This window comes from Streptomyces sp. NPDC002130, assembly GCF_040296465.1.
Lineage (GTDB): Bacteria > Actinomycetota > Actinomycetes > Streptomycetales > Streptomycetaceae > Streptomyces.
In genome coordinates this window covers 2,321-58,687 of record NZ_JBEOXI010000004.1, presented here as the reverse complement: position 1 = coordinate 58,687, position 56,367 = coordinate 2,321, and the positions used below count along the sequence as shown (strand labels likewise).

Here is a 56,367-nt window from a genome sequence, read left to right as displayed (position 1 = left end):
ACCACCGGCTTCGGCCGTGATCAGCGGGCTGTCAGCTGCTGGATACGCTCGAAGAGGTGGGTGATCACCGGCTCACCGGTGGCCGCGTGCGCCTCGGACGGGTTCAGGATCAGGGCGAGCAGTGCGGTGAAGGCGAGCACGGGCAGGGCGAGAGCCCACCAGGGCAGCCGGCCGGCGGCACCGGCCCGGGTCGCCGGGTGGGGCCGGGTGTGCGTAGGGGCCGACATGGGTGCCTCCGCTCTTCGAGTGGTCGGTGACCGTCTCGCGGTCACACACTCGAAGCTACGGAATCGGCGGCTGCCAACCCATCCGGTGATCCACCCACTTGACCCTGACCCTCACCCCCTAGGGGACAGGGGGGTTACCCCCACCACGGGCCGCGCGGGCGCCGGTCATGGCGAGGCGATGGTCGCAATGACGGCGATGACGATGAAGATCGCGAAGAAGGCGCCGAACACGAGCAGCATCTTCTTCTGACCGTGCTGGGGATTCGGGTCGAGCACTGGCATGGGGAAAGTGTCCCACCCCCCGCGCGTGCCGGATGCCCCGGGGGGACTCTCCACCACCGGGGCGTGGCTCAGCGGGCCGCCTCGTCCTCCACCGTGCGGTCGCGGCCGGCCAGGAAACCGACGGCCATCTGCGGGACCATCAGGGCGCTCATCAGCGCGATCGGCAGGCCCCAGCCGCCGCTGTGCTGGTAGAGGACGCCCACCAGGAGCGGTCCGGGGATGGAGATCAGGTAGCCGGTGCTCTGCGCGAACGCCGACAGCTGGACCACGCCCGGGCCGGTCCTGGCCCGCATGCCGACCATGGTCAGGGCGAGCGGGAAGGCGCAGTTGGCGACGCCGAGCAGGACGGCCCAGGCCCAGGCGCCGCCTGCGGGTGCGAGGTACAGCCCGGCATAGCCGGCGAGGCCGCACAGGCCCAGGGCGAGCACGATCGGGCCCTGGTGGGGCAGCCGGGTGGCCAGGCGGGGTATGACGAAGGCGAGGGGCACGCCCATCACCATGGTGACCGCCAGCAGCAGTCCCGCGGTGCCGGCGGACACACCGGCGTCCCGGAAGATCTGCGCCATCCAGCCCATGGTGATGTAGGCGGCGGTGGCCTGGAGCCCGAAGAAGACGGCCAGGGCCCAGGCGGTCCGGCTCCGTGCCATGCGCAGCCGAGGCGCCTCCACGCGCGCGTGCTCCGTCGGGGCCGGAGCCGGGCCCTGTGCCGGCGTCGCCGTCTCCGCGGCCTTCTCCCCCGTCCCGGGCGGCGTGACGTGTGTCCGGACGAAGGGCAGCCACGGCAGGACGGCCGCCACGGCGAGCCCCGCCCACAGGGCCAGGCCGGTCTGCCAGCTGCCGCCGAGGGCGTCGGTCAGGGGCACCGTGACCGCGGCCGCGAGGGCCGTGCCGAGGGCGAGGGCCATCGAGTACAGGCCGGTCATGGAACCCACGCGGTCGGGGAAGAAGCGCTTGACGATGACCGGCATCAGGACGTTGCTGACCGCGATGCCCATGAGGGCCAGGGCGCTCCCGGCCAGGAAGCCGGGCGTGCCGCCCGCGAACGGGCGTATCAGCAGGCCGGTGGCGATGGCGGCCATGCCGGCGCACACCACCGCGCCGGGCCCGAAGCGACGGGCGAGCCGCGGGGCCATGACGCCGAAGACGGCGAAGCACAGCGGCGGCACCGAGGTGAGCAGCCCGGCCACGCTGCCGCTCATGCCGAGCCCGTCGCGGACCTCCTCCAGGAGGGCGCCGAGGCTGGTGATGGCGGGGCGGAGGTTCAGCGCGGACAGCACGATGCCGAGGACGAGCAGTCGCATCGTCCACGCGCGCGGGGAGGCGCCGCCCGGGGTCCCGGGCTCGTGCGCGGCCGAGCTGCGTACGGTCGGGGGTGTCGTCGTCCGGGTTTCCTCACGAGGCATGAGACCCATCATAGAATCATAGGATGATTGACTGTCCACTCCCCGGCTGCCCCCGGGCGCCCCGGCCGTGCGAAGGTGTGCCATGCCCCTGAGCCATCCCCGTCGCTCGGCTCTGTCCGAGCAGGTCATCGCCGCGCTGCGGGCCCAGATCACCTCGGGCGAGTGGCCGGTCGGCTCCCGGATCCCGACCGAGCCGGAACTGGTCGAGCAGCTCGGTGTCGCCCGCAACACGGTCCGTGAGGCCGTCCGCGCCCTGTCGCACAACGGTCTGCTGGACATCCGCCAGGGTTCCGGCACGTACGTCGTGGCGACGAGCGAGCTGGCGGGCGTGATGCAGCGGCGGTTCGCCGAGGCCGACCCCCGGCACATCGCCGAGCTGCGCTCCACGCTGGAGTCGGCCGCCGCCCGGCTGGCCGCCGAGCGGCGTACGGAGAAGGACCTCAGGCAGCTCGACGCACTGCTGCTGCGGCGCGAGGAGGCATGGGAGTCGGGCGACAAGGAGGCGTTCGTGACCGCGGACGCGACCTTCCACCTGGCCGTCGTGTCGGCCTCCCACAACGACGTCATGACGGCCATGTACGCGGACCTGGGCGAGGTGCTGCGGGACTGGCTGCGCGATGACGTCGGCGAGAAGCTGACGCCGGAGACCTACATGGACCACGGGCGGCTGCTGGAGGCGATCCGCGCGGGCGAGGCGGACACGGCCGCCGCGGAGGCCGCCCGCTACCCGTTCCTGTGCCGCCTGGGCGGGATCAGCTCCCCCGCCGGTGGCTGACCCACGCGTCGCCGACCTCTTTCCAGCACCGTCCCGTCAGCCGCACGGTCTGCGCGGGACCTGCCTCGATCGGTGAGCTGTCGGTGTCGATGTCCCACCAGCGCGCGCACTCCACGTGCAGGCTCACACGGTCGGTCTCCGGGTAGGGGTTGTGGCAGTACGCGATCACCTTGGAGCCGGTCACGCGGATCCGGCACGCGGCGCCGAAGGGGTCCTCGGACTCGCGCTCGCCGGCCGGCACGCGCGCGTGGGGCACCGCCTCGTACGCCAGGGTCAGCACGAGCGCGACGGCGAGGGACACTGAGGCCGTTCGGCGGGACAAGCGCACAAGGAGACCTCCTCGGCCGTGCTGGGGAGGGGCTCGCGTGGTGAACGCGTACTCAAGAGTGCCCGGTCGCGGGCCCGTCCCGCCCGGCCGGCTGAGCCGAACGGGTGACGCCCCGCTCCCCGCGCGCTGCGGGGAACGGGGCGTCGGGACGTGCGGGAGATCAGGCGCCGATGGCGTGCAGACCGCCGTCCACGTGGACGATCTCGCCGGTCGTCTTCGGGAACCAGTCGCTCAGCAGGGCGACGACGCCGCGGCCGGCCGGCTCGGGGTCCTTCAGGTCCCACTCCAGCGGGGAGCGGTCGTCCCACACGGAGGCCAGCTCGCTGAAGCCCGGGATGGACTTGGCGGCCATGGAACCGAGCGGACCCGCCGAGACGAGGTTGCAGCGGATGTTCTGCTTGCCCAGGTCGCGGGCCATGTAGCGGCTGGTGGCCTCCAGGGCCGCCTTGGCCGGGCCCATCCAGTCGTACTGCGGCCAGGCGAACTGCGCGTCGAACGTCAGACCGACGACCGAGCCGCCGTTCTGCATGAGCGGCAGGCAGGCCATGGTGAGCGACTTCAGGGAGTACGCCGAGACGTGCATGGCCGTGGCGACCGACTCGAACGGCGTGTTGAGGAAGTTGCCGCCGAGGGCGTCCTGCGGGGCGAAGCCGATGGAGTGCACGACACCGTCGAGGCCGCCGAGCTCCTCGCCGACGAGGTCGGCGAGCCGCCCGAGGTGCTCGTCGTTCGTGACGTCCAGCTCGATGACCTTGGTGGGCTTGGGGAGCTTCTTGGCGATGCGCTCGGTCAGCGTAGGCCGCGGGAACGCGGTCAGGATGACCTCGGCGCCCTGCTCCTGGGCCAGCTTCGCGGTGTGGAAGGCGATGGACGCCTCCGTCAGCACACCGGTGATCAGGACGCGCTTGCCCTCGAGAATTCCGCTCATGGTGATCAGTGACCCATTCCCAGTCCGCCGTCTACGGGGATGACGGCTCCAGTGATGTACGAGGCGTCGTCCGAGGCGAGGAACCGCACCGTCGCGGCGACCTCCTCGGGCTGGGCGTACCGGCCGAGCGGGACCTGCTTCACGATGTTCTCGCGCTGCTCGTCGGTGAGCGCCTTGGTCATGTCCGTGTCGACGAAGCCGGGTGCGACGACGTTGAAGGTGAGGTTGCGCGAGCCCAGCTCACGGGCGAGGGAGCGCGCGAAGCCGACCAGGGCGGCCTTGGAGGCGGCGTAGTTCGACTGGCCGGGGCCGCCGTACAGGCCGACGACCGACGAGATGAGGACCACGCGGCCCTTCTTGGCGCGCAGCATGCCGCGGTTGGCGCGCTTGACGACGCGGAAGGTGCCGGTGAGGTTGGTGTCGATGACCGAGGTGAAGTCCTCCTCGGACATGCGCATCAGGAGCTGGTCCTTGGTGATGCCGGCGTTGGCGATGAGGACCTCGACGGGGCCGTGGGCCTCCTCGATCTCCTTGTAGGCCTGCTCCACCTGCTCGGCGTCGGTGATGTCGCATTTGACGGCCAGGCAGCCCAATTCGGTCAGGGCCGCCGGCGGCTCACCCGAGCGGTACGTGATGGCGACCTTGTCGCCGGCATCGGCGAAAGCGCGGGCGATGGCGAGGCCGATGCCCCGGTTGCCTCCGGTGACGAGAACCGAGCGGCTCAACGGATCACCCTTTCGATAGCGGTCTGAATACCCCGCCCGGGCGCCTGGACGACAGGCGGTGATGACAGGCGGCTTCCCCGAAAACCTATCGGTCCCGGCAGGCCCGCGGACAATCGGGCACCGACAGTGGCGTAGGGGACTACCTGTCGGGTCCCTACAGAAAGCCGCGAATCCGGCCCGGGAAACTCGTGGCCCGCTCGGGGGATGGGCGACATGATCGGAGCAGTCACGACGCACGGCGACCACGGTCACCTCGACAGAAAGAGACGGCGGTGCCTCATACCATCGACGAGGCCTTCACGGCCCTCCCCCTACGCCCCCTCGCCGACGCGGCCCTCGCACGCGCGCGTGCGCTCGGCGCCGAGCACGCGGACTTCCGGTTCGAGCGGGTGCGGGGCGCCTCCTGGCGGTTCCGGGACGCCAAACCCGCCGGGTCGTCGGACACCACCGACCTCGGGTACGCGGTGCGGGTGGTGCACGGCGGTACGTGGGGCTTCGCGTCCGGCGTCGACCTCACCCTGGACGCCGCGGCCAGAGTCGCCGGGCAGGCGGTGGCGATGGCGAAGCTGTCCGCCCAGGTGATCAAGGCGGCGGGGTCGGACGAGCGGGTCGAGCTGGCCGCCGAGCCGGTGCACTCGGACAAGACGTGGATCTCGTCGTACGAGATCGACCCCTTCTCCGTGCCCGACGAGGAGAAGGCCGGGCTGATCGCGGAGTGGAGCGCGCGGCTGCTGGCGGCCGACGGGGTCGACCATGTGGACTCCTCGCTGCTGACGGTCCACGAGAACAAGTTCTACGCCGACACCGCCGGGACCGTGACCACGCAGCAGCGGGTGCGGCTGCACCCGGTGTTCAACGCGGTGTCGGTGGACGAGTCGAGCGGCGAGTTCGACTCCATGCGCACCCTCGCGCCGCCGGTGGGACGCGGCTGGGAGTACCTGAGGGGCACCGGCTGGGACTGGGAGGGCGAGCTGGAGCGGATCCCGGAGCTGCTCGCCGAGAAGATGCGCGCGCCGAGCGTGCGCCCTGGCCTGTACGACCTGGTCGTCGACCCGTCCAACCTGTGGCTGACCATCCACGAGTCCATCGGGCACGCCACCGAGCTCGACCGGGCGCTCGGCTACGAGGCCGCCTACGCCGGCACCTCCTTCGCCACGTTCGACCAGCTGGGCAAGCTGCGCTACGGCTCCGAGCTGATGAACGTCACCGGCGACCGCACCGCCGAGCACGGCCTGGCCACCATCGGCTACGACGACGAGGGCGTCGCGGGCCAGTCCTGGGACCTGGTCAAGGACGGCACGCTCGTCGGTTACCAGCTGGACCGGCGGATCGCGAAGCTGACCGGCTTCGAACGGTCCAACGGCTGCGCCTACGCCGACTCCCCCGGGCACGTGCCGGTGCAGCGCATGGCCAACGTGTCGCTGCGGCCGGACCCGGCGGGGATGTCGACCGAGGATCTGATCGGGGGCGTGGAGCGCGGCATCTACGTCGTCGGTGACCGGTCCTGGTCGATCGACATGCAGCGCTACAACTTCCAGTTCACCGGGCAGCGCTTCTACCGCATCGAGAACGGGCGGCTCGCCGGGCAGCTGCGCGATGTCGCCTACCAGGCGACGACCACCGACTTCTGGGGGTCGATGTCCGCGGTGGGCGGGCCGCAGACCTATGTGCTCGGCGGTGCCTTCAACTGCGGCAAGGCCCAGCCGGGTCAGGTCGCGGCCGTCTCCCACGGCTGCCCCTCGGCCCTCTTCAAGGGCGTCAACATCCTCAACACGACCCAGGAGGCCGGTCGATGAACATCAGCTGCAGCATCGGCTGGGGGTCCGGGGGTTACCCCCCGGGTAAGCACAGTCTCAACACGACCCAGGAGGCCGGTCGATGAGCGCGCGTTCCAGCAAGCCGCACGAGGTCGTCGAGCGCGCCCTCGAACTGTCCCGGGCGGACGGCTGTGTCGTCATCGCCGACGAGCAGTCCACCGCCAACCTGCGCTGGGCGGGCAACGCGCTCACCACGAACGGCGTCACGCGCGGGCGCACGCTCACCGTCGTCGCCACCGTCGACGGCAAGGAGGGCACCGCTTCCGGGGTCGTGTCACGGTCCGCCGTCACCCCCGACGAGCTGGAGCCCCTGGTGCGGGCCGCCGAGGCCGCCGCGCGCGGAGCCGGGCCCGCCGAGGACGCCCAGCCGCTGGTCGCGGACGTGGCGCAGTCGCCGGAGTTCACGGAGGCGCCCGTCGAGACCTCCTCGGCCGTGTTCGCCGACTTCGCTCCGGCGCTCGGCGAGGCCTTCGCACGCGCGCGTGCGTGCGGCCGCGAGCTGTACGGCTTCGCCAATCACGAGCTGGTGTCCTCGTACGTCGGCACGTCCACGGGGCTGCGGCTGCGGCACGACCAGCCGAACGGGACGCTGGAGCTGAACGCCAAGTCGCCGGACCGGACCCGGTCCGCGTGGGCCGGTCGCTCCACGCGGGACTTCAAGGACGTCGACCCTGCGGCCCTGGACGCGGAGCTGGCGGTGCGCCTCGGGTGGGCCGAGCGGCGCGTGGAGCTGCCCGCCGGGCGCTACGAGACGCTGCTGCCGCCGACGGCCGTGGCGGACCTGCTGATCTACCAGATGTGGTCGGCGTCGGGCCGGGACGCGGTCGAGGGCCGCACGGTGTTCTCCAAGCCGGGCGGGGGCACGCGGGTCGGCGAGAGGCTCACCGACCTGCCGCTGACCCTTCGCAGCGACCCGAACGAGCCCGGCCTGGAGTCGGCGCCCTTCGTGATCGCGCACTCCTCCGGGGGCGATCAGTCGGTGTTCGACAACGGGCTGCCGCTGGCGCCCACCGAATGGATGCGCGAGGGCGAGCTGCGGCACCTGACGACCAGCCGGCACAGCGCAGGCCTGACCGGCCTGCCGGTGGCGCCGGGCATCGACAACATCGTCTTGGACGGGGGCGAGGACCGGTCCCTGGACGAGATGGTCGCGAACACCGGGCGCGGGCTGCTGCTGACCTGCCTGTGGTACATCCGCGAGGTCGACCCGGCGACGCTGCTGCTGACGGGCCTGACCCGGGACGGCGTCTACCTCGTGGAGAACGGCGAGGTGACGGGCGAGGTGAACAACTTCCGGTTCAACGAGTCGCCGGTCGGGGTGCTGGGCCGGGCCACGGAGGCCGGGCGGACCGAGAAGACGCTGCCCAGGGAGTGGAGCGACTGGTTCACCAGGGCGGCCATGCCCGCGCTGCGGGTCCCGGATTTCAATATGAGCTCTGTCAGTCAGGGCGTATAACCTCGTAGTCGGCTGTCACCCGACTGCCCGAAGATCATCGAGGAGACACGAGAACCGTGACGGACATCGTCGACGAGCTGAAGTGGCGCGGGCTGTTCGCCCTGTCCACCGACGAGGACGCTTTGCGCAAGGCGCTCGCGGACGGTCCCGTCACGTTCTATTGCGGCTTCGACCCGACGGCGCCGTCGCTGCACGTGGGGCACCTGGTGCAGGTGCTCACCGTGCGCCGCCTCCAGCAGGCCGGTCACCGGCCGCTGGCGCTGGTCGGCGGTGCCACGGGCCTGATCGGCGACCCGCGCCCGACCGCGGAGCGCACGCTGAACGACCCGGAGACGGTCACCGGCTGGGTCGCCAAGCTGCGCGCCCAGATCGAGCCGTTCCTGGACTTCGAGGGCGAGAACGCGGCCGTCATGGTCAACAACCTCGACTGGACGGAGAACCTCTCCGCGATCGAGTTCCTCCGCGACATCGGCAAGCACTTCCGCGTCAACAAGATGCTGACGAAGGACTCCGTGGCCCGGCGCCTGGAGTCCTCCGAGGGCATCAGCTACACGGAGTTCAGCTACCAGCTCCTGCAGGGCATGGACTTCCTGCAGCTGTACCGCCGCTACGGCTGCACGCTCCAGCAGGGCGGCAGCGACCAGTGGGGCAACCTCACGGCAGGCCTGGACCTGATCCACCGCCTGGAGCCGGGCGCGACCGTGCACGCGCTGGCGACGCCGCTGATGACCAAGGCGGACGGCACCAAGTTCGGCAAGACCGAGGGCGGCGCCGTCTGGCTCGACCCGGAGATGACGACGCCGTACGCGTTCTACCAGTTCTGGCTGAACGTGGACGACCGGGACATCTCCAAGTACATGCGCATCCTGTCCTTCCGCTCCCGTGCGGAGCTGGAGGAGCTGGAGCGGCAGACCGAGGAGCGTCCGCAGGCCCGGGCCGCGCAGCGGGCGCTGGCCGAGGAGCTGACGACACTGGTGCACGGCGCCGGCCAGACGGCCGCCGTGATCGCCGCGTCCAAGGCCCTCTTCGGGCAGGGCGAGCTGGCGGAGCTCGACGAGAGGACGCTGGCGGCGGCCCTGTCGGAGGTGCCGCACATCCAGGTGGCCGAGCTCGGCCCGGCCGTGGACCTGTTCGCCGAGGTCGGTCTGGTGGCCAGCAAGTCGGCCGCGCGCCGCACGGTCAAGGAGGGCGGCGCCTACGTGAACAACGTCAAGGTCGCCGGCGAGGACGCCGTCCCCGCGAAGGAGGACCTGCTGCACGGCCGCTGGCTGGTGCTGCGCCGGGGCAAGAAGAACCTGGCCGCGGTCGAGGTCACGGGCGGCTGAGCGCGCGACGGTGAAGGGGGGCGGTCTCCGTTTTCGGAGGCCGTCCCCTTCGCCGTGCGCCCCCTTATGCCCTGCTTCTGTCTCCTCTGGCCACCGTCCAGGCCCGGTCGCCCAGACCTACGAGGATGATCGCCATGACCAGCTGGAAGACGTGCCGCCACCAGTCGATTCCCGATGTGGCGTCGACGCCGGCCGCCCGGGCGATGGCGTTGCCGGCGATGCCGCCGATCATGCCCAGGATGACGGTCAGCCACAGGGGAAGATGTTGCTTGCCCGGAATGATCGCCTTCGCGATCAGGCCGAGTACCAGTCCTACGATGATCGCCCACAACCAGCCCATCGCTGCCTCCTCGTGCGGCTCGACGTGAGCACTACGGCCAGTGTCGGCCCAGTTGCCGTACGCCGCATGCCGACGCGGACCGTACGCGGGACGGCGCAGGCTCTTCGCCTTGGCGGTGCGCGACCCGGGCTCGTGGCCGGCGCAGCCGCGGCGTAACGTAAGAGCTGTCCTGGTCGGGTTCCCCGGCCGGCCGAGGACGGCTACGGGGCGGGGAGAGTCCGATACGGGCGGATGGTGGAATGCGATGCGGAAGCAGCATGGCGGCGGCAACGTCCAGGTTTTCCGGATCACCGGCGCCCGGACGGGACTTCAGGAGGACGTACGCGGGCGGCAGCGCCGGTACGTGATCTCGATGACGGTCCGCACGATCTCGGTGATCCTCGCGGCCACCCTGTGGAACGTCGAACGGCACGTCGCCATCGTGGCGTTGGTGCTAGGGCTGGTGCTGCCGTACATCGCGGTGGTGATCGCGAACGCCGGGCGTGAGAACGCGCCGTCTCTGCCGTCGACGTTCGTGGTGTCGCAGTCGCGTCCGATGATCGGCCCGTCGGACCCGGGTGACCGGTCGGGAGAACCGGTTGCGGAAGACGCCGTGTCCGGGCCGGGGACGGGTGCGCGGAGCGAACCGCACGAGCCGTAGGGGCACCCGGCGGGAGACGCGGGCGAGCACGGAAGATCGGGAAGGGAAGTCAGCTTCCCGCCAAGCTCAAGAAAAGCTCAGATCAATCATGTTGTTCCAGTGCCGGGGTCGGGGTTACCCGTGACATACTTCGTACGCGCTCCGCATCCCCCGTCGGAGCGACGGACCGACGCCGGGCAGCTCCCCCCGTGGCTGCTCGGCGTCGCCTTTTCTGTGAGACGAAAGCTGTGAGTGACGAGACGCCCATCTGTTCCGCGAAGGGCTGCCGTGTCGACGCCGTGTGGGTGCTGGCGTGGAACAACCCGAAGATCCATACGCCGGAGCGGCGCAAGACGTGGCTGGCCTGTGAGGAGCATCGCGAGCATCTGTCGCAGTTCCTCGGGGTGCGGGGGTTCTTGAAGGAAGTGGTGCTTCTGAAGGACTGGGAAGCGCAGGACGTGTGACGCTCTCGGGTGCGGGTGCGTTGTGGCTGGTCGCGCAGTTCCCCGCGCCCCTGAGGGCGATGCGCTAACCCCCGATCGCCGACATCGGCCGGTCCGGCTGTACGAACGTCGGGTCGTCCAGGCCCGCTCCCGCCTTCTTGCCCCACATCGCCAGGCGCCAGATGCGGGCGATCTCCTCGTCCGGTGCGCCGGAGCGCAGGGCGGCGCGCAGGTCTGTCTCCTCCTGGGCGAACAGGCAGGTGCGGACCTGTCCGTCGGCCGTGAGGCGGGTGCGGTCGCAGGCCGAGCAGAAGGGGCGCGTGACGGAGGCGATGACGCCGACCACATGCGGGCCGCCGTCGACGAGCCAGCGCTCCGCGGGGGCCGAGCCGCGCTTCTCCTCGCCCTCGGCGGTCAGCTCGAAGCGGGTGCGCAGGGAGGTCAGGATGTCGCCGGCGGTGATCATGCCGTCGCGCTTCCAGCCGTGCTGGGCGTCGAGCGGCATCTGCTCGATGAAGCGCAGCTCGTAGTCGTGCTCCACGGCCCAGGCCAGCAGGTCGGGGGCCTCGTCGTCGTTGAGCCCCGGCATCAGGACGGAGTTGACCTTGACCGGGGTCAGGCCCGCGTCGCGGGCGGCGTCCAGGCCCTCGATGACGTCCTTGTGGCGGTCGCGGCGGGTGAGGGTCTTGAAGACGTCCGGCCGGAGGGTGTCGAGGGAGACGTTGACCCGGTCCAGGCCCGCGTCCTTCAGGGCGGTGGCCGTGCGCTTGAGGCCGATGCCGTTGGTGGTCAGCGACATCTGCGGGCGGGGTTCCAGGGCGGCGACGCGCTCGACGATGCCGACCAGACCCGGGCGCAGCAGGGGCTCGCCGCCGGTGAAGCGGACCTCCTCGATCCCGAGGGACGTGACCGCGATGTCGATCAGGCGGACGATCTCGTCGTCGGTGAGCAGGTCCGGCTTGGCCAGCCACTGCAGGCCCTCCTCGGGCATGCAGTACGTACAGCGCAGGTTGCACCGGTCGGTCAGCGAGACCCTCAGGTCGGTGGCCACCCGGCCGTAGGTGTCGATGAGCACGTGGGCCCCCTCCCTCGTCGCGGATCGTGCCCGGAGCACTGGTTCTCCGACACCTGTGAGCCTACGTGACCCCACCGACATCGCCACAGACCCGATCCCACGACGCGGGACGCGGCCGCGCCGCAGGGACCTGGAGGTTCCTACGAGACGGCCGCGCGGGAGGGGTCGTGCTCAGTGGGCTCCGGTGCCGGTCAGGGACCGGACCTCCAGCTCCGCGTACTTCTTGGCGTCGGGCTCCTCCTTGGACAGGACCGTGCCGAGCCAGCCCATGAGGAAGCCGAACGGGATGGAGATGATGCCCGGGTTCTTCAGCGGGAACCAGGCGAAGTCGACCTCGGGGAACATCGCCTTGGGGTCGCCGGAGACGACGGGCGAGAACAGCACCAGGCCGACGGCGACGATCAGACCGCCGTAGATCGACCACAGGGCGCCCTGGGTGGTGAACCGCTTCCAGAACAGGCTGTAGAGGATCGTCGGCAGGTTGGCGGAGGCGGCGACCGCGAAGGCGAGGGCGACCAGGCCGGCCACGTTCAGGTCGCGGGCCAGGGCGCCCAGGCCGATGGAGACGACGCCGATGAGGACCGTCGCCCAGCGGGCCGCGCGGACCTCCTCGGCGCCGGAGGCCTTCCCCTTGCGGATGACGTTGGCGTAGATGTCGTGCGCGAAGGACGACGACGAGGCCAGGGTGAGGCCGGCCACGACGGCGAGGATGGTCGCGAAGGCGACCGCCGAGATCGTGGCGAGCAGGATCGCACCCCAGGTCGAGTCGACACCGCCGAGGTGCAGGGCGAGCAGGGGTGCCGCCGTGTTGCCGGACGGGTTGGAGGCGATGATCTCCTCCTGCGAGATGAGCGCGGCGGCGCCGAAGCCCAGCGCGATCGTCATCAGGTAGAAGCCGCCGATGATGCCGATCGCCCAGTTCACGGACTTACGGGCGGCCTTGGCGTCGGGCACCGTGTAGAAGCGGATCAGGATGTGCGGCAGGCCGGCGGTGCCGAGCACCAGGGCGATGCCCAGGGAGATGAAGTCCAGCTTGGAGGTGCCGGTCGCGCCGTACTGCAGGCCGGGCTCCAGGAAGGCGGCGCCCTTGCCGCTGTTCTCGGCGGCGGTCCCGAGCAGGTCGGAGATGTTGAAGTTGAACTTCAGCAGCACCAGGAAGGTGATCAGGATGGTGCCGCCGATGAGCAGCACGGCCTTGATCATCTGGACCCAGGTGGTGCCCTTCATGCCGCCGATGGAGACGTAGACGATCATCAGGATGCCGACGAGGGCGACGATGAGGATCTTGCCCGCGTCGGTGGTGATGCCGAGCAGCAGCGAGACGAGGACGCCCGCTCCGGCCATCTGGGCCAGCAGGTAGAAGATCGACACCACGATCGTGGAGGTGCCGGCGGCGGTGCGGACCGGGCGCTGGCGCATGCGGTACGCGAGGACGTCGCCCATGGTGTAGCGGCCGGAGTTGCGCAGCGGCTCGGCCACCAGGAGCAGGGCCACGAGCCAGGCGACCAGGAAGCCGATGGAGTAGAGGAAGCCGTCGTAGCCGAAGAGGGCGATGGCGCCCGCGATGCCGAGGAAGGACGCGGCGGACATGTAGTCGCCGGAGACGGCGAGGCCGTTCTGGAAGGCGCTGAACTGGCGGCCGCCGGCGTAGAAGTCGGCGGCGTCCTTGGTCTGGCGGCCCGCCCAGATGGTGATGCCGAGGGTCGCGACGACGAACAGCGCGAACAGGGTGATGATCAGCGGGCGGTGCTCGCTGGCCTCGTTCGCGGCGATGAAGTTCTGCTGGGCGAGGAAGGTCTGCTGTACGGGGCTCATGCGCCGCTCTCCATCCGGGTCTTGATGGCCTCGGCCTTGGGGTCGAGCTTCGCGGCGGCGTGCCGCGAGTACCACCAGGCGATGAGGAACGTGGTGACGAACTGGGCGACGCCGAGGACGAAGGCGACGTTGATGTTGCCGAACAGCTTGGTGCCCATGAAGCCGCCCGCGTAGTTCGAGAGCAGGACGTACAGCAGGTACCAGGCGATGAAGCCGACGGTCAGAGGGAAGGCGAAGGAGCGGTAGGAGCGGCGCAGTTCACCGAACTCCGCGCTCTCGTGCACCTCGGCGAACTCCTCGGGTGAGGGGAGCTTGTGTTGCTCTTTCGAGGGGGGCGGTGCGTCGGTGGCCACGGAGTCTCCTCGCAAGGACGGCAGCGGTTGGGAACGTGGGCGGAGGCGCGTGTCCTCGCGCTCCTTGTTCAACGTCACGGCGGCGCGTGAGAACCGGTTCAAAAGCCCGGCGTTGTTTCCGAAGTCGTTTCGACAAAGCGTTGCTGGCCAGCGAGAGGCCGGGATAGCTTCACCCTGCACCACGTCATGTACCTGCCCGGGCACCACCTGTGCCCCGGGCCGGTTTCGTTTCCGGAGGATGTGGAGACCCCATGTCTCACTCGCGTTCCAGACGCCGGCTCGCTCTCGCCGTGCCCGTCGTGCTGTCCCTGACCGCCTCGCTGGGCTTCCTGCCCGCCGCCGCGTCGGCGGCCCCGCAGGCGGAGTCGGCCACCCGTACGACGGACGCGCCGAAGCTGGCGTACGTCGTCAACACCAAGGTGGACCGCCACACGATCGCCTCGGTGAAGAAGGCGATCGGGAAGGCCGACGGCTCGGTCGTGGCCACCTACGAGCGGATCGGCGTGCTCGTCGTCCACTCCTCGAACCCCGACTTCGCCAAGACGATCCGCAAGGCCCGCGGGGTGCAGTCCGCCGGCGCGACGCGGACCACGCCGCTGACCGCCGCGGGGACGAAGGAGGAGGGCGCGGTCGAATATCTGACGGCGGCCCAGGCGAAGCGCACCGAGGCCGCCTCGGCGACGACAGCCGAGAGCGAGCCCCTCGAGGCGGACCAGTGGGACCTGCGCGCGATCGGCGCCGACAAGGCCGCATCGATCAACCCGGGCAGCCGCAAGGTGACCGTCGCCGTGATCGACACCGGTGTGGACGACACCCACCCCGACATCGCCCCGAACTTCTCCGCGTCGCAGTCCGCCAACTGCGCCGGCGGCAAGCCCGACACCAGCGAGGGCGCCTGGCGGCCGTACACGCCCGAGGACTACCACGGCACGCATGTCGCCGGTGAGATAGCCGCCGCCCGCAACGGCATAGGCGTCGCGGGCGTCGCTCCCGGCGTGAAGGTGTCCAGCATCAACGTGACCGACCGGGCGAACGGCCTCTTCTACCCGGAGAGCGTCGTCTGCGCGTTCGTGTTCGCCGCCGACCACGGCGTCGAGATCACGAACAACAGCTACTACGTCGACCCGTGGCTGTACAACTGCATGGACGACCCGGACCAGCGGGCCATCGTCGACGCGGTCAACCGGGCGCAGCTGTACGCCCAGAAGAAGGGCACGCTGAACGTCGCCGCGGCGGGCAACTCCAACCACGACCTCGACTCGGACGCGATCGTCGACGACTCCAGCCCGGACGACTCCACCCCGGTCGAGCGCACCATCGACCCGCACGAGTGCTTCGACGTGCCGAACCAGCTGCCGGGTGTCGTCACGGTGAGCTCGACGGGCGTCGACAACGTCAAGTCGTACTTCTCGACGTACGGCAAGGGCGTCGTGGACGTCGCCGCGCCGGGCGGTGACCGCCGCTACCAGATCCCGGACACGCCGTCGAAGGACGGCCGCATCCTGTCCACCCTGCCGAACGGCCAGTGGGGCTTCCTGCAGGGCACCTCGATGGCCTCGCCGCACGCCTCCGGCGTCGCCGCGCTGCTGAAGTCCAAGCACCCCTGGGCGTCTCCGGCCCAGCTGCAGGCGCTGCTGAAGGCGCAGGCCGACGAGACCGCCTGCCCCGCCTCCTACGACCAGGACGGCGACGGCACGCAGGACGCGGTCTGCAAGGGCGGCAAGCACGTCAACGGCTTCTACGGCCACGGCATCGTCAACGCGCTGCGCGCGGTCAAGTGACCCGTCCCGCCACCGAGACCTCCGCAAGATCAGCTCGTACCGTGAACGAACTGGAGACACCATGACTGCGTCGTACGCGCGCTACCGTCGCGCCGTCGCGATCCCGGCCGGGATGGCCATGGCCACGGCCCTGGCGTTCCTGCCGAACACCGCGGCCACGGCCGCCGAGGACGTCACCGCTCCCACCGCGGCCGAGGCGACCCCGCTCAGCTACGTCGTCAACGTCAAGCCGGGGCACGGCACTTCGGCGCATGTGAAGAAGGCCGTCGCCAAGGCGGGCGGCACGATCGTGACGTCGTACGACCAGATCGGCGTGATCGTCGTCCACTCCGCGAACGCCGACTTCGCCAAGACGATCCGCAAGGTGCGCGGCGTGCAGTCGGCGGGGGCCACCCGCACCGCGCCGCTGCCCTCGGCGTCGACGGGCGACCTGGGCGCGCCGAAGGTGCTGAGCGCGGCCGAGGTCGCCGCGGCGGACGCCCCGGCCGGGCAGGACCCGCTGCAGCCCCAGCAGTGGGACCTGCCCGCCATCAAGGCGGACAAGGCGCACGAGAAGACGCTGGGCAGCAAGAAGGTCACGGTCGCCGTGATCGACACCGGTGTGGACGACACCCACCCCGACATCGCGCCCAACTTCGACCGCAAGGCGTCGGTCAACTGCGTGTCGGGCAAGCCGGACACGGCCGACGGGGCCTGGCGGCCGGGCGCCGCGGAGAGCCCGCACGGCACCCACGTCGCCGGTGAGATAGCCGCCGCCAAGAACGGCGTCGGCATGACCGGTGTCGCGCCCGGGGTGAAGGTCTCCGGCATCAAGGTGTCCAACCCGGACGGCTTCTTCTACACGGAGGCCGTGGTCTGCGGCTTCGTGTGGGCGGCCGAGCACGGGGTCGACGTGACGAACAACAGCTATTACACGGACCCCTGGTACTTCAACTGCAAGAACGACCCGGACCAGAGGGCGCTCGTGGACGCCGTCACCCGGGCCTCGCGGTACGCGGAGAAGAAGGGCGCGGTCAACGTCGCCGCGGGCGGCAACGAGAACTACGACCTCGCCTCCGACGAGATCACCGACCCGTCGTCCCCGAACGACAGCACGCCGGGCGACCGGGTCGTCGACCCCTCGAAGTGCCTCGACATCCCGACCCAGCTGCCGGGTGTCGTTACGGTCGCCTCGACGGGCGCGAAGGGCATCAAGTCGTCCTTCTCCAACTACGGCCTGGGCACCATCGACATAGCCGCCCCGGGCGGTGACTCGACCGCCTACCAGAAGCCCGAGGCGCCGGCCACGAGCGGCCTCATCCTGGGCACGCTGCCGGGCGGCAAGTGGGGTTACATGGCCGGTACGTCGATGGCGTCCCCGCACGTCGCGGGCGTCGCCGCGCTCATCAAGTCGACGCACCCGTACGCCTCCCCCGCGCTGGTGAAGGCCCTGCTGTACACGGAGGCGGACGCCACGCCGTGCACGGACCCGTACGACATCAACGCCGACGGCAAGATCGACGCCGTGTGCGAGGGCTCCAAGAACCGCAACGGCTTCTACGGCTGGGGCATCGCGGACGCGCTGGACGCGGTCACCAAGTAGAGCTCGTGTGAGAACGGAACGGGCCGGGCAGGGGCACCTGTCCGGCCCGTTCCTTGTCTGCGACGGGATTCCTTGTCATGGACGTGGCGCGGCTCGGTCCGGGCCGAAGGAGCCGAAGCCGCCCAAGGAGGTGGCGATACCCCTGCGGTCCTACCGGGGGGGCGGGTGGTACGTCGCCGAGGTCGCGCTCGCGCAGGGATGGGAGCCGCGGCCGGCGGACCAGGACAAGGAGGTGCGGCTGCGGTGGCCACCGCGTCCCGGGCCGGTTGAGGCCCTTCGGCTGACTTGCCCGGTCGTGTGGAGGTTGGTGAAGATCCTGGGGTGACTTCGCCAAGACCCGTACCCCGGGTGACCGATTCGCGCGGGCCGCTGCGGCCCACAGGTGCGGGCCGCGCCGTCGCCGTCCTGGTGCTGGTGGCACTGGCCGCGGTGATCCCGCTGCTCGGCCCGTCCGCCGCGCTGCACGGCACCGGGGAGGCCGAGGCGCCCGGCGCCGGCGGCATAGCCCTGCTCCGCACGGTGCTGTTCGCGGCGCTGTGCATACCCGTCGGCGAACTGTTCGTGAACCGCCTGGCGCGGTCGCTGCCCCGCACGGCGGCCGCTCCCCCGGCCCTGCCCCGCACTTGGTCCCCGCTCGCGGCCGGCGCCGGTTTCCTGGCCGCCCTCGGACTCGCCGCGGTCGTGGCCACCGGCAATCTCGTGCCGGGCGACGGGGCGGACATCGACGTCGGGGGTCTCCACGCCTCCCGGGACGGCAAGCTCGCCCTGCTGCAGGTCAACGCGTTCCTGGTGGCAGGTCTGTGCGCCGTGTCACGCCGGCCGGTCACGCAGGTGTGGCCGCTGGCCGCCGTGGTCGTCGCCGAGGCGCTGCGCGCACACCCCACCACCGAGCACACTCCGCTGACCGGCGCCGGGCTGACGCTCGTTCATCTGACCTGTGCGGCGCTGTGGGCGGGCGGCCTGCTGCACGCGCTGCGCGTCCTGCGGCTGTGGTCCGATCGGCACGACCAGGCGGCGGGCGCGGCCCTGCTGGGTCTCTACGCGCGCGTGGCGGTCGTCCTGCTCGCCGCCATCACCGCGACGGGTGTGTGCAGTTCCCTGCGCCGGATGCCGCCGGAGACGATCCTGGAACAGCTGACCGGGACGGCGTACGGGCGTGCGCTGCTCGCCAAGGTGCTGCTCGTGGCGGTCGTCGCCGCCCTCGCGGTGTGGGCCCGGCGACGGCTGCGCCGGGCGGCCGACCCGCTGACCGCGTGTGCGCCGGCCCGGGCGGAGGTCGTCGCCCTGGGCCTGGCGGTCGCGGTGTCCGGGGTCCTGACGGCGCTTCCGGTGCCCATCCGCTGGTGACGCCGGTGTCTTTCCGGCCGCGGTACCGGTGAGCTCGCGTGTTCCACTGTCGCGCGTTGGCCTGTCCTCACCTGCGTGCTGTCCGGCGCGATCGCCGACGCTTCTCAGACGGCGCGCATCTCGCCGTACGTGGCGGCCGGTGCCCTGCGTGCGTCGAGCGCCCCGAGCGTGCCGACCGTCAGCAGGGTCTGCGCGGCGATGTACGTGAGCATGATCCAGAAGTCCGGCGCGGGCAGCTGCGGCCACTCGGCCACACCGGTCGCTATGAGCGTGTCGGACAGCAGGAACAGCGCCCCGCCGAGCCCTGCGAAGAGACCGAGCCGGATGGCGGACCGGTATGCCATGGCGGTGAGCAGGAGGCTGTAGCCGGCGACGGGCAGGCGCAGTTCCGCGGGCAGGTCCGGCCAGAGCAGCACGACGGTCGTCACGAGGGCGGCGGCGTAGCCGAGGGCCAGGACGCCCGCACGCGCGCGTGGGACCGCGTTCCGGCTGCCGTACGTCGTGAAGAGCAGGAGGTAGCAGACGTGGCCCGCCGCGAAGGAGACCATGCCCGCGAGGAAGGCCGGCTCGGCGTCCGACAGCAGCAGGACGTCACCGCCCCAGCCGAACAGCAGGGCGGCCAGGAGCGGCCGGGGCGCCTTGCGCTGGGCGGCCCACAGGGCCAGCAGCGGCATCAGCAGGGGCTTGGCGACGGTGTGCCCGGCGTCGGCACCGGTCGCGAGGCAGACGAGGTCGACGGCGACGGCGAGGCCGAAGGCGACCAGGAGGAGACGCGAGGGGTTCACGCCGACGTGCTCTTCCCGACCGGGGCGGTCCCGGCGACGGGGACGGCGTCCGGGACGGGGACGGCGTCGGCGACCGGCAGGGCCTCGGCGAGGGACACGGACTCGGGGTCCGGGGCGCTCTCGGAAACCGGCCCCCTCTCGGAAACCGGCGTGCCCTCAGGCACCGGCGTGGTCGCCGCGGCCGGGGACGGAGCCGATGCGGCGGCCGGTGACGCAGCTGGCGCGGCGGCCGGGGACGGAGTCGGCGCGGGGGCCGGTCCCGGACCCCAGCCCGGCCCCCGGAACACGCGTCCCGCACGCTCACGCCAACTGCGTGCCGCTCTCAGGTCCTTGGCGATGGCCACGTACTCGTGCGTGGCCACCATGAACAGGTTGTACGTGGTGATGTTCTTGGTCAGCCCGTACCGGGGCCGCTCGGTCTCCGCGACGAACGACCCGAACAGCCGGTCCCAGACGATGAGGATGCCGCCGAAGTTGCGGTCCAGATAGCCGAGCTGGGAGGCGTGGTGGACGCGGTGGTGCGAGGGGGTGTTGAAGACGAACTCGAACCAGCGGGGCATCTTGTCGATGCGCTCGGTGTGGATCCAGAACTGGTAGACGAGGTTCGCCGAGGAGCAGAACGCGAGCGCGGCGGGGTGCACGCCGGCGACGATGAGGGGGACGTAGAACGGCCACACCGTCAGGGACGTCCAGGGCTGGCGCAGCGCGGTGGTGAGGTTGAACTTCCGGCTGGAGTGGTGGACGACGTGGCAGGCCCACAGGATGCGGATGACGTGATGGCCGCGGTGGGACCAGTAGTAGAAGAAGTCCTGCGCGAGCAGCATCAGCGGGACGGTCCACCAGAGCACGGGCACGCGCAGCGGCGTGAGTTCGTAGAGGGCCGTGTAGATCGCCAGAATCGGGATCTTCCATACGAAGTCGAAGGCCAGGCTGCCGAGCCCCATGCCGACGCTCGTCGCGGCGTCCTTCGCCTCGTAGCCCTCCGCGTCCTCGTCGGGATGGAGGCGGTAACTCACCATTTCGACCACGGTGAGCAGCACAAAGGCGGGGACGGACCACAGCACGACATCGGGCAGGTTCGGCATGCAAGCACCGTAGGACCGGAGTCCCGCCCCCGGCCAGACGTTGTTACCCACAAGTATTACCGACGGTACGCGCTTGCTTCTTGGCGATCTCCGCCAATCCGGAACGGGGCGAATTCAGACGTCGGAGGGGCGAGACGCCCGGCTGATCGACTGAGGACCGATCAGACGTACACCCCTCGAACGGACAGACCGGACAACACGCCTGAGGGGGTGTCGGAAGAGGCCGGGCGGCACACCTGACGGACGGCGGTGTCAGTCGCGGCCCGTATCCTCAGTGACCATGCTGGAAGACCTGACGACCGCAGTGTTCTCGGCCACGCCGTGGCCGGCCGCGTATCCCAAGGGGTACGCGGTCGTTGACGTGGAGACCACGGGCCTGGCCCGGGACGACCGCATCATCTCCGCGGCGGTCTACCGGCTGGACGAGCGCGGCGAGGTCGAGGACCACTGGTACACGACGGTCAACCCCGAGCGCGACCCGGGCCCCGTGTGGATCCACGGACTGACGAGCGAGGCGCTCGAGGGGGCGCCCCTCTTCCCGGACATCGCCGAAGAGTTCACGTCCCGGCTGGCGGGGCGGGTGCTCGTCGCCCACAACGCCGTCTTCGACTGGCAGATGATCGCCCGGGAGTACGCGCGTGCCGAGCGCGAGGCACCGGTGCGGCAGCGGCTGTGCACCATCGCGCTCTCCAAGGAACTCGGGCTGCCGTTGCCCAACCACAAGCTGGAGTCCCTCGCGGCGCACTTCGGCGTCGTCCAGCAGCGGGCGCACCACGCCCTGGACGACGCGCGCGTGCTGGCGGAGGCGTTCCGGCCGAGCCTGCGGGCGGCGGCGGCGAACAACGTACGGCTGCCGCTGCACGAGTGCCGGCCGCTGACCGAGTGGACGGACCGCCCCGCCGCGCCCCGCATCGGTCAGCAGGCGGGCCCCGGAGGCTACGGCGGCTACCGGCCGAGCAGTTGGCGCCCGTCCCGCAGGCGCCCCGCCTGCCCCTACCCCAACCCCGGGCGCTTCGAGGCGGGCGGGCGGCTCAAGCAGGGCATGCGGGTCGCCTTCTCCGGTGACACCTCCACCGAGCGGGACCTGCTGGAGGACCGCGCGACCGAGGCCGGGCTGCATGTGGCCACGAGCCTGTCCCGGCTGACCAGCCTGCTCGTCACGAACGACCCGGACTCGGGCACGTCCAAGGTCGTCAAGGCCCGGCAGTTCGGTACGCCGGTCGTGGACGAGGCGGCCTTCGGGCAGCTTCTTTCGGACGTGGAGCCCGCGTCGGAGGCGTGACCGTACGCCGGAGGAGTAACCGTACGGACGGGTGATTGCCGGGCGACTCGCCCGGCGCCCGCTCGCCCGCGCGCGGACGACGGCTCACCCTGTGGCGCATGGCGACCTGTGAGGTATGTGGCAATCAGTACGGAATGACCTTCGAGGTGCACGCGCAGGGTGCGGTGCACGTCTTCGACTGCTTCTCCTGCGCGATCCACCGCATGGCCCCCATCTGCGAGCACTGCCGGGTGCAGATCATCGGCCAGGGTGTCGAGGTCGAGGGCCACTGGTATTGCGGCGCCCATTGCGCCCGCGCGGAGGGAAAGGCAGGAATTGTCGACAAGGTCTGAACCCGTACCCGACCGAATGCACCCCACGACCGAGTTGTACGGTCGTGGGGTGTACCGCTTCCTGATGTCCCGGCAGTGGGTGATCCTCACGCTGATCGCCCTGCTCCTCATCCCCACGATGATCAGGCTGGGCATCTGGCAGATGCACCGCTACGAGGAGCGCACCGCCCGGAACCAGCTGGTCACCGATGCGCTGGCGGCGAAGCCGGTGGTCGTGGAGAAGCTGACGGCACCCGGACACACCGTGACCAGCACCGAGCGGTACCGCACGGTGACGGCGAAGGGCCGTTTCGACACGGAGGACGAGGTCGTCGTCCGGCGCCGCACCAACTCCGACGACGAGGTCGGATACCACGTGCTCACCCCGTTCGTCCTCGACGACGGCAAGGTGCTGCTGGTCAACCGGGGCTGGATCCCCTCCGACGGCCCGAGCCAGACGACGTTCCCGAAGGTTCCCGCGCCGCCGAGCGGCGAGGTCACCGTCCAGGGGCGGCTGATGCCCGACGAGACGACCGCGGCGAGCGGCATCAAGAACCTCCAGGGTCTGCCGGACCGGCAGATCATGCTGATCAACAGCGAACAGCAGGCCCGTCGCCTGGACGCGACGGTACTCGGCGGCTACATCTCCCAGACGGCTCCCGAGCCCAAGGGCGACACCCCCGAGCTGCTGGGCGACCCCGGCAAGGAGGACGCCGCGCTGAACTACGCGTACGCCATCCAGTGGTGGCTGTTCTCCGCGGCCGTCCCGGTCGGCTGGGTGGTCCTGGCCCGCCGCGAGGCCCGGGAGCGGGCCCAGAAGGCGGCCGAGCAGTCCGACACGACGGAGTCCGAGCCCGCAGCGGTGTAGACGCCACCGGCGCGCGCAGGCGCAGCCTGAACCGAGCCGGGGGTGTCCAGCGCGGCCGGCGCGCCGGGGGCGCGTCGCAGCCCCGCCCTCGACGGCCCGGGCACATCACTCCCCCAGCCCCGCCCTGATTGCCACGCCGAGTTGCCGGGAACCCGCACTCCGTGCACCCCAGCATCGAGGACTACGCGCTCATCGGCGACGAGCAGACCGCGGCCCTGGTCGGTACGGACGGATCCGTCGACTGGTTGTGTCTGCCCCGCTTCGACTCGGCCGCCTGCTTCGCGAGGCTGCTCGGCGACGAGGACAACGGCTTCTGGCGCATCGCCCCCGTGGGGGCGGACCGCTGCACCCGGCGCGCCTACCGCCCCGACACCCTCGTCCTGGACACCGAGTGGGAGACCGGGCAAGGGGCGGTCCGCGTCACCGACCTGATGCCCCAACGCGACCGCGCCCCCGACCTGGTCCGTGTCGTCGAGGGCCTCGACGGCGAGGTGACGCTGCACAGCGTCCTCAAGCTGCGCTTCGACTACGGTTCGATCGTCCCCTGGGTGCGCCGGGCCGACGGACACCGGGTCGCGGTCGCCGGCCCGGACTCGACCTGGCTGCGCAGCGAGCCGGAGGTGACCAGCTGGGGCGAGGACTTCGGCACGCACGCGGAGTTCACCGTCAAGAAGGGGGAAAAGGTCGCGTTCGTCCTGACCTGGCATCCCTCCCACGAGCCGCGCCCACCGCTCGTCGACCCGTACGACGCACTGCGCCACAGCGTGGAGGACTGGCGGGCCTGGGTGTCGCACTGCCGCTACGACGGCCCGTACCGGGACGCCGTCGTCCGCTCCCTGATCACCCTCAAGGCGCTCACCTACGCGCCGACGGGAGGCATCGTCGCCGCCCCCACCACCTCGCTGCCGGAGGAACCGGGCGGGGTGCGCAACTGGGACTACCGCTACTGCTGGCTGCGCGACTCCACCCTCACCCTGAACGCGCTGCTCGCCGTGGGGTACCAGGAGGAGGCGGAGGCCTGGCGGAACTGGCTGCTGCGCGCGGTCGCGGGCGACCCGGCGGACCTGCAGATCATGTACGGCGTGGCGGGCGAGCGCCGGCTGCCCGAGTTCGAGCTGCCGTGGCTCTCCGGCTTCGTCGGGTCCGCCCCCGTACGCATCGGCAACGACGCCGTGAAACAGCTCCAGCTGGACGTGTACGGCGAGGTCATGGACTCCCTGTCGCTCGCCCGCGAGTCGGGCCTGTCCGCGCAGCCCGACGTGTGGGCGCTGCAGACGGCCCTGATGGACTTCCTGCGGACCAACTGGCGGCAGCCGGACGAGGGGCTGTGGGAGGTGCGCGGCGGGCAGCGCCAGTTCGTGCACTCGAAGGTGATGGTGTGGGTGGCCGCCGACCGCGCCGTCCGCACCCTGGAGCACCACCCGGAGCTGGACGGCGACCTGGACGGCTGGCGCACGCTGCGCGACGAGGTGCACCAGGAGGTGTGCGAGAAGGGCTACGACCCGGAACGCAACACCTTCACGCAGTCCTACGGCTCAGGCGAACTGGACGCGGCGCTGCTGCTCATCCCGCGCGTCGGATTCCTGCCGCCGGACGATCCGCGGGTGATCGGCACCATCGACGCGGTCCGCGAGGAATTGACCCACGGCGGCTTCCTGCGCCGCTACAGCACGGCCGACGGGGAGGTCGACGGGCTGCCCGGCGGCGAGGGCGTGTTCCTGGTGTGCTCGTTCTGGCTCGCGGACGCCCTGTACATGACGGGCCGCACGAAGGAGGCCCGGGAGCTGTTCGAGCGGCTGGCGGGGCTCGCCAACGACGTCGGGCTGCTGTCCGAGGAGTTCGACCCGGTGACCGGCCGGCATCTCGGCAACTTCCCGCAGGCGTTCAGTCACATCGGGCTGGTGAACACCGCCCTCGCCCTGTTCGGTGGGGACGGGGCAGGATAGGGACCATGGATCTTGGACTGAAGGACCGGGTGTACGTCGTCACCGGGGCCACGCGAGGCCTCGGCAACGCCACCGCGCGTGAGCTCGTCGCGGACGGGGCGAAGGTGGTCGTCTCGGGGCGGGACGAGAAGAGTGTCGCCGAGGCGGCGGCCGAGCTGGGACCGAACGCGGTCGGGGTGGCCGTCGACAACGCCGACCCGGAGGCGGCGGCCCGGCTGATCGGGGCCGCCCGGGAGCACTTCGGCCGTTTCAACGGCGTCCTCGTCAGCGTGGGCGGGCCGCCGGCCGGGTTCGTCGCGGACAACACGGACGAGCAGTGGCAGACGGCGTTCGAGTCGGTGTTCCTCGGCACGGTCCGGCTGGCCCGCGCCGCGGCCGCCGAGATGGAGGCCGGGGGTGTCATCGGGTTCGTGCTGTCCGGGTCGGTGTACGAGCCGATCCCGGGGCTGACCATCTCGAACGGGCTGCGGCCGGGGCTCGCGGGGTTCGCCAAGTCGCTCTCCGACGAGCTGGGGCCGCGGGGCATCCGGGTGGTCGGCGTCCTGCCCGGGCGCATCGACACCGACCGGGTACGGCAGCTCGACGCCCTGTCGGCGGATCCCGAGGCGACCCGGGCCGCGTCGGAGTCGCGGATTCCGCTGCGCCGGTACGGGGCGCCCGAAGAGTTCGGGCGGGTGGCGGCGTTCTTGTTGTCGCCGGCCGCTTCTTACCTGACCGGTGTGATGGTGCCCGTCGACGGGGGAGCGCGCCACGGGTTCTGACCGTTGCCGTCCGTGGGTCGGGAGGGCTGGTCGCGCCCCACGCGGCGGAGCCGCATATCGATCCAGCCCCGCGCCCCTTGGGACGTACCGCTGGAGTGCGTCGTCAACTCACTCTCTCCGCGCCGTGCTTGACGCCCCGCAGGCGTACCTCTGCCGGAAGTGACTCAAGACCCGCCGATGTCTTCGCGTGGGCCAAGGCGCCGGTCGTGAAGTCGGTCAAGGCCGTTCCCGGGTCCACGTGGGGCTCCAGTGCGAGGCGTACGTGGGCCTCGGGGGCGCTGTGGCGGCCCTTCAGGCGGGCGTGGGCCGCGTCCACCCCGTCGACGTGGGCCGCCTCCTGGGTGAGGACGTTCTCCAGGGCCCTGCCCCGCAGCAGTGCGCCGTCGCCGTCGCCGGTGTCGACGAGGACCTCGGCGAGGCGGCGCCGGCGCAGGACCGCGACGAGCCACCACAGGGCGAGCAGCAACAGGACGGCGAGGGCGGCGATGACGACCGGCCACCACCAGCCCTCGTCACGCCAGCGGGTGCGCTCGGCGTTGCTCAGCAGCACGTCGTGCTCGCTGTCGTGGATCCACCACGAGGGCACCGGGGCGCCCAGGCCGACGGCCAGGACGGAGCCGCCCAGCACCAGCAGAATCAGGCCCACCAGGCCGAGGAACACGCGGTTGACGGTCCTGAGCACCGTTGCTCACCCCTTCCGGCCGGGCCGCCGGACGCGCACCGACAGCGCGGGCGGCCGGGACAGCCCCAGTCCGCGGACCGCGTCGGCGAGCACGGCGTCCAGATCGGTCCGTACGTCGTCCACTTCCCGGAAGTGCGCCATCGCGCGCACGTCAGCCCGCCTCCGGCGGACCCGTACCCGTGCCGACTGCACGCCGGCCACCTCCATGGCCCGGTCCCGCAGCGCGATGGCGGCGGCGTCCCGGTGCAGTCCGGCACGGACCTCGGTATGGGTGCGCCGCATCGGGAGCATGTTCCGCAGGCCGGGTGTGGCGGCCAGGATCAGCAGCCAGAGGCCGAGGACGGCGGCGACCCCGGCGCCGACGAGCACCCACGTGTCGTCGAGGGGCCGTTCGGCGAGCTGCCGCGCCAGTTCCCGCCGCCAGTACATGCCGGGCCGGCCGGCGCGCACGGAGACGATGTCGTAGAGGAACAGCCCGGTCAGGCCCAGGAGCAGCAGGGCGACGATGCCCGCGGGGACGCGGCGCGCCGACCAGAAGCGGCGCTCGCGGCGGCCGTCGTCCCCGGCTCCGGGCGGTGGCTCGTGGGCGTCCGACGCGTCGGACCGGTCGGTGCCGTCGCCGTTCCGCGTCTCCTTCTGGTCGAGGACCGGCAGGCGCTGCGTGGTGCCCTCGGGCGGCTCCGCGCCCTGGCGTTCGCTCATCGCGTCCTCCCCTGTACCGCGCCGGGCCCGGCGACCAGGTGCAGCCGCTCCACCTGGACGACGACCTCCGGCACCTGCATGCCCACCAGGGTCCCCACGCGCTCGACCACGTGGCGACGCACCGTGCGGCAGCGGGCCCCGATGTCGCACGGGTAGTCGAGTTCGATGTGGACCCGGACGTGGGCGACGTCGTGGTGGACGACGACGGACGCGGAGGGCCGGCCGGCGTCGGGCGGCAGCGTGCCGACGGCCTCGCGGGCCGCCTGCGAGGCGATCTTCGTGACGACCCGGTCGGCGATCCGCGTCCCGCCGCGCTCGCCCGGCGGGACGACGCTCTGAGGTCTCTCGAGCTCACCGGCCCCCGTGCTCACGGGCGTCACCGCCGCCGTTCACGGACACGGAAGAAGTCGCCGAAGTCCATGTCCCCGTCCAGGAACCGGCCGACGACGAAGCCGACGGCGCCCAGCGCCGCCACCAGCACGAAGGCACCGAATCCGCCGAAATATCCGGCGAAGGCCAGCGCCATGCCGGCGATCATGCCGACCACGGCCATGCTCATGCGCTCCTCAGCTCCTCAGCCGCTGTGTTGTCCGATGGCCCGTGCCTCACTGGATCCGGCGCTCCGGTTCCTCTTCCTCCTCGTCCGGCAGCTTCACGTCGCTCACCGCGATGTTGACCTCGACGACCTCGAGGCCGGTCATCCGCTCGACGGCGGTGATGACGTTCTCCCGCACGCCCCGCGCCACATCGGCGATCGACACGCCGTACTCCACGACGATCTCCAGGTCCAGGGCGGCCTGCACCTCACCGACCTCGGCCTTCACCCCGCGCGTCACCGACTTCGCGCCGCCGGGCACCCGGTCGCGCACGGCGCCGAAGGTCCGGGACAGACCGCTGCCCATGGCGTGCACGCCGTCGACGTCGCGTGCGGCGAGCCCGGCGATCTTCTCCACGACGCCGTCCGCGATGGTCGTCCGGCCCCGCGAGCCCGGGTCTCCTCCGCCGCGCTTGACCAGCGGGCTCCTGCGCGCCGCCGGCGTGTCGGACTCCCCGCCTCGGTTCTCGGTCATGTCAGTCATCGCCGTACGTCCCTTTCGGTCGTCGTCCTTGGACCACCGTAAGCACGGTTACGCGGGAGCGCGCCTCTTATGCGGCAGGCTGGAGGAATGACGGCCGACCGATGGACGCAGGCAGTGAGACATCAGCTGGGAATCGGCAGACTTCTGCCGCTGGGTGACGCGCGGGACGGCGCGTGGATCGCGGAGCGGGCAGCGGAGGCGGTGCTGCGGAGTGCGGCGGGGGAAGCGCCGGGCGTTCGCCTCGACGCGCTCCGTGTCACGGTCGCCGGCACGGCGGACACCGCCGAGCCGGTCGTACCGGCTCCGCCGAGTGCGCTGCCGCCCGGGCCGCTGCGGGTGACGGCGGAGTTCGCCGCGACGGCCTCACAGCCCCTGCCGGTGACGGCGACCCTGCTGCGGGAGACGCTGGCTACCGCGGCGGACCAGCGGCTCGGCCTGACGGTGGCGGAGGTGGACCTGCGGGTGACGGGGCTGCTGGACGAGGACGAGGAGGGGCCTGCGGGACGCGCGGCCGCGGGCCTTCCCGAGGCGCCGGGCGCCGCGCGGGCCGAGGGCTCCGACGAGGCCCGGGTGGCCGCCGCCGCGCTCGGCGTGCCGGGTGTACTCCATCTGACCGGCACGCTGGGCCACCCCGTGCACATCGAGGAGTTCCACGGCGAGGGCGCCGCACTGGCCCACCGTCATGTCCGGCTGGAGCTGGCGGTGGGTTCGGACCAGCGGGCCCGGGACGTGGCCCGCGAGGTACGGACTGCGGTCAGGCGGACGCTGTCGGATCACCCGACGGTGGCGGTCGTGGTGAGCGCGATCGGCTGACCACGCTCCCGGCCCCGGCGCGGCGGTGCCTGCCGCGCGGCCCGAGAGCGCCGGCCGGGCCGCACCCGGCGAGGCTCCCGCCCCGGCGCGGCTCGGTCCTCGATGCCCCGCGAGGCTCCCCTCGCGGCGCGGCTCAGTCCTCGATGCCCGCGAGGTCCCGCAGCCTGCGGGCCTGGGACTGGCGCTCGGCCGCGCGCTGCTCCTCGTACGTGCGGTCCTGGGCACCGCGCAGCAGTGCCTTGGTCTCGATGACCGCGTCGCGGGGCGCGGCGAGCACGGCCGAGGCGAAGTCGCGGACCGTGTCGTCCAACTGGCCGGCGGGCACGGCGAGGTTGGCCAGGCCGGTGTGCACGGCCTCCTCGGCCGTGACGAAGCGCCCGGTCACGCAGATCTCCAGCGCCCGGGCGTATCCGACGAGTCCGACCAGCGGGTGCGTGCCCGTCAGGTCGGGCACGAGTCCGAGACTGGTCTCACGCATGGCGAACTGCACGTCGTCGGCGACGACGCGCAGGTCGCAGGCGAGGGCGAGCTGGAAGCCCGCCCCGATGGCATGCCCCTGGACAGCGGCGACGGAGACGATGTCGCTGCGCCGCCACCAGGTGAACGCCTCCTGGTACTCGGCGATGGTCGCGTCCAACTCGGCGTCGGCGCCGCGCGCGAGGTCGATGAACGACGGTTCGCCGTCGAAGCCCTCGGGCGTGAACGCCTGTCGGTCGAGCCCGGCCGAGAAGGACTTGCCCTCGGCCCGCAGCACCACGACGCGGACGGAGCCCGGCACCTGCCGCCCGGCCTCGGTCAGCGCCCGCCACAGAGCGGGGCTCTGCGCGTTGCGCTTGTCCGGGTTGGTCAGCGTCACCGTGGCGATCGCGTCGTCGACGGTGAGCCGTACGCCGTCCTTGTCGAGTACGGGAACGAGGTCCTTGTCGGGCGAAGCCATGGGACGCCTCCGATGTGTGCGGTCTTACGTGCCCGTACGACGGCTGTACCGCCGTGGCAGGCCACGCTTAAGTGACTGCACAGTAACCACCCGGCCGATCAGTCGACCGACCGGGTGGCCACCATCGGAGCCGAGGGGCCACCCGGGGTCAGGCCGTGGCCTTTTTGCCCCGGGTCGCCCCGCCACGCCCTCGCAGCGTGACGCCCGACTCACTGAGCATGCGGTGCACAAAGCCATACGAGCGGCCGGTCTCCTCGGCCAACGCCCGGATGCTCGCACCGGCGTCGTACTTCTTCTTCAGGTCTGCCGCGAGCTTGTCGCGCGCGGCGCCGGTCACCCGGCTGCCCTTCTTCAGAGTCTCGGCCACCCGTGCCTCCTCATGGGAAGTGCGCTCTGGTCTCCTCATGATCACCCCTCCGGGCCTTCCTGGCCACCCATTCGGCAAGGTCCGTGAGACAAGGTTGTGACGACGGGAGCACATCCCCACATGCGGAATGCGAAATTCCGAAGAGTGGCGTCCGTACGGCCGAACGGATGGTGAAGGAAAACGCCAGGTCAGAAAGGCGGCGCGGCCGAGCCCGGAAGGATCGGGGGCTCGGCCGCGAAATCGATGTAGGACACACCTCGGTACGAGGAGATCTCACACAGATGATGGATCACCACTGGGCCGAATGATCCATACGCCGTTGATCACGCATTCGATCAAGCGGCACTGACGCTCAGGCCAGGGCGACGAGATCCGCGTAGTCGGCGCCCCACAGGTCCTCGACGCCGTCCGGCAGCAGGATGATCCGCTCCGGCTGGAGCGCCTCGACCGCGCCCTCGTCGTGCGTGACGAGGACGACCGCGCCCTTGTAGGTGCGCAGCGCGCCGAGGATCTCCTCGCGGCTGGCGGGGTCGAGGTTGTTGGTCGGCTCGTCGAGGAGCAGCACGTTGGCCGAGGACACCACGAGGGTGGCGAGGGCGAGCCGGGTCTTCTCGCCGCCGGAGAGGACCCCGGCCGGCTTGTCGACGTCGTCGCCGGAGAACAGGAACGAGCCGAGCGTCTTGCGGACCTCCACCAGATCGAGGTCGGGGGCGGCCGAGCGCATGTTCTCCAGGACCGTGCGCTCCGGGTCGAGGGTCTCGTGCTCCTGGGCGTAGTAGCCGAGCTTGAGGCCGTGGCCCTCGATGACCTTGCCGGTGTCGGGCTGCTCCGCCCCGCCGAGGAGGCGGAGCAGGGTCGTCTTGCCGGCGCCGTTGAGGCCGAGGATGACGACGCGCGAGCCCTTGTCGATGGCCAGGTCGACGTCGGTGAAGATCTCCAGCGATCCGTAGGACTTCGACAGGCCCTCGGCCATGAGCGGGGTCTTGCCGCACGGGGAGGGCTCGGGGAAGCGCAGCTTGGCGACCTTGTCGGACTTCCGCTCGGCCTCCAGGCCGGCCAGCAGCTTGTCCGCCCGGCGGGCCATGTTCTGCGCGGCGACGGTCTTGGTGGCCTTGGCCCGCATCTTGTCGGCCTGCGAATGCAGCGCGGAGGCCTTCTTCTCGGCGTTCTGCCGCTCGCGCTTGCGGCGCTTCTCGTCGGCCTCGCGCTGCTGCTGGTAGAGCTTCCAGCCCATGTTGTAGATGTCGATCTGGGCGCGGTTGGCGTCCAGGTAGAACACCTTGTTGACGACCGTCTCGACCAGGTCGACGTCGTGGGAGATCACGATGAAGCCGCCGCGGTAGGTCTTGAGGTAGTCGCGCAGCCAGACGATCGAGTCCGCGTCGAGGTGGTTCGTGGGCTCGTCGAGCAGCAGGGTGTCCGCGTCGGAGAAGAGGATCCTGGCCAGCTCGATACGGCGGCGCTGACCACCGGAGAGGGTGTGCAGCGGCTGGCCGAGCACCCGGTCGGGCAGGTTCAGCGCGGCGGCGATGGTGGCGGCCTCGGCCTCGGCCGCGTACCCGCCCTTGGTGAGGAACTCCGTCTCCTGGCGCTCGTACTGCCTGAGCGCCTTCTCGCGGGTGGCGCCCTGGCCGTTGGCGATGCGCTGTTCGTTGTCGCGCATCTTGCGGATCAGTACGTCCAGGCCGCGCGCGGACAGGATGCGGTCGCGGGCGAGGATGTCGAGGTCGCCGGTGCGGGGGTCCTGCGGGAGGTAGCCGACCTCGCCGGAGCGGGTGATGGTGCCGCCGGCGGGCATGCCCTCGCCCGCCAGGCATTTGGTGAGGGTGGTCTTCCCCGCGCCGTTGCGGCCGACCAGGCCGATGCGGTCGCCCTTGGCGATGCGGAACGAGGCGTTTTCGATGAGGACGCGGGCACCGGCACGCAGCTCGATACCGGAGGCGGAGATCACGGACAGACTCCAGGGCGGATACGGGGGCGGGATGGACGGCTGAGGACGTTCCCGCCGTCTAATGCGCGAGGAGAATGGCCATGGGGGACAGTCTAACGGGGGCGTGCAACCACTTTTTCTGTGTGCGGGTGTTCGATCACCGGCGGCCGGACGCGGGGCCGTCGTCGGTGGCCGATGGAACACTGAGAGGGACAGCCCCGCGAGACACGAGGAAGTGATCGCCATGGCAGGCACGTCCGGCGGGCGTCCGAGCATCTACCCGACGCTGTTGTACGCGGACGCGAAGGCGGCGATCCGGCAGCTCACGGAGGCCTTCGGCTTCACGGAGCTGTCGGTGTACGAGGGCGAGGACGGCTCGGTGCTGCACGCCGAGCTGGCGCAGGGCAACGGCGCGGTGATGGTCGGCACCAAGGGCCGGGGCGGCCTGTTCGACACGGCCATGAAGAACGCGGGCACCACCGGGGTGTACGTGGTGGTGGACGACGTGGACGGGCACCACCGCCACGCCGTGGACCACGGCGTGGAGGTGCTGATGCCCCCGACGGACCAGGACTACGGCTCGCGGGACTACATGGCCCGGGACCTCGAGGGCAACGTGTGGAGCTTCGGGACGTACGCGCCGGAGATCACGACGGGCTGACGCCCCGGCCCTGGTGCCGCAGCGGGCGACGTTCGCCCCGGCCCTAGTTGCCGCCGGTGTGCACCTGGAAGGCGGCCCGGCGGACCGCCTTGGCCAGAGCGGGGTCGGGGTGGGCGGCGGCGAGGGCTACCAGCACCTGCACGGTGCGCGGGTGCCCCACGGCGCGTACCTCGTCCAGGAGCCTCGGGACGGTCGGCTGCACCGCCGACTCCAGGTGGCGCACCAGCAGCGGCGCCTCACCGTGGTCGGCGACGGCGGCGGCGGTGTCCACCCACAGCCAGGTCGCCTCCTCGCGGGTGAGGACCTCGTGGGCGTCCTCGGGGTCGGCGCCGTCGTGCTCGGCCAGCCACAGCAGCGCGTACGGCCTGAGCGTGGGCTCGTCCAGCACACCGCGGACGTCCGGCTCGGCGGGGGCGCCGACCACGCGCAGCGCCTCGAAGGCGAGGCCGCGCAGCAGGGCGTCCTCGCCGCGGGCGGCACCGAGGAGTTCGGTGACGGCGCTGCCGACCGGGCGGGCGGCGAGCCAGGCGCGGTACTCGGCGCGGGCCGCGTTCGGGCGCAGCTGGGCGCACCCGCGGAGCATGTCGTCGGCGGCCTGCTCGATGTTCCCGGCGGGGCTCTGCGCGGCGACGCAGATCTGCTCCAGCTTGACCCAGACGGCCCAGCTGCCGAGAGGGGTGAGGGTGGCCTGGCCGTCGCCGTAGGTCAGGGCGCCGACGGAGGCGAGGGCACGCAGGGCCCAGTCGAGCAGCGGGGCGAGCGGGGCGTCGGTGGGCTCCGGTTCGGCCGACGGCTCGGGCTGGGGGCCGTAGGGGATCTCGCAGCGGGCGGTCCGCAGCTCGGTGACCCGCTGCTCCAGGAGGTCGAGGAGCTGCTCCACGGGGACGGGTCCGGCGGACAGCTGCAGGAAGGAGAGCGCCTGCGGCATGGCCGAGACGACCTCGGCGACGGCGGCGGGCTCGTGCTCCGCGGGCTCCGGGTGGGCGAGCGACCAGGCGTCGAAGAGCGCGACCCAGCCGCGCAGCACGGCACTGTCGTCGCGGTCCCAGGCACGCAGCCGCCAGCCGGGGCGGGCGCTGTCGCCGTGCACCTCGACGAGGCCGGCGAGGCGGGCGGTGTCCCAGTCGGCTCTGACCTGAGCCGGGGTCAGGCCCAGATCGCGGGCGGCCCGTTCGGCGGTCGCGTCGGAGAGGGTGGCCTTGCCGTCGTCGGTGGCGCTGTCCCGGCCGGGGCCGAGCGCGGCGTCGGCCCAGCGGGCGACGCGGGCCGCGGCGGCAAGACCTGAGCGAGCCATTCTGGCCAGCTCCGCCGGTGCCGGGGTGCCCTCCGGCGGGCGCGGCGCGGGGCGGCGCGAGCGCCGCTGGTTCATCGCTGGAGGGGCGGCGGCCAGGGGTCGCGGGCGGACGAGTCGGAGCCTGGAGTCGCGCGGGATACGGGACGTCACGGGGGCAGTCTTCCGGTTGACGGTCCGAAAACCCAAACGGAATGTCACGGCGGGCGACGGGGATGGCCAACGCACCGGCTCGCGGAAGTGGTCGAGGGCCGGGAACCGGCCAGTGGTACGACGCTAAACGGAATCATGGCGACCGGTCCGCGGGGAGCGGGAGACGGCGTGGTCGCGACGGAGCGAAGGGGGCGTGAACGAGGGGTGTGCGGGAGACCACCGGGAGAGGAGGTGCGACGGCGGGTGTCCCGCGCAGGCGTCACACGAGGGGCGTCAGGAAGCGCCGGAGCGCCTCCTCGTAACCTTCCGGGTCGGCGTTCCACATGGCGCCGTGAGGGGCGTCGGCGACGGTGCGGAGGGCCACCATGTCGGGGCGGGCGTCGGCGAGCCGGCGCGACGGCTGCCAGGGGGCGACGGTGTCGCCCGGCCCGTGGAGCACGAGCGCCGGGACGCGCAGCCCGTCGGACGGGATCGTGCCCGCGGCGCGGTCGCCGGTCAGGCCGGTGCGGCCCTGGGCGGCGCGGACCGCCAGGGGCAGCAGCGCGCCGGGGGTGCGGCGGGCCGAGGCGAGGGCGCGCAGGGTGGTCTCCCAGCTGAGCACGGGGGAGTCCAGGACGAGTCCGCAGACGCGGTCGCGCAGCCCCGAGCGCGCGGCGGCGTGCAGGGCCATGGTGGCGCCGGTGGACCAGCCGTGCAGGACGACCTGCCGGGCTCCGTGGCGCACGGCGTAGCGGATGGCCGCGTCGAGGTCGCGCCACTCGGTCGCGCCGAGGTGGTTCAGGCCGTCCGGCGGGCGCGGTGCGCCCAGGTCGCCGCGGTAGGCGAGGGCGAGCACCGGGAAGTGGCCGCGGTGCAGGAACCCCATGACGTTCATGGCGAGTTCCCGGGTGGTGCCCAGGCCGTGCACGGCGATCACCCAGGTGGTCCGCTTGCCCGGCACGAACCACGCGGGCAGGGGGCCGAGTTCGCCGGGGACGTCGACGTCGGCGTGTTCGAGTCCGAGGGCGGAGCCGGGGTCGCCGACGTACACGTTGGGCGTGAGCCAGACCTTGTCCCCGGATTTCAGCGTGCCGTGCGTGACGCTCTCCAGGCGGCGCACGACGGCGTCGGCGGGGTGCTGGGCGCCGGTCAGGACGGGGCCGACGACGGCGTGGGAGCCGTCGCCGGAGAGGCCGTAGCGGCCGGGGCGCAGGGCGGCGAGGTGCCGGGTGAGGCTGATCTGCCCGGGGGCGGTGGCGTGCACGGTGAGCCGGGGCTCGGTGGGCAGGGGCCTGCCGGGGGGCGCCTTGAGCGCGGCGTCGCTGGCGAGCCGGCCGGCGGCCACCGCGGCGGCACCGGCCCCGATCACGGCGGTGACGGCAGCGGCCGTCGCTCTGGCAGTGCGCACGGCTCCAGTGTCCCGGCGGACGGCGCGGGCGACCAGTGGGAGGGAGCCTCGGGGTGATCTCCGCGGCCGTGGGGACGGCTCAGCCGCGCTGGCCGTAGCCGCGCAGGCGCTCCTCCACCTCCGTCAGCTGCTCCCGGGACAGCAGGCTCGGGGTCAGGCCGGGCACCGAGGAGGCGGTGAGCCACAGGCGGCACATCCACTCCAGCTGGGCGGTGCGGTCGTAGGCCTGGGCGAGGGTGCGGCCGTGGGTGAGGGTGCCGTGGTTCCGGAGGAGGCACCCGGAGCGGTCGGCGAGGGCCCGGAGCATGTTCTCGGCCAACTCGTCGCTGCCGTACGGGGCGTACGGGGCGACCCGGACGGGGCCGCCGAGCGCGGCGGCCATGTAGTGGATCAGCGGGAGCTCCGTCACGAGCGTCGAGACGGCCGTCGCGTGCACGGCGTGGGTGTGGACGACGGCCAGGGCGCCGGTCGTGCGGTAGACGGCGAGGTGCATGGGCAGCTCGCTGGTCGGGACGAGGGTGCCGAGGACCTGCCGGCCGTCGAGGTCGACGCCGGTCACGTCGTCCGGCGTCAGCCGGTCGTAGGGGACGCCGGACGGCGTGACCAGGACGGTGCCCCCGACGCGCACCGAGACGTTGCCGGACGTGCCGACGACGAGCCCGTCCGTTACCGTCCGGCGGGCAGTCGCGACGAGGTCGTCCCAGGCGCGGGCCTCCTCGGGGCGTGCGGCCCCGCGGCGCGGCTCCCCCTCCCCCGCCGCGCCCCGCACGTCCCCCGTGGTCCCCCGCACGTCCCCCGTGCTCCCCTGTACGTCCGCCGTGCGCCGCTCGTCGCCTCGCTGCTCAGCCATGCCGCGATCCTGCCAGGCGGCGCTCGGAAGCGCCGCAGAGTGGGAGGCACTTCGTACACAACGGCGGCGCCATCCTTTCGGGTGACCTGAATCTCTTCGACGGGGTCACTCGACCGGCTGAAGCCGTTCACCCGCGGCTGCCGGTCGCCGGCCGCCGGGACACCGGTCCGGGGCGGAATATCGACCCCCCGTTGCGGTCACCCCTGCGCCCCTCCCAGTTCATCTTCCGTTCACCCAGGTTCCCTACGTTCATCGAGCCAACAACCTCGAACGATTGCCTGGGTAAATGGAAAGCTTCTCGCTGATCCTCGCGATTGTGGTGGTAACCGCACTCGCGTTCGATTTCACGAACGGTTTCCACGACACCGCGAACGCGATGGCCACAACCATTTCCACGGGCGCCATGAGGCCCAAGGTTGCGGTGGCCATGTCCGCGGTCCTCAACCTGGTCGGCGCCTTCCTGTCCGTCGAAGTCGCCAACACGATCTCCAAAGGCCTCGTCGACGAGGCCGGCATCCGTCCCGAGGTCATCTTCGCCGCCCTGGTCGGCGCGATCCTCTGGAATCTGCTGACCTGGCTGGTCGGTCTGCCCTCCAGCTCCTCCCACGCCCTCATGGGCGGTCTCATCGGCGCCACGATCGCCTCGGCGGGCGTCGGCGCGGTGCACGGGGACGTGCTGGTCACCAAGGTGCTGATCCCGGCGATCGCCGCCCCGCTGGTCGCGGGCATCGCGGCGATGCTCGCCACGCGGCTGACCTACTCCCTCGGCAGCAAGGCCGACAGCCAGGCGTCCAAGAAGGGCTACCGGGCCGGTCAGATCGCCTCCGCGGGCCTGGTCTCCCTGGCCCACGGCACCAACGACGCGCAGAAGACGATGGGCATCATCACCCTCGCCCTGGTCGCCGGCGGCACCCTCGCCCCGGACTCCGACCCGCCCATGTGGGTCATCCTCTCGGCGGGTCTCGCCATCGCGCTCGGCACCTACCTGGGTGGCTGGCGCATCATCCGCACCATGGGCAAGGGACTGACCGACCTCCAGCCGCAGCAGGGCTTCGCCGCCCAGACCTCCGCGGCCACGGTCATCCTGGCCTCCTCGCACCTCGGTTTCTCCCTTTCCACCACGCACTCCGTCTCCGGCGCCGTGATGGGCGCTGGGCTCGGCCGCAAGGGCGGTGTCGTCCGCTGGTCCACCGCGACGCGGATGTTCGTCGCCTGGGGTCTGACGCTGCCGGCTGCGGCCCTGGTGGGCGCTCTCGCCGAGTACGTCACCGGCTTCGGCGCCTGGGGCACCGCCGTGGTGGCCGTCTTCCTCGTCGGCTCCAGCGCGGCGATCTGGAAGCTGTCGCGACGTGAGGTCGTCGACCACACCAACGTCAACGACACCGAGGACACCGCGGAGGCGGAGCCGGCCGGTGTGGTGACCGCGGCGATCGCCGCGGTGACGCCGCCGCCGACGGGTGGCACGGCCACGACGTCGGAGGACCCGGTCCCCTCGTTCCCGTCGCAGGCCACCGCCGAGCGCACGCCGACCACGACCACCACGGTCTGACCCGCCACCGGTACAAGGAAGAGTCTCCGATATGAAGATCGACTGGGCGGCCCTCGGCTCCGTCTTCGGCGTCAGCCTCGTGGTCACCGTGGCCCTCGTGGCCCTGTTCACCCTCGGCATCACCGGCCTGTCGCGCCGCGAGCGGGCGGTGGCGCAGGGCGGGTCCGCGGGGCTCGCGGTCACCGGCGCGTACGCGTGCTTCGCGGCGTGTGCGGCGGCCGTGGGGTACGGGATCTATCTGATCGTGGCCTGAGGGCCGCACCGCACGTCGTGTTCGCCGGGCGGCACGGGACTTCGGTCCTGTGCCGCCCGGTCGTCGTGTGGGGGCAGGGGCGATGTGGGGTTCTCCACACTCTCCCCGCGCAGGTCAACGGCAAGTTGACGGCGGTTCGCGGCCGTGGTGGACTGCCGGGGCCAGTACGGCGGCAGGAGAGGAAGCCGGTGCGAGTCCGGCGCGGTCCCGCCACTGTCACCGGGGTAGCGATCCCCCGGGAGCCAGGAACTCTCACCGCCGGTCTCGTCGAACCAGGGCGTGGACACCCTGAGTGAGGACACATATCGCCATGCGCGGCTGCCGATCGAGGTTCAACACCCCACCCCTGCCCGCCCTCCTGGCCGGCTGAGCCCATGGGTGCCGGTCGCGTCTTCGCGTACGGCGCCGCCGCCGGTCTGATCGGTGACCTGCTGCTCGGTGATCCTCGCCGAGGGCATCCGGTCGCCGCGTTCGGACGGGCCGCGGGTGCCGTGGAACGGGTGTTGTGGCGGGACCACCGCGGGTGGGGCGCGCTGCACACCGCCGTGTGTGCCGGAGGGGCCGTCGCCCTCGGGTCCGTCGCCGCGCGTGCCGTGCGGACGTCTCCCGTCGCGTCCGTCGCGCTGACCGGAGCGGCCACCTGGGCCGTGGTCGGGGGGACTTCGCTCGCCCGGGAGGCGCGGACCATCGGGCGTGCCCTGGAGGCCGGGGACGTCGAGGCGGCCCGGGCGCGGCTGCCTCATCTGTGCGGCCGGGATCCGCAGGCCCTCGATGCCGACGGCATGGCCCGGGCCGTGGTCGAGTCCGTCGCCGAGAACACCTCCGACGCGGTGGTGGGGGCCCTGGTGTGGGGGGCCGTCGGCGGGGTGCCCGGGCTGCTCGGGTTCCGGGCCGTCAACACCCTGGACGCCATGGTCGGGCACAAGTCGGCCCGCTACCGCCGCTACGGGTGGGCCTCCGCGCGGCTGGACGACCTCGCGGGGTGGCCGGGAGCGCGGCTGACCGCCGTACTCGCCACCCTGGCCGGGCCGGATCCGCGGGGGGCCGTGCGGGCCTGGCGGGACGATGCGGCCAAGCATCCGAGCCCCAACGCCGGACCCGTGGAGGCCTCGTTCGCGGGGGCGCTCGGGGTGCGGCTGGGCGGGACGCTCTCCTACGGCGGGCGGGTGGAGCACCGGCCCGTGCTGAACACGCGGGGGCGTTCCGTCGGCACGCACGACGTCGAACGGGCCGTACGGCTCTCGCGGCGCGTCACCTGGCTGGCGCTCGGGGTGTGCGCGGGCGTGAGGTTGCTGACGAGTGCGCGGCGGCTCGGGAGTGCGCCGTCGCTCCAGGGCGCGCGGTCGCCGAAGAGGGGGAAATGACATGAGCGGTGGGCTTCTTGTCGCCGGGACGACCAGCGACGCCGGCAAGAGCGTCGTGACCGCCGGGATCTGCCGGTGGCTGGTGCGGCAGGGCGTGAAGGTCGCGCCCTTCAAGGCGCAGAACATGTCCCTGAACTCCTTCGTGACGACGGAGGGGGCCGAGATCGGGCGGGCGCAGGCCATGCAGGCGCAGGCCTGCCGCATCGAGCCGACCGCGCTGATGAACCCCGTGCTGCTCAAGCCCGGTGGCGAGCAGAGCAGTCAGGTCGTGCTGCTGGGCAAGCCGGTCGGGGAGATGAGTGCGCGCGGCTACCACGGCGGCCGGCAACAGCGGCTGCTCGGGACGGTGCTGGACTGCCTGGAGCAGTTGCGGGGCACGTATGACGCGGTGATCTGTGAGGGGGCCGGTTCTCCCGCCGAGATCAATCTGCGGCGGACGGACATCGTGAACATGGGGATCGCCCGGAACGCCGGGCTGCCCGTGCTCGTGGTCGGCGACATCGACCGGGGCGGTGTGTTCGCCTCGTTCTTCGGGACGGTGGCGCTGCTGTCCCCCGAGGACCAGGCCTGTGTCGCCGGGTTCCTCGTCAACAAGTTCCGCGGTGACGTCTCCCTGCTGGAGCCGGGCCTGGACATGCTGCACGGGCTCACCGGGCGGCGCACCTACGGCGTGCTGCCGTTCCGGCACGGTCTCGGGATCGACGAGGAGGACGGGATGGGGGTCCCCCCTGCTCGAGCGGAGTCGAGAGCTTGGGGGAGCGTCTCCCTGCGGGGAGCGGTGCGGGAGTCCGTGGTCGCCCCGCCGGTCGGCGAGGACGTGCTGCGCGTCGCGGTCTGCGCCGTGCCGCTGATGTCCAACTTCACCGACGTGGACGCCCTGGCCGCCGAGCCGGGTGTCGTGGTGCGGTTCGTGGACCGGCCGGAGGAGCTGTCCGACGCCGACCTCGTCGTCGTGCCCGGCACCCGCGGGACGGTCCGCGCGCTGGAGTGGCTCCGCGAGCGCGGGCTCGCCGACGCGCTGGTCCGCAGGGCCGCCGAGCAGCGGCCCGTGCTCGGCATCTGCGGCGGGTTCCAGATTCTCGGCGAGCACATCGAGGACGACGTGGAGAGCCGCAGGGGCCACGTCGACGGGCTCGGGATCCTGCCCGTGCGGGTGCGGTTCGCCCGCGAGAAGACCCTCACGCGGCCGGCGGGCGAGGCCCTCGGGGAACACGTCGAGGGCTACGAGATCCACCACGGGGTCGCCGATGTCCAGGGCGGTACCCCCTTCTTGGACGGCTGCCGGGTCGGCCAGACCTGGGGCACGCACTGGCACGGCTCGCTGGAGTCGGACGGCTTCCGGCGGGCCTTTCTGCGCGAGGTGGCGGCCGCCGCGGGCCGCCGTTTCGTGCCCGCGCCGGACACCTCGTTCGCCGCGCTGCGCGAGGAGCAGCTCGACCGGCTCGGCGACCTGATCGAACAGCACGCGGACACCGACGCGCTGTGGCGGCTCATCGAGTCCGGCGCGCCGCAAGGACTGCCCTTCATTCCACCGGGAGCACCCGCATGAGCACTGTGTTGTTGTTGTCGACCGCCGACACGGACCTGCTGGCGGCCCGGGCCGCCTCCGGTGCCGACTACCGGATCGGCAACCCGACCCGCGTGGACGTCCGGGAGGAGCTCCCGGCCCTGCTGGACGGGGCGTCCGTCGCCGTCGTCCGGCTGCTCGGCGGCAAGCGGGCCTGGGAGGACGGGCTTGCCGCGCTGAAGGCCTCAGGGATCCCGACCGTGCTGCTGGGCGGCGAGGCCGTGCCGGACGCGGAGCTGATGGCCGAGTCGTCCGTGCCGGCCGGTGTCGTCGCGGAGGCGCTGAAGTACCTCGTGGAGGGCGGGCCGGAGAACCTGACCGAGCTCGCCCGGTTCCTCTCCGACACCGTGCTGCTGACGGGCGAGGGGTTCGTCGAGCCGCGGAAGATGCCGGAGTACGGCGTCCACGGCGAGCGCACCCGGGTGGAGGGCCGTCCGACCGTCGGCGTGCTCTTCTACCGGGCCCACGAGCTGAGCGGCAACACCGCCTTCGTGGACACCCTGTGCGACGCGATCGAGGCGCGGGGCGCCAACGCGCTGCCCGTGTACTGCGGTTCACTGCGCGGGGCGGACGAGGGGCTGTACGAGATCCTCGGGCAGGCGGACGCCCTGGTCGCCACCGTGCTCGCGGCCGGTGGCACCCACGCCTCGCAGGCCTCGGCGGGCGGTGACGAGGAGGCCTGGGACATCGGCGCCCTCGCCGAGCTGGACATCCCCGTGCTGCAGGGCCTTTGTCTGACGTCCTCGCGGCAGGCCTGGGCGGAGTCGGACGCCGCCCTGTCCCCCATGGACGCCGCGATGCAGGTGGCGATCCCGGAGTTCGACGGGCGGCTGATCACCGTGCCGTTCTCCTTCAAGGAGCAGGGCCCGGACGACGTGCCCGTGTACGTGGCCGACCCGGAGCGTGCCTCGCGCGTCGCCGGTATCGCCGTACGGCACGCGCGGCTGAAGCACAAGGAGAACGCCGAGAAGAAGCTCGCGCTGGTCTTCACCGCGTACCCGACCAAGCACTCGCGGGTCGGCAATGCGGTCGGGCTCGACACCCCGGCCTCGGCGGTGCGGGTGCTGGACGCGCTGCGGGACGCCGGGTACGTCGTCGAGGGGCATCCGGACGAGGGTGACGAGCTGATCCACCGGCTCATCAACGCCGGTGGGCACGACGTGGAGTGGCTGACGGAGGAGCAGCTGGCCGCCGCGCCCGCGCGGGTGCCGCTGGCGGACTACCGGGCGTGGTTCGAGAAGCTCGACCCGGAGCTGCGGGACGCCATGACCGAGGCGTGGGGCGAGCCGCCGGGCAGCCTCTACGTCGACGGCGACGACATCGTGCTGGCGTCCCTGCAGTTCGGGAACGTCGTCGTGATGATCCAGCCGCCGCGCGGCTTCGGCGAGAACCCGATCGCGATCTACCACGACCCGGACATGCCGCCGTCCCACCACTACATGGCGGCCTACCGGTGGCTGGAGAACAGTTTCGGCGCCGACGCGATCGTCCACATGGGCAAGCACGGCACGATGGAGTGGCTGCCCGGCAAGGGCCTCGGGCTCAGCGGCGGCTGCGCCCCGGACGCGGTCCTCGGCGACCTGCCGCTGGTCTACCCGTTCATCGTCAACGACCCGGGCGAGGGCACCCAGGCCAAGCGGCGCGGGCACGCCACCGTCGTCGACCACCTCGTGCCGCCGATGGCCCGGGCCGACACCTACGGCGACCTGGCCAAGCTGGAGCAGCTCCTCGACGAGTACGCGCTGGTCTCCGACCTGGATCCGGCGAAGGCCCCGACCGTGCGCGCCCAGATCTGGACGCTGGTCAAGGCTGCCGAGCTCCACCACGACCTGCACGTCGACGAGCAGCCGGACGACGCGGAGTTCGACGAGTTCGTCATGCACATCGACGGCTATCTGTGCGAGATCAAGGACGTGCAGATCCGCGACGGCCTGCACATCCTGGGCGGCGGGCCGGTCGGTGAGCCGCGCGTCAACCTCGTGCTGGCCGTGCTGCGCGCCTCGCAGGTGTGGGGCGGGCAGGCCAACGCGCTGCCCGGGCTCAGGGCTTCGCTGGCGCAGCACTTCGGGCTGGTGGAGAAGGAGCTGCTGGCCGAGCCGGGGGCTCCGGTGAAGGTGCCCGTCGAGCTGACGGACCTGGTGGACGGCCCGGCCCGCAGCGCCGCCGACGCGATCGACCTGCTGGAGCAGCTGTGCCGGCGGATCGCGGAGGGCATGGAGGAGCGCGGCTGGGCGGTCGCCGAGAGCGCGCCGCTGGTCCGGGAGGTCCTCGGCACCGAACTGCCCGAGGCGGTCGCCGTGCTGGAGTTCGCCTGCACCGAGGTCGTGCCGCGGCTGGAGAAGACCACCGACGAGATCGGGCACATCCTGCGGGCGCTGCGGGGCGGTTACGTCCCGGCCGGCCCGTCCGGTTCGCCGACCCGCGGGCTGGTCAACGTCCTGCCGACGGGCCGGAACTTCTACTCCGTCGACCCCAAGGCCATTCCGTCCCGGCTGAGCTGGGAGGTCGGGCAGTCGCTCGCCGACTCGCTGGTGCAGCGGTATCTCCAGGACACCGGCGAGTACCCGAAGTCCGTCGGCCTGACGGTGTGGGGCACCTCCGCGATGCGCACCCAGGGCGACGACATCGCCGAGATCCTGGCGCTGCTGGGCTGCCGGCCGGTGTGGGACGACGCCTCGCGGCGGGTGACCGGGTTCGAGGTGATCCCCCTGGCGGAGCTCGGCCGGCCGCGCATCGACGTGACGGTCCGCATCTCGGGCTTCTTCCGGGACGCGTTCCCGCACGTGGTGGGGCTGATCGACGACGCCGTGCGCAAGGTGGCCGAGCTGGACGAGCCGGCCGAGTCCAACTACGTCCGGGCCCACGCCGACCAGGACACCGCCGAGCACGGCGACCGCCGCCGGGCCACGGCCCGCATCTTCGGCTCCAAGCCGGGGGCGTACGGGGCGGGTCTGCTGCCGCTGATCGACGCCCGCAACTGGCGCTCCGACGCGGACCTCGCCGAGGTGTACGCGGTGTGGGGCGGCTACGCCTACGGCCGGGGGCTCGACGGGCGGGCCGCGCGCGGAGACATGGAGACGGCGTTCAAGCGGATCGCCGTCGCCGCGAAGAACGTCGACACCCGTGAGCACGACCTCGTCGACGCCGACGACTACTTCCAGTACCACGGCGGCATGGTCGCCATGGTGCGGCACCTGACGGGCGCGAGCCCCGAGGCGTACGTCGGCGACTCGGCCACCCCGGACCAGGTGAAGACCCGCACGCTGGGCGAGGAGACGCACCGCGTGTTCCGCGCCCGGGTGGTCAACCCGCGCTGGATGGCGGCCATGCGGCGGCACGGCTACAAGGGCGCCTTCGAGATGGCGGCGACCGTGGACTACCTGTTCGGGTACGACGCCACGGCCGGGGTCGTGGACGACTGGATGTACGAGAAGCTCAGCGCCGAGTACGTCTTCGACCCGGAGAACCGGGACTTCATGAAGAAGTCCAACCCCTGGGCGCTGCGCGGCATCACCGAGCGGCTGCTGGAGGCCGCAGAGCGCGGACTGTGGGCCGAGCCGGACGCGGAGACGCTGGAACGGCTGCGCGCCACGTATCTGGAACTCGAAGGCGACCTGGAGGGCGACGAGAAGTGACCACCCCCTTTCCGTTCACGGCCGTCGTGGGCCAGGACGACCTGCGGCTCGCGCTGCTGCTGAACGCGGTGTCCCCGGCGGTCGGCGGTGTGCTGGTGCGCGGCGAGAAGGGCACGGCCAAGTCGACGGCGGTGCGGGCGCTGTCGGCGCTGCTGCCCAAGGTCCCGGTCGTCCCCGGCTGCCGTTTCTCGTGCGACCCCGCCTCCCCCGACCCGGGGTGCCCGGACGGACCCCACGAGGCAGGCGGCGGTGTCGAGAGGGCCGCCCGCATGGTCGAACTGCCCGTCGGCGCCTCCGAGGACCGGCTGGTCGGCGCGCTGGACATCGAGCGGGCCCTCTCCGAGGGCGTGAAGGCCTTCGAGCCGGGCCTGCTGGCCGACGCGCACCGCGGGATCCTCTACGTCGACGAGGTCAACCTCCTCCACGACCACCTGGTCGACCTGCTGCTGGACGCCGCCGCGATGGGCGCCTCGTACGTCGAGCGCGAGGGCGTCTCCGTGCGGCACGCCGCCCGGTTCCTGCTCGTCGGCACCATGAACCCCGAAGAGGGCGAGCTGCGGCCGCAGTTGCTCGACCGGTTCGGGCTGACCGTGGAGGTCGCGGCCTCGCGGGAGCCGGACCAGCGGGTGGAGGTCGTCAGGCGGCGGCTGGCCTACGACGACGACCCGGACGGGTTCGCCGCGCGCTGGGCCGAGGAGGAGGCCGCCGTACGGGCCCGGATCGTCGCCGCCCGGGAGCTGCTGCCGTCCGTGCGGCTGGGCGACGGGGCGCTGCGGCAGATCGCGGCGACCTGTGCGGCCTTCGAGGTCGACGGCATGCGCGCGGACATCGTGATGGCGCGGACCGCCACCGCGCTGGCGGCCTGGGCCGGGCGTACGGACGTGCTCGCGGAGGACGTCCGGCAGGCGGCGCTGCTCGCGCTGCCGCACCGGCGGCGGCGCAACCCCTTCGACGCGCCGGGGCTCGACGAGGACAAGCTCGACGAGACGTTGGAGGAGTTCGGCGGCTCGGACGACGACGATCCGGATCCGGATCCGGACCCCGGTCCTGACGGCCCCGGCGGGGGCGGCGGCGGACAGCCGGAACCCGACGACGCGCCCCAGGGCGACGGTGACACCGCGGCCCGGCCCGAGGCCGGTGAGGGCGGGCAGCCGCAGCCCTCGGGGGCCGGCGAGCAGTCGGCCGTACGGGCTTCCGAGCCGTTTCGCACCAAGGTGCTGAGCGTGCCCGGGATCGGTGAGGGTGCCGCCGGGCGGCGTTCACGGGCGCGGACCGAGCACGGACGGACGACCGGGGCCAGGCGGCCCCGGGGCGCGCTCACCAAGCTGCACCTGGCGGCGACCGTGCAGGCGGCGGCGCCGCACCAGCGGGCGCGCGGACGGTCCGGGCCGGGCCTGGTCGTGCGCCGGGACGATCTGCGGCAGGCCACCCGCGAGGGGCGCGAGGGCAATCTCGTGCTGTTCGTGGTGGACGCCTCCGGGTCGATGGCGGCACGGCAGCGGATGAGCGCCGTGAAGGGCGCCGTGCTGTCGCTGCTGCTGGACGCCTACCAGCGGCGCGACAAGGTGGGCCTGGTGACCTTCCGCGGCTCGGACGCGGACGTCGCGCTGCCGCCGACCTCGTCGGTGGACGCGGCGGCGGCCCGGCTGGAGACGCTGCCGACCGGCGGGCGTACGCCGCTCGCCGCGGGGCTGCTGCGCGCGCACGACGTGCTGCGCGTGGAGCGGCTGCGGGATCCCGCGCGGCGGCCGCTGGTCGTGCTGGTGACGGACGGGCGGGCCACCGGCGGTCCCGAGCCGGTCGCCCTGGCCGGGCGGGCGGCGCGGCTGTTCGCGGGCGACGGGGTCGCGTCGGTCGTCGTGGACTGCGAGTCGGGGCCGGTACGGCTCGGGCTCGCCGGACAGCTCGCGGGTGAACTGGGCGGTACGGCCGTGACATTGGACGAGCTGCGCGCGGACAGCATCGCCGGGCTCGTGAAGGACGTGCAGAGGAGGGCCGCGTAATGCCGCAGGGACAGCCGAGTGTGGTGCCGGACGACGGACTGACGACCCGCCAGCGCCGGAACCGGCCGCTGGTCGTCGTGCACACGGGCGTCGGCAAGGGCAAGTCCACCGCCGCCTTCGGGCTCGCGCTGCGGGCCTGGAACCAGGGGTGGCCGATCGGGGTGTTCCAGTTCGTCAAGTCGGCGAAGTGGAAGGTCGGCGAGGAGAACGCGCTGCGGGTGCTCGGCGCCTCCGGCGAGGGCGGGCCCGTCGACTGGCACAAGATGGGCGAGGGCTGGTCCTGGGTGCAGCGCGATGCCCAGATGGACAACGAGGAGAAGGCCCGGGAGGGCTGGGAGCAGGTCAAGCGGGACCTGGCGGCCGAGACGTACAAGCTGTACGTGCTCGACGAGTTCGCGTACCCGATGCACTGGGGGTGGGTGGACACCGATGAGGTCGTCGACGTCCTGCGGAACCGGCCCGGCACCCAGCATGTGGTGATCACCGGGCGGAACGCGCCCGAGAAGCTCGTGGACTTCGCCGATCTCGTGACCGACATGTCCAAGGTCAAGCACCCCATGGACGCGGGCCAGAAGGGCCAGAGGGGCATCGAGTGGTGAGTGCTTCCGTCCCACGGCTGGTCATCGCCGCGCCCTCCTCGGGCAGCGGCAAGACCACCGTCGCCACGGGGTTGATGGCCGCGTTCGCCGCGCGGGGGCTCGCCGTGTCCCCGCACAAGGTCGGGCCGGACTACATCGACCCCGGGTACCACGCGCTCGCGACCGGGCGGGTGGGACGGAACCTCGACGCGTACCTGTGCGGGCCCGAGCTGGTCGGGCCGCTGTTCCTGCACGGGGCACGGGGGTGTGACATCGCCGTGGTCGAGGGCGTGATGGGGCTGTACGACGGAGCCGCGGGCGAGGGTGAACTCGCCTCCACCGCGCATGTGGCGAAGCTGCTGCGGGCGCCGGTGGTGCTGGTCGTGGACGCGTCGTCGCAGTCCCGGTCGGTGGCGGCGCTGGTGCACGGGTTCGCCTCCTGGGACCCGGAGGTGCGGGTCGGGGGCGTGATCCTGAACAAGGTCGCCTCGGACCGGCACGAGGAGCTGCTGCGGGAGGCGTTGGAGCAGGCCGGGGTGCCGGTGCTGGGGGTGTTGCGGCGGGCTGCGCAGGTTTCCACGCCGTCGCGGCATCTCGGGCTGGTTCCTGTTGCCGAACGGCAGGGTGCGGCGGTCGAGGCTGTCGCGGCGATGGCTGCGCAGGTGGCCGACGGGTGTGACCTGGAAGCGCTGGAGGCATTGGCACGTACTGCCGGAGCCGTACCAGGGGGCTCCGCCCCCTGGACCCCCGCCTCGCCCGCCCACCACCCGACGCGGTCGGACGAGAGGCCCACGCGGGCGGACGAGCAGCGCGCGCCCGTCGTAGCCGTCGCTGGTGGGTCCGCGTTCACCTTTTCCTACGCCGAGCACACCGAGCTGCTTGCCGCCGCCGGGGCCGAGGTAGTCGTCTTCGACCCCCTGCGGGACGAGGAACTGCCCGCAGGGACCGCCGGGCTGGTGATCGGGGGTGGGTTCCCCGAGGTGTACGCCGCCGAGCTGTCCGCCAACGAACCCCTGCGCAAGGCCGTTGCCGAGCTGGCGGCGAGCGGCGCTCCCGTGGCCGCCGAGTGTGCCGGGCTGCTGTATCTGTGCCGGGAGCTGGACGGGCTGCCGATGTGCGGGGTGCTGGATGCCCAGGCGCGGATGACCGAGCGGCTCACGCTGGGATACCGGGACGCCGTCGCCGTCGGCGACAGTGTGCTCGCGTCCGCCGGGACGCGGATGCGCGGGCACGAGTTCCACCGGACCGTCGTGGAGCCCGGCTCGGGGACGGAGCCCGCCTGGGGGGTCCGCGGGCCCCGGCCGCGGGTCGAAGGTTTTGTACAGCGCGGTGTGCACGCGAGCTATCTGCACACGCACTGGGCGTCCGAGCCCGGTGTCGCCCGTCGGTTCGTGGAGAGGTGCCGGACGTCATGAGCAGCAGGCTGGTCGGAGTCGGGGTCGGGCCCGGGGATCCGGAGCTGGTGACCGTCAAGGGCGTCAACGCCCTGCGGGAAGCCGAGGTCGTGGTGGTGCCCGTGATGGCCGCGCCCGACGGGAAGGACGGCGGGGAGCGCGGGCGGGCCGAGGCGACCGTGTTGCACTACGTGCCCGAGGAGAAGGTCGTCCGGGTCGTGTTCGCGTTGAACGAGCGCAGCGACCGGGCGCGTCGCGAGGCCGCCTGGGACGCGGCCGGCGAGCGGGTCGCCGCGTTGCTGCGGCGGCACCCGTCGGTGGCCTTCGCGACCATCGGGGACCCCAACGTGTACTCGACGTTCACCTACCTCGCGCAGACCATCGCCGAGCTCGTGCCCGGGACCGTCGTCGAGACGGTGCCCGGTATCACCGCCATGCAGGACCTCGCCGCCCGGTCGGGTGCCGTGCTGACCGAGGGGACCGAGCCGCTCACGCTCGTGCCCGTCACCGCCGGGTCGGCCGTGCTGAAGGACGCCCTGGCCGGGCCCGGGACCGTGGTCGCCTACAAGTTCGGGCGGCAGGCGCACGAGGTCGCCGAGGCGCTGCGGGAGACCGGGCGGCTCGGCGACGCCGTGTGGGGGTCGGCGCTCGGCCTGCCGGAGGAGTCCGTACGCCGGGCCGCCGAGCTCGACGACACGCCCCTGCCCTATCTGTCGACGCTCATCGCACCCGCCCGGCGCGACGGCGGCCGCGGCGGAAAGCTCTGACGCGCCCGTCCCCCCTCACCCCTCCCCCGTTCCACCCCCTGTACGAGAGGACCCATCCCATGGCCGACGCCCCCGCCGGCAAAGTGACCTTCGTCGGTGCCGGCCCCGGCGCCGCCGACCTGCTGACGTTCCGCGCCGCGCGCGCCATCGCCGAGGCCGACGTCGTGATCTGGGCGGCCAGCCTGGTCCAGGAGGAGGTCCTGGAGCACGCCCGCGAGGACGCGGAGATCCTCGACTCGGCGACCATGTCCCTGGAGGACGTCGTCGCCGTGTACGTGCGGGCCCGCGGCGAGGGGCTGAAGGTCGCCAGGATCCATTCCGGCGACCCGGCCCTGTGGGGCGGCACCCAGGAGCAGGTCGACCGGTGTGCCGAGATCGGCATCGCCACCGAGATCGTGCCCGGGGTGTCCTCCTTCTCGGCCGTCGCGGCGCTCGCGCAGCGCGAGCTGACCATCCCGGAGGTCGCGCAGTCCGTCGTGCTGACCCGGCTCGGCGGCGGCAAGACGCCCATGCCGCCCGGGGAGGAGGTCCGGGAGTTCGCCAAGCACGGCACCACCATGGCGGTGTTCCTCTCCGCCGCCCGCAGCGGGCAGCTCGTGCGGGAGCTGCTGGAGGGCGGCTACCCGACCACGACCCCGGTGGTCGTGGCGTACCAGGCGACCTGGCCGGAGGAGCTGGTCGTGAAGTGCACGATCGGCACGCTGGAGGAGACGGTCAAGGAGCACAAGCTCTGGAAGCACACCCTGTTCCTGGTCGGCCCGGCGCTCGACGCGCACGGCACCCGTTCGCACCTGTACCACCCGGGGCACTTCCACGGCTACCGCAAGGCCGACCCGGAGGCCCGCCGGGCGCTGCGCGAGCGGGGGGCGAGTACGTGATCACGGTGGTCGGCACGGGGACGGGGGCGGCGCCTTGCGACGACGTCCTCGCCGGTGCCGGGCTGGTCGTGGGCGGGCGGCGGCATCTCGACGCCGTACGGCTGCCCGAGACCGCGGAGCGGGTCGTGCTCGGGCCGCTCGCGCCGGCCCTCGACACCATCGGCGCCTACGTCGCGAAGGACCGTCCCGTTGTGGTGCTGGCCTCCGGCGACCCCGGGTTCTTCGGGATCGTGCGGGTGCTGGCCGAGCGGTTCGGGCCGGAGCGGCTGCAAGTGCGGCCTGGGGTGTCGTCCGTCGCCGCCGCGTTCGCGCGGACCGGGCTGCCGTGGGACGACGCCGTGGTGGTGAGCGCCCACGGGCGGGAGCTGCGGACGGCTGTCAACGTGTGCCGGTCGCAGGCGAAGACGGCCGTGCTGACCGGGCCGGGCGCGGGTCCGGCGGAGCTGGGTGCCGCGTTGCGGGACGTGCCGCGGGTGCTGGTCGTCGCCTCCGGTCTGGGCTCGGAGGCGGAGCGCGTGGAGCGGGTGACGCCCGCCGAGGCGGCCGCCCGGGACTGGGGTACGGCGGTGAACGTGGTGCTGTGCCTGGACGAGGCGCGGACGCTCGGACCCGCGCGGACGGTCGCGGGGCCCGGTGAGCGGCCCCCCGGCTGGGCTCTGGACGAGGCGGACTTCACCCACCGGGACTCGATGATCACCAAGTTCGAGGTGCGGGCGCTGGCCCTGGCCCGGCTGGGCCCGCGCCCGGGTGACCTGGTGTGGGACGTGGGCGCGGGCTCGGGGTCCGTGGCCGTGGAGTGCGCGCGGCTGGGTGCGGCCGTGACCGCCGTGGAGAAGACCGCGGACGGGGTGGAGCGGGTCCGCGCCAACGCCGCCGCGCACGGTGTGGACGTGCACGTGGTGCGGGGCGCGGCACCGGACGCGCTGGCGGATCTCGCCGAGGAACCCGACGCCGTGTTCGTGGGGGGCGGCGGGCGTGAACTGCCCGCGATCGTCGCCGCGTGCGCGCGGCGTGCCCGGCGCACGGTGGTCGTCGCGATGGCGGCGCTCGACCGGGTACCGGCCGCGCGCGAGGCCCTGACGGACGCCGGCCTCTCCTGCGACGGCGTGCTGCTGCAGTCGTCGCGGCTCGCGCCGCTGCCCGGGGACGTGACCCGGCTCGCGGCGACCAACCCCGTTTTCCTGCTGTGGGGCGTCCGGCCTCCGGCAGCCATCGAAGAAGGAGTCGCTCAGTGATCGGCCTCATTTCCGCCACGGCGGCGGGAGCGGCTGCGCGGGACCGGCTGGCCGCCGCGTGGCCGGACCGCACCCGTGTCTACGAAGGTCCCGTCGGGGACGCCGTACGGACCGCGTTCGCTCAGTGCGAGCAGCTCGTGTGCTTCCTGGCGACGGGGGCGGTGGTGCGGCTGGTGGCACCGCTGCTGTCCGGCAAGACCGAGGACCCGGGCGTGGTGTGCGTCGACGAGGGCGGGCGGTTCGCCGTGTCGCTGCTGGGCGGGCACGCGGGCGGCGCCAACGAACTGGCCCGCGAAGTGGGTGACTTGCTGGGCGCCGAGCCGGTGGTGACGACGGCCACGGACGCCGTTGACCTGCCGGGCCTGGACACCCTCGGTCTGCCCGTGGAGGGCGATGTCGCCGGGGTGTCGCGGGCGCTGCTGGACGGCGAGGCGGTGGCGCTGCGGGCCGAGGTGGCCTGGCCGCTGCCGCCGCTGCCGGTGACGGAGGAGGGGCCGTACACGATCCGGCTCACCGACCGGCTGGTGGCGGTGGCCGAGCGCGAGGTGGTGCTGCGTCCGCCGACCCTGGTCGTCGGGGTCGGGGCTTCGAAGGGCGCTCCCGTGGAGGAGGTCCTCGGGCTGGTCCGGGACGCCCTGCGGGAGGCCGGGCTGTCCGAGGCGTCCGTCGCCGGGCTGGCCACCGTCGACGCCAAGGCCGGGGAGCCCGGCATCGTCGAGGCCGCGGGGCGGCTCGGGGTGCCGCTGGTGACGTACTCCGCCGAGGAGCTGGCCGGGGTCGACGTGCCCAACCCGTCCGACGCGCCGCTCGCGGCCGTCGGGACGCCGTCCGTGGCGGAGGCCGCCGCGCTCGTCGGCGGGGGTGAACTGCTCGTCCCCAAGCGGAAGTCGGCCGCGAGCCCGGCGATGGCGACCTGTGCCGTCGTACGGCGGCCGGGGCGCGGGCGGCTCGCGGTGGTCGGGCTCGGGCCCGGCGCCCGGGACCTGCTGACGCCGCGCGCGCAGGCCGAACTGCGGCGGGCCTCGGTGCTCGTGGGGCTCGACCAGTACGTCGACCAGATCCGTGATCTGCTGCGGCCCGGCACCCGGATCCTGGAGTCGGGGCTCGGGGCGGAGGAGGAGCGGGCGCGCACGGCGGTCGAGGAGGCCCGCAAGGGGCAGGCCGTCGCGCTGATCGGCAGCGGGGACGCGGGCGTCTACGCCATGGCCTCCCCCGCGCTGGCCGAGGCCTCCGACGACATCGACGTGGTCGGGGTGCCCGGCGTGACGGCGGCGCTCGCGGCCGGTGCGATCCTGGGCGCCCCGCTGGGCCACGACCACGTGTCGATCAGCCTGTCCGACCTGCACACGCCGTGGGAGGTCATCGAGCGGCGGGTACGGGCGGCGGCCGAGGCGGACATCGTGGTCACCTTCTACAACCCCCGTTCCCGCGGCCGCGACTGGCAGCTCCCCAAGGCACTGGGCATCCTCGCCGAGCACCGGACACCGCAGACGCCGGTCGGTGTGGTGCGCAACGCCTCGCGTCCGGACGAGTCCAGCCGGCTCACCACGCTGGGCGCGCTCGACCCGGCGACGGTCGACATGATGACGGTCGTGACCGTGGGCAACACGGCGACCCGGGAGATCGCGGGGCGCATGGTGACCCCGCGCGGCTACCGCTGGCAGTCGGCGCAGGAGGGCTCCGAGTGAACCGTGTCGTCCATCCCATCGAGGTGGAGTCCTACCGGCGCATGCGCGCCCGGCTGGACACCTCGCACTTCCCGCCGCTGACCCGGGCGGTCGTGGAGCGGGTCGTCCATTCCGCCGCCGACCTCGACTACGCCACCGACCTCGTGATGGACGAGGCCGACCTGGAGAAGGCGCACGCGGCGCTGCACGCCGGGGCGCCCGTGGTCGTGGACGTGGCGATGGTCGGCGCCGGCATCACCCGGCGCGAGACCGTCTGCCGCCTGAAGGACGCCGAGTCCGGTCCCGGTCTGACCCGGTCCGCGCACGCCATCCGGCTCGCCCACGAGCAGGTCGGGCCCGGCGCCCTCTGGGTGATCGGCAACGCGCCGACCGCGCTGGAGGAGCTGCTGACGCTCGACGCCGACCCCGCGCTCGTCATCGGGCTGCCCGTCGGTTTCGTCGGTGCCGTCGAATCGAAGGCCGCGCTGCGCGAGAGCGGGCTGCCCGCCGTGAGCAACGTGTCCGAGAAGGGCGGGTCGGCGGTCGCCGCCGCCGCGCTCAACGCCCTGCTGTACCACCCCACTTCTGCCGAGGAGAAACTGTGACCACCCCGCCCGCCCTGCTCATCGCCGGACACGGCACCCGGGACGACGCCGGAGCCGAGGCGTTCCGCGACTTCGTACGGCAGCTGGGAGCCCGGCACCCCGAACTGCCCGTCGCGGGCGGCTTCATCGAGCTGTCCCCGCCGCCGCTGGGCGAGGCCGTCACCGAGCTGGTGGAGCAGGGCGTACGGCGTTTCGCCGCCGTCCCGCTGATGCTGGTGTCCGCCGGGCACGCCAAGGGCGACATCCCGGCTGCCCTGGCCCGCGAGAAGGAGCGGCACCCGGGCATCTCGTACACCTACGGGCGTCCGCTCGGCCCGCATCCGGCGCTGCTGAACGTGCTGGAGCGGCGGCTGGACGAGGCCCTGGGGTCGGCGGGCCGTACGCCCGGTGACCGTTCCGACGTGACGGTGCTGCTGGTGGGACGCGGCTCCACGGACCCGGACGCCAACGCCGAGGTGCACAAGGCGGCCCGGCTGCTGTGGGAGGGGCGCGGGTACGCGGGTGTCGAGACGGCGTTCGTGTCGCTGGCGGCGCCGGACGTGCCGAGCGGTCTCGACCGCTGTGTGCGGCTGGGCGCGCGCCGGATCGTGGTCCTGCCCTACTTCCTGTTCACGGGCATCCTGCCGGACCGGGTGCGGCACCAGACGGAGGGCTGGGCGGCCGCGCACCCGGAGGCCGAGGTGCTGTCGGCCGACGTCATCGGGCCGGAGCCGGAGCTGCTGGACCTGGTGTGGGAGCGGTACGAGGAGGCCGTCAAGGGCGATCTGCGGATGAACTGCGACTCGTGCGTGTACCGCATCGCGCTGCCGGGCTTCGAGGACAAGGTGGGCATGCCGCAGCAGCCGCACTTCCACCCGGACGACGACGACCACCACCACGGGCACGGTCACGGGCATCACCACCACGGCGCTCACTCGCATGCGCACTGAGAGCGGGCACGATCTGCGTCACCACGGGGACGCGGAGGTCCGTGACGACGGCCGGGCGCTCGTCGACCTGGCCGTGAACGTCCGCGCGGAGACGCCGCCGGTCTGGCTGCGGGAGCACATCGCCGCGTCCCTCGGCGGGCTCGCGGCCTACCCCGACGGGCGGGCCGCGCGGGCGGCGGTGGCCGCGCGGCACGGACTGCCGGTGGAGCGGGTGCTGCTGACGGCTGGCGCGGCGGAGGCGTTCGTGCTGCTGGCGCGGGCGCTGAAGGTGCGGCGGCCGGTCGTCGTGCATCCCCAGTTCACGGAGCCGGAGGCGGCGCTGCGGGACGCGGGGCACACGGTCGGCCGGGTGCTCCTGCCGGAGGCGGACGGCTTCCGGCTGGACCCGGCGGCCGTCCCCGAGGACGCGGACTTCGTGGTGATCGGCAATCCGACGAACCCGACGTCGGTGCTGCACCCGGCGGACGCGATCGCCTCACTCGCCCGGCCCGGGCGGGTGCTGGTGGTGGACGAGGCGTTCATGGACGCGGTGCCGGGCGAACGCGAGGCCCTGGCCGGGCGCGTCGACGTGCCCGGCCTCGTGGTGCTGCGCAGCCTGACCAAGACGTGGGGCCTGGCCGGGCTGCGGATCGGATATGTGCTGGCGGCGCCGGAGATCGTCGAGGACCTCCAGCGGGCACAGCCCCTGTGGCCGGTGTCGACCCCTGCGCTGGCCGCAGCCGAGGCGTGCGTCGGGCCCCGGGCGGTGGCGGAGGCGGCCCACGCGGCGCACCGCATCGCCGCGGACCGCTCCCATCTGCTGACCGGCCTCGCCCGTTTCTCCCCGGCCGGGCTACGGGTGGCCGGGCCCGCCGAGGGCCCCTTCGTCCTGGTCCGCCTGCCCCGGGCGTCCACCGTCCGCCGGCGCCTGCGCGACCTCGGCTGGGCCGTGCGCCGCGGGGACACGTTCCCCGGCCTGGACGAGGAGTGGCTGCGACTGGCGGTACGGGACCGCAGGACGACCGACGGGTTCCTGGAGGCACTGGAGCGGGCGCTGCAGCACTGAGGGCCGGGTTCGAACGGGCGCGGGGCAGGGCCCTGGCGCCCCGCCGGGCCGACCCGAACCGCTGATGCCCGTCGTTCTGCGGGCGAACCAAGCCCAACGCCCCAGCGGCCCGTGACGCACTGAGCCCAGGCCCCCGCGCGACTCGAGCAAGCCTCGGACCACTGAGGCCCGAGAATCCGCAACGGGCTCACCTCGCTCACCCAACCCGGACCCCCGACAGCCCCGGACACACTGAGCCCAGGCCCCCGCGCGACTCGAGCAAGCCTCGGACCGCTGAGGCCCGAGAATCCTCAACGGGCTCACCTCGCTCACCCAACCCGGACCCCCGACAGCCCCGGACACACTGAGCCCAGGCCCCCGCGCGACTCGAGCAAGCCTCGGACCGCT

The 56,367-nt window shown here is 72.5% G+C and carries 54 protein-coding genes and 1 riboswitch; of the genes, 31 read left to right on the top strand and 23 right to left on the bottom strand.

Annotated elements, in window-relative coordinates; genetic code table 11:
• Window positions 1-20: 20 nt before the first annotated feature.
• The 3 genes from ABT116_RS01525 to ABT116_RS01515 form a co-directional block, all read right to left on the bottom strand.
• Window positions 21-227, bottom strand: coding sequence for a hypothetical protein (locus ABT116_RS01525; protein WP_351626235.1), 207 nt, complete (start codon window positions 225-227; stop codon window positions 21-23).
• A gap of 165 nt (window positions 228-392) precedes the next feature.
• Entirely contained in the window at window positions 393-509 is a 117-nt protein-coding gene (locus tag ABT116_RS01520) for an SGM_5486 family transporter-associated protein (RefSeq protein WP_097215821.1), read from the bottom strand.
• A 68-nt stretch (window positions 510-577) separates the two neighbouring features.
• A complete protein-coding gene (locus tag ABT116_RS01515) occupies window positions 578-1,924 on the bottom strand; it encodes a CynX/NimT family MFS transporter (protein WP_351626232.1) in 1,347 nt (448 codons plus the stop codon).
• A 70-nt stretch (window positions 1,925-1,994) separates the two neighbouring features.
• Between ABT116_RS01515 and ABT116_RS01510 the strand changes: the two genes are divergently transcribed.
• Window positions 1,995-2,687, top strand: coding sequence for a FadR/GntR family transcriptional regulator (locus tag ABT116_RS01510; protein WP_351626229.1), 693 nt, complete (start codon window positions 1,995-1,997; stop codon window positions 2,685-2,687).
• Here ABT116_RS01510 and ABT116_RS01505 read toward each other — a convergent pair.
• The 3 genes from ABT116_RS01505 to fabG form a co-directional block, all read right to left on the bottom strand.
• Window positions 2,665-3,015 carry a hypothetical protein gene (locus ABT116_RS01505; protein ID WP_351626227.1) on the bottom strand — a complete coding sequence of 117 codons (351 nt, stop codon included), beginning with the start codon at window positions 3,013-3,015 and terminating at the stop codon, window positions 2,665-2,667. The two genes, ABT116_RS01510 and ABT116_RS01505, sit on opposite strands and share 23 nt — an antisense overlap.
• Before the next feature lie 160 nt (window positions 3,016-3,175).
• Window positions 3,176-3,943, bottom strand: coding sequence for an enoyl-ACP reductase FabI (gene fabI / locus ABT116_RS01500; RefSeq protein WP_351626224.1), 768 nt, complete (start codon window positions 3,941-3,943; stop codon window positions 3,176-3,178).
• A 5-nt stretch (window positions 3,944-3,948) separates the two neighbouring features.
• Window positions 3,949-4,668 (bottom strand): 3-oxoacyl-[acyl-carrier-protein] reductase, encoded by a 720-nt coding sequence (gene fabG, locus ABT116_RS01495; protein ID WP_351626221.1) that lies wholly within the window; start codon window positions 4,666-4,668, stop codon window positions 3,949-3,951.
• A gap of 272 nt (window positions 4,669-4,940) precedes the next feature.
• Here fabG and ABT116_RS01490 point away from each other — a divergent pair, with 272 nt between their 5' ends.
• From ABT116_RS01490 to tyrS, 3 genes are all read left to right on the top strand, one after another.
• Window positions 4,941-6,464 carry a TldD/PmbA family protein gene (locus tag ABT116_RS01490; RefSeq protein ID WP_351626218.1) on the top strand — a complete coding sequence of 508 codons (1,524 nt, stop codon included), beginning with the start codon at window positions 4,941-4,943 and terminating at the stop codon, window positions 6,462-6,464.
• 82 nt (window positions 6,465-6,546) lie between these two features.
• On the top strand, window positions 6,547-7,941 hold the full coding sequence (locus tag ABT116_RS01485) for a metallopeptidase TldD-related protein (protein ID WP_351626216.1): 1,395 nt from the start codon (window positions 6,547-6,549) through the stop codon (window positions 7,939-7,941).
• A gap of 56 nt (window positions 7,942-7,997) precedes the next feature.
• Complete coding sequence (gene tyrS / locus ABT116_RS01480; protein WP_351626214.1) at window positions 7,998-9,266, top strand: tyrosine--tRNA ligase; 1,269 nt, start codon at window positions 7,998-8,000, stop codon at window positions 9,264-9,266.
• A gap of 64 nt (window positions 9,267-9,330) precedes the next feature.
• On the opposite strand, the gene ABT116_RS01475 is transcribed toward tyrS, so the two are convergent.
• Window positions 9,331-9,606 carry a GlsB/YeaQ/YmgE family stress response membrane protein gene (locus tag ABT116_RS01475; RefSeq protein WP_351626211.1) on the bottom strand — a complete coding sequence of 92 codons (276 nt, stop codon included), beginning with the start codon at window positions 9,604-9,606 and terminating at the stop codon, window positions 9,331-9,333.
• A gap of 244 nt (window positions 9,607-9,850) precedes the next feature.
• On the opposite strand from ABT116_RS01475, the gene ABT116_RS01470 reads away from it, so the two are divergent.
• Together ABT116_RS01470 and ABT116_RS01465 are read left to right on the top strand one after the other, a co-directional pair.
• Window positions 9,851-10,246 carry a DUF3099 domain-containing protein gene (locus tag ABT116_RS01470; RefSeq protein WP_351626208.1) on the top strand — a complete coding sequence of 132 codons (396 nt, stop codon included), beginning with the start codon at window positions 9,851-9,853 and terminating at the stop codon, window positions 10,244-10,246.
• A 227-nt stretch (window positions 10,247-10,473) separates the two neighbouring features.
• The gene (locus ABT116_RS01465; protein ID WP_351626206.1) at window positions 10,474-10,689 is read left to right on the top strand and encodes a hypothetical protein; all 216 of its coding nucleotides are present in this window, start codon (window positions 10,474-10,476) and stop codon (window positions 10,687-10,689) included.
• A gap of 64 nt (window positions 10,690-10,753) precedes the next feature.
• Here the strand turns inward: ABT116_RS01465 and moaA are convergent, their stop codons facing one another.
• From moaA to ABT116_RS01450, 3 genes are all read right to left on the bottom strand, one after another.
• The gene (moaA, locus tag ABT116_RS01460; protein ID WP_351626203.1) at window positions 10,754-11,743 is read right to left on the bottom strand and encodes a GTP 3',8-cyclase MoaA; all 990 of its coding nucleotides are present in this window, start codon (window positions 11,741-11,743) and stop codon (window positions 10,754-10,756) included.
• A 171-nt stretch (window positions 11,744-11,914) separates the two neighbouring features.
• Window positions 11,915-13,558: a monocarboxylic acid transporter gene (locus tag ABT116_RS01455; protein ID WP_351626201.1), complete on the bottom strand. Its 1,644-nt coding sequence runs from the start codon at window positions 13,556-13,558 to the stop codon at window positions 11,915-11,917.
• The gene (locus tag ABT116_RS01450) at window positions 13,555-13,911 is read right to left on the bottom strand and encodes a DUF485 domain-containing protein (protein WP_344459400.1); all 357 of its coding nucleotides are present in this window, start codon (window positions 13,909-13,911) and stop codon (window positions 13,555-13,557) included. The genes ABT116_RS01455 and ABT116_RS01450 overlap by 4 nt, the downstream gene beginning before the upstream one ends.
• Before the next feature lie 251 nt (window positions 13,912-14,162).
• Here ABT116_RS01450 and ABT116_RS01445 point away from each other — a divergent pair, with 251 nt between their 5' ends.
• The 3 genes from ABT116_RS01445 to ABT116_RS01435 all read left to right on the top strand — a co-directional run bounded on the left by ABT116_RS01445 (window position 14,163) and on the right by ABT116_RS01435 (window position 18,621).
• Window positions 14,163-15,692: a S8 family peptidase gene (locus ABT116_RS01445; RefSeq protein ID WP_351626196.1), complete on the top strand. Its 1,530-nt coding sequence runs from the start codon at window positions 14,163-14,165 to the stop codon at window positions 15,690-15,692.
• A gap of 61 nt (window positions 15,693-15,753) precedes the next feature.
• The gene (locus tag ABT116_RS01440) at window positions 15,754-17,274 is read left to right on the top strand and encodes a S8 family peptidase (protein WP_351626193.1); all 1,521 of its coding nucleotides are present in this window, start codon (window positions 15,754-15,756) and stop codon (window positions 17,272-17,274) included.
• A 321-nt stretch (window positions 17,275-17,595) separates the two neighbouring features.
• On the top strand, window positions 17,596-18,621 hold the full coding sequence (locus ABT116_RS01435; protein ID WP_502983803.1) for a CopD family protein: 1,026 nt from the start codon (window positions 17,596-17,598) through the stop codon (window positions 18,619-18,621).
• A gap of 104 nt (window positions 18,622-18,725) precedes the next feature.
• Here ABT116_RS01435 and ABT116_RS01430 read toward each other — a convergent pair whose 3' ends face one another.
• A complete protein-coding gene (locus ABT116_RS01430; protein ID WP_351626183.1) occupies window positions 18,726-19,406 on the bottom strand; it encodes a lysoplasmalogenase in 681 nt (226 codons plus the stop codon).
• Complete coding sequence (locus ABT116_RS01425) at window positions 19,403-20,491, bottom strand: sterol desaturase family protein (protein ID WP_351626180.1); 1,089 nt, start codon at window positions 20,489-20,491, stop codon at window positions 19,403-19,405. Before ABT116_RS01425 ends, ABT116_RS01430 begins: the two co-directional genes overlap by 4 nt.
• A 280-nt stretch (window positions 20,492-20,771) precedes the next feature.
• Between ABT116_RS01425 and ABT116_RS01420 the strand changes: the two genes are divergently transcribed.
• From ABT116_RS01420 to ABT116_RS01400, 5 genes are all read left to right on the top strand, one after another.
• Window positions 20,772-21,773, top strand: coding sequence for a DEDDh family exonuclease (locus tag ABT116_RS01420; RefSeq protein ID WP_351626178.1), 1,002 nt, complete (start codon window positions 20,772-20,774; stop codon window positions 21,771-21,773).
• A 98-nt stretch (window positions 21,774-21,871) separates the two neighbouring features.
• A complete protein-coding gene (locus ABT116_RS01415; RefSeq protein ID WP_078615365.1) occupies window positions 21,872-22,105 on the top strand; it encodes a metallothionein in 234 nt (77 codons plus the stop codon).
• Window positions 22,106-22,154: 49 nt separating this feature from the next.
• Window positions 22,155-22,952, top strand: coding sequence for an SURF1 family cytochrome oxidase biogenesis protein (locus ABT116_RS01410; protein ID WP_351626175.1), 798 nt, complete (start codon window positions 22,155-22,157; stop codon window positions 22,950-22,952).
• Window positions 22,953-23,113: 161 nt separating this feature from the next.
• Window positions 23,114-24,898, top strand: a complete 1,785-nt coding sequence (locus tag ABT116_RS01405) for a glycoside hydrolase family 15 protein (protein ID WP_351626169.1) — start codon at window positions 23,114-23,116, stop codon at window positions 24,896-24,898.
• Window positions 24,899-24,903: 5 nt separating this feature from the next.
• A complete protein-coding gene (locus ABT116_RS01400; protein ID WP_351626167.1) occupies window positions 24,904-25,659 on the top strand; it encodes an SDR family oxidoreductase in 756 nt (251 codons plus the stop codon).
• A gap of 103 nt (window positions 25,660-25,762) precedes the next feature.
• Here the strand turns inward: ABT116_RS01400 and amaP are convergent, their stop codons facing one another.
• From amaP to ABT116_RS01375, 5 genes are read right to left on the bottom strand one after another with little or no spacing between them, the layout of a single operon-like run.
• Window positions 25,763-26,341 (bottom strand): alkaline shock response membrane anchor protein AmaP, encoded by a 579-nt coding sequence (amaP, locus tag ABT116_RS01395; RefSeq protein ID WP_351626164.1) that lies wholly within the window; start codon window positions 26,339-26,341, stop codon window positions 25,763-25,765.
• Between the two features lie 6 nt (window positions 26,342-26,347).
• A complete protein-coding gene (locus ABT116_RS01390; protein WP_351626162.1) occupies window positions 26,348-27,043 on the bottom strand; it encodes a DUF6286 domain-containing protein in 696 nt (231 codons plus the stop codon).
• Window positions 27,040-27,423 (bottom strand): hypothetical protein, encoded by a 384-nt coding sequence (locus ABT116_RS01385; protein ID WP_351626160.1) that lies wholly within the window; start codon window positions 27,421-27,423, stop codon window positions 27,040-27,042. The genes ABT116_RS01390 and ABT116_RS01385 overlap by 4 nt, the downstream gene beginning before the upstream one ends.
• The gene (locus ABT116_RS01380; protein WP_033310926.1) at window positions 27,420-27,602 is read right to left on the bottom strand and encodes a hypothetical protein; all 183 of its coding nucleotides are present in this window, start codon (window positions 27,600-27,602) and stop codon (window positions 27,420-27,422) included. The genes ABT116_RS01385 and ABT116_RS01380 overlap by 4 nt, the downstream gene beginning before the upstream one ends.
• A gap of 46 nt (window positions 27,603-27,648) precedes the next feature.
• The gene (locus ABT116_RS01375; RefSeq protein ID WP_351626157.1) at window positions 27,649-28,122 is read right to left on the bottom strand and encodes an Asp23/Gls24 family envelope stress response protein; all 474 of its coding nucleotides are present in this window, start codon (window positions 28,120-28,122) and stop codon (window positions 27,649-27,651) included.
• An 87-nt stretch (window positions 28,123-28,209) separates the two neighbouring features.
• Between ABT116_RS01375 and ABT116_RS01370 the strand changes: the two genes are divergently transcribed.
• Complete coding sequence (locus tag ABT116_RS01370) at window positions 28,210-28,935, top strand: nucleopolyhedrovirus P10 family protein (RefSeq protein ID WP_351626154.1); 726 nt, start codon at window positions 28,210-28,212, stop codon at window positions 28,933-28,935.
• Between the two features lie 133 nt (window positions 28,936-29,068).
• On the opposite strand, the gene ABT116_RS01365 is transcribed toward ABT116_RS01370, so the two are convergent.
• From ABT116_RS01365 to ABT116_RS01355, 3 genes are all read right to left on the bottom strand, one after another.
• Complete coding sequence (locus ABT116_RS01365; RefSeq protein ID WP_351626153.1) at window positions 29,069-29,872, bottom strand: enoyl-CoA hydratase/isomerase family protein; 804 nt, start codon at window positions 29,870-29,872, stop codon at window positions 29,069-29,071.
• A gap of 148 nt (window positions 29,873-30,020) precedes the next feature.
• Window positions 30,021-30,239, bottom strand: coding sequence for a helix-turn-helix domain-containing protein (locus ABT116_RS01360; RefSeq protein WP_010037790.1), 219 nt, complete (start codon window positions 30,237-30,239; stop codon window positions 30,021-30,023).
• Between the two features lie 352 nt (window positions 30,240-30,591).
• Entirely contained in the window at window positions 30,592-32,190 is a 1,599-nt protein-coding gene (locus tag ABT116_RS01355) for an ABC-F family ATP-binding cassette domain-containing protein (RefSeq protein ID WP_062926080.1), read from the bottom strand.
• 223 nt (window positions 32,191-32,413) lie between these two features.
• Between ABT116_RS01355 and ABT116_RS01350 the strand changes: the two genes are divergently transcribed.
• Window positions 32,414-32,830 (top strand): VOC family protein, encoded by a 417-nt coding sequence (locus ABT116_RS01350; protein ID WP_351626150.1) that lies wholly within the window; start codon window positions 32,414-32,416, stop codon window positions 32,828-32,830.
• A gap of 43 nt (window positions 32,831-32,873) precedes the next feature.
• Here the strand turns inward: ABT116_RS01350 and ABT116_RS01345 are convergent, their stop codons facing one another.
• From ABT116_RS01345 to ABT116_RS01335, 3 genes are all read right to left on the bottom strand, one after another.
• Window positions 32,874-34,274 (bottom strand): hypothetical protein, encoded by a 1,401-nt coding sequence (locus ABT116_RS01345; protein WP_351626147.1) that lies wholly within the window; start codon window positions 34,272-34,274, stop codon window positions 32,874-32,876.
• Between the two features lie 259 nt (window positions 34,275-34,533).
• Window positions 34,534-35,661 (bottom strand): alpha/beta hydrolase family protein, encoded by a 1,128-nt coding sequence (locus ABT116_RS01340; protein ID WP_351626144.1) that lies wholly within the window; start codon window positions 35,659-35,661, stop codon window positions 34,534-34,536.
• Window positions 35,662-35,740: 79 nt separating this feature from the next.
• Entirely contained in the window at window positions 35,741-36,511 is a 771-nt protein-coding gene (locus ABT116_RS01335) for a class II aldolase/adducin family protein (protein WP_351626142.1), read from the bottom strand.
• A gap of 286 nt (window positions 36,512-36,797) precedes the next feature.
• On the opposite strand from ABT116_RS01335, the gene ABT116_RS01330 reads away from it, so the two are divergent.
• From ABT116_RS01330 to cobC, 15 genes are all read left to right on the top strand, one after another.
• The gene (locus tag ABT116_RS01330; protein WP_351626140.1) at window positions 36,798-38,060 is read left to right on the top strand and encodes an inorganic phosphate transporter; all 1,263 of its coding nucleotides are present in this window, start codon (window positions 36,798-36,800) and stop codon (window positions 38,058-38,060) included.
• A gap of 31 nt (window positions 38,061-38,091) precedes the next feature.
• A complete protein-coding gene (locus ABT116_RS01325) occupies window positions 38,092-38,313 on the top strand; it encodes a hypothetical protein (protein ID WP_033310903.1) in 222 nt (73 codons plus the stop codon).
• A 178-nt stretch (window positions 38,314-38,491) separates the two neighbouring features.
• A riboswitch (cobalamin riboswitch) is annotated at window positions 38,492-38,565 on the top strand.
• A 122-nt stretch (window positions 38,566-38,687) separates the two neighbouring features.
• Window positions 38,688-39,677 carry a cobalamin biosynthesis protein gene (locus tag ABT116_RS01320; RefSeq protein ID WP_351626137.1) on the top strand — a complete coding sequence of 330 codons (990 nt, stop codon included), beginning with the start codon at window positions 38,688-38,690 and terminating at the stop codon, window positions 39,675-39,677.
• 1 nt (window position 39,678) lies between these two features.
• Window positions 39,679-41,226, top strand: coding sequence for a cobyric acid synthase (locus ABT116_RS01315; RefSeq protein ID WP_351626135.1), 1,548 nt, complete (start codon window positions 39,679-39,681; stop codon window positions 41,224-41,226).
• Window positions 41,223-44,879 carry a cobaltochelatase subunit CobN gene (gene cobN, locus ABT116_RS01310; protein WP_351626132.1) on the top strand — a complete coding sequence of 1,219 codons (3,657 nt, stop codon included), beginning with the start codon at window positions 41,223-41,225 and terminating at the stop codon, window positions 44,877-44,879. The genes ABT116_RS01315 and cobN overlap by 4 nt, the downstream gene beginning before the upstream one ends.
• The gene (locus ABT116_RS01305; RefSeq protein WP_351626129.1) at window positions 44,876-46,882 is read left to right on the top strand and encodes a putative cobaltochelatase; all 2,007 of its coding nucleotides are present in this window, start codon (window positions 44,876-44,878) and stop codon (window positions 46,880-46,882) included. Before cobN ends, ABT116_RS01305 begins: the two co-directional genes overlap by 4 nt.
• Window positions 46,882-47,481 carry a cob(I)yrinic acid a,c-diamide adenosyltransferase gene (gene cobO, locus ABT116_RS01300; protein ID WP_351626128.1) on the top strand — a complete coding sequence of 200 codons (600 nt, stop codon included), beginning with the start codon at window positions 46,882-46,884 and terminating at the stop codon, window positions 47,479-47,481. The genes ABT116_RS01305 and cobO overlap by 1 nt, the downstream gene beginning before the upstream one ends.
• Window positions 47,478-48,875, top strand: a complete 1,398-nt coding sequence (locus ABT116_RS01295) for a cobyrinic acid a,c-diamide synthase CobB (RefSeq protein ID WP_351626125.1) — start codon at window positions 47,478-47,480, stop codon at window positions 48,873-48,875. Before cobO ends, ABT116_RS01295 begins: the two co-directional genes overlap by 4 nt.
• The gene (gene cobI, locus ABT116_RS01290) at window positions 48,872-49,621 is read left to right on the top strand and encodes a precorrin-2 C(20)-methyltransferase (RefSeq protein ID WP_351626122.1); all 750 of its coding nucleotides are present in this window, start codon (window positions 48,872-48,874) and stop codon (window positions 49,619-49,621) included. The genes ABT116_RS01295 and cobI overlap by 4 nt, the downstream gene beginning before the upstream one ends.
• Window positions 49,622-49,680: 59 nt before the next feature.
• On the top strand, window positions 49,681-50,499 hold the full coding sequence (gene cobM, locus ABT116_RS01285; RefSeq protein ID WP_351626120.1) for a precorrin-4 C(11)-methyltransferase: 819 nt from the start codon (window positions 49,681-49,683) through the stop codon (window positions 50,497-50,499).
• Complete coding sequence (cbiE, locus tag ABT116_RS01280) at window positions 50,496-51,734, top strand: precorrin-6y C5,15-methyltransferase (decarboxylating) subunit CbiE (RefSeq protein WP_351626118.1); 1,239 nt, start codon at window positions 50,496-50,498, stop codon at window positions 51,732-51,734. The genes cobM and cbiE overlap by 4 nt, the downstream gene beginning before the upstream one ends.
• Window positions 51,731-53,422: a precorrin-3B C(17)-methyltransferase gene (gene cobJ, locus ABT116_RS01275; RefSeq protein ID WP_351626115.1), complete on the top strand. Its 1,692-nt coding sequence runs from the start codon at window positions 51,731-51,733 to the stop codon at window positions 53,420-53,422. Before cbiE ends, cobJ begins: the two co-directional genes overlap by 4 nt.
• Entirely contained in the window at window positions 53,419-54,006 is a 588-nt protein-coding gene (locus tag ABT116_RS01270; protein WP_351626112.1) for a precorrin-8X methylmutase, read from the top strand. Before cobJ ends, ABT116_RS01270 begins: the two co-directional genes overlap by 4 nt.
• Complete coding sequence (locus ABT116_RS01265) at window positions 54,003-54,935, top strand: sirohydrochlorin chelatase (protein WP_351626110.1); 933 nt, start codon at window positions 54,003-54,005, stop codon at window positions 54,933-54,935. The genes ABT116_RS01270 and ABT116_RS01265 overlap by 4 nt, the downstream gene beginning before the upstream one ends.
• Window positions 54,925-55,980 carry an Rv2231c family histidinol phosphate aminotransferase CobC gene (gene cobC / locus ABT116_RS01260; protein WP_351626108.1) on the top strand — a complete coding sequence of 352 codons (1,056 nt, stop codon included), beginning with the start codon at window positions 54,925-54,927 and terminating at the stop codon, window positions 55,978-55,980. The genes ABT116_RS01265 and cobC overlap by 11 nt, the downstream gene beginning before the upstream one ends.
• Window positions 55,981-56,367: the final 387 nt, after the last annotated feature.

Excerpts from the sequence above, each read along its gene's own strand:
- ABT116_RS01525 (WP_351626235.1), bottom strand. The coding sequence starts at position 227 with ATGTCGGCCCCTACGCACACCCGGCCCCACCCGGCGACCCGGGCCGGT.
- ABT116_RS01520 (WP_097215821.1), bottom strand. The coding sequence starts at position 509 with ATGCCAGTGCTCGACCCGAATCCCCAGCACGGTCAGAAGAAGATGCTG.
- ABT116_RS01515 (WP_351626232.1), bottom strand. The coding sequence starts at position 1,924 with ATGATGGGTCTCATGCCTCGTGAGGAAACCCGGACGACGACACCCCCG.
- ABT116_RS01510 (WP_351626229.1), top strand. The coding sequence starts at position 1,995 with ATGCCCCTGAGCCATCCCCGTCGCTCGGCTCTGTCCGAGCAGGTCATC.
- fabI (WP_351626224.1), bottom strand. The coding sequence starts at position 3,943 with ATGAGCGGAATTCTCGAGGGCAAGCGCGTCCTGATCACCGGTGTGCTG.
- ABT116_RS01485 (WP_351626216.1), top strand. The coding sequence starts at position 6,547 with ATGAGCGCGCGTTCCAGCAAGCCGCACGAGGTCGTCGAGCGCGCCCTC.
- ABT116_RS01475 (WP_351626211.1), bottom strand. The coding sequence starts at position 9,606 with ATGGGCTGGTTGTGGGCGATCATCGTAGGACTGGTACTCGGCCTGATC.
- ABT116_RS01470 (WP_351626208.1), top strand. The coding sequence starts at position 9,851 with ATGCGGAAGCAGCATGGCGGCGGCAACGTCCAGGTTTTCCGGATCACC.
- ABT116_RS01455 (WP_351626201.1), bottom strand. The coding sequence starts at position 13,558 with ATGAGCCCCGTACAGCAGACCTTCCTCGCCCAGCAGAACTTCATCGCC.
- ABT116_RS01445 (WP_351626196.1), top strand. The coding sequence starts at position 14,163 with ATGTCTCACTCGCGTTCCAGACGCCGGCTCGCTCTCGCCGTGCCCGTC.
- ABT116_RS01440 (WP_351626193.1), top strand. The coding sequence starts at position 15,754 with ATGACTGCGTCGTACGCGCGCTACCGTCGCGCCGTCGCGATCCCGGCC.
- ABT116_RS01425 (WP_351626180.1), bottom strand. The coding sequence starts at position 20,491 with ATGCCGAACCTGCCCGATGTCGTGCTGTGGTCCGTCCCCGCCTTTGTG.
- ABT116_RS01420 (WP_351626178.1), top strand. The coding sequence starts at position 20,772 with ATGCTGGAAGACCTGACGACCGCAGTGTTCTCGGCCACGCCGTGGCCG.
- ABT116_RS01415 (WP_078615365.1), top strand. The coding sequence starts at position 21,872 with ATGGCGACCTGTGAGGTATGTGGCAATCAGTACGGAATGACCTTCGAG.
- ABT116_RS01400 (WP_351626167.1), top strand. The coding sequence starts at position 24,904 with ATGGATCTTGGACTGAAGGACCGGGTGTACGTCGTCACCGGGGCCACG.
- ABT116_RS01390 (WP_351626162.1), bottom strand. The coding sequence starts at position 27,043 with ATGAGCGAACGCCAGGGCGCGGAGCCGCCCGAGGGCACCACGCAGCGC.
- ABT116_RS01380 (WP_033310926.1), bottom strand. The coding sequence starts at position 27,602 with ATGAGCATGGCCGTGGTCGGCATGATCGCCGGCATGGCGCTGGCCTTC.
- ABT116_RS01375 (WP_351626157.1), bottom strand. The coding sequence starts at position 28,122 with ATGACTGACATGACCGAGAACCGAGGCGGGGAGTCCGACACGCCGGCG.
- ABT116_RS01370 (WP_351626154.1), top strand. The coding sequence starts at position 28,210 with ATGACGGCCGACCGATGGACGCAGGCAGTGAGACATCAGCTGGGAATC.
- ABT116_RS01365 (WP_351626153.1), bottom strand. The coding sequence starts at position 29,872 with ATGGCTTCGCCCGACAAGGACCTCGTTCCCGTACTCGACAAGGACGGC.
- ABT116_RS01350 (WP_351626150.1), top strand. The coding sequence starts at position 32,414 with ATGGCAGGCACGTCCGGCGGGCGTCCGAGCATCTACCCGACGCTGTTG.
- ABT116_RS01335 (WP_351626142.1), bottom strand. The coding sequence starts at position 36,511 with ATGGCTGAGCAGCGAGGCGACGAGCGGCGCACGGCGGACGTACAGGGG.
- ABT116_RS01330 (WP_351626140.1), top strand. The coding sequence starts at position 36,798 with ATGGAAAGCTTCTCGCTGATCCTCGCGATTGTGGTGGTAACCGCACTC.
- ABT116_RS01325 (WP_033310903.1), top strand. The coding sequence starts at position 38,092 with ATGAAGATCGACTGGGCGGCCCTCGGCTCCGTCTTCGGCGTCAGCCTC.
- ABT116_RS01320 (WP_351626137.1), top strand. The coding sequence starts at position 38,688 with ATGGGTGCCGGTCGCGTCTTCGCGTACGGCGCCGCCGCCGGTCTGATC.
- ABT116_RS01315 (WP_351626135.1), top strand. The coding sequence starts at position 39,679 with ATGAGCGGTGGGCTTCTTGTCGCCGGGACGACCAGCGACGCCGGCAAG.
- cobN (WP_351626132.1), top strand. The coding sequence starts at position 41,223 with ATGAGCACTGTGTTGTTGTTGTCGACCGCCGACACGGACCTGCTGGCG.
- cobO (WP_351626128.1), top strand. The coding sequence starts at position 46,882 with ATGCCGCAGGGACAGCCGAGTGTGGTGCCGGACGACGGACTGACGACC.
- cobI (WP_351626122.1), top strand. The coding sequence starts at position 48,872 with ATGAGCAGCAGGCTGGTCGGAGTCGGGGTCGGGCCCGGGGATCCGGAG.
- cobM (WP_351626120.1), top strand. The coding sequence starts at position 49,681 with ATGGCCGACGCCCCCGCCGGCAAAGTGACCTTCGTCGGTGCCGGCCCC.
- cobC (WP_351626108.1), top strand. The coding sequence starts at position 54,925 with ATGCGCACTGAGAGCGGGCACGATCTGCGTCACCACGGGGACGCGGAG.